The organism is Streptacidiphilus anmyonensis (assembly GCF_000787855.1).
GTDB classification, from domain to species: domain Bacteria; phylum Actinomycetota; class Actinomycetes; order Streptomycetales; family Streptomycetaceae; genus Streptacidiphilus; species Streptacidiphilus anmyonensis.
In genome coordinates, this window is record NZ_BBPQ01000003.1 from 8760 (window position 1) to 63786 (window position 55027).

At 72.9% G+C, this 55027-nt stretch carries 56 protein-coding genes and 1 pseudogene; 28 read left to right on the forward strand and 29 right to left on the reverse strand.

The genetic code is table 11. The features are described 5' to 3' along the window. Positions 1 to 1196: NsdA family TPR-like regulatory protein (locus tag TR50_RS04925; protein WP_160311076.1), on the reverse strand; the 1196-nt coding region annotated here is incomplete at its 3' end. A 487-nt stretch (positions 1197 to 1683) separates the two neighbouring features. Here TR50_RS04925 and TR50_RS04930 point away from each other — a divergent pair. From TR50_RS04930 to TR50_RS04945, 4 genes are all read left to right on the forward strand, one after another. Continuing rightward, entirely contained in the window at positions 1684 to 2487 is an 804-nt protein-coding gene (locus tag TR50_RS04930; RefSeq protein WP_042414789.1) for a DUF4389 domain-containing protein, read from the forward strand. 43 nt (positions 2488 to 2530) lie between these two features. Beyond that, the gene (gene tenA / locus TR50_RS04935; protein WP_042414792.1) at positions 2531 to 3208 is read left to right on the forward strand and encodes a thiaminase II; all 678 of its coding nucleotides are present in this window, start codon (positions 2531 to 2533) and stop codon (positions 3206 to 3208) included. After that, entirely contained in the window at positions 3196 to 3909 is a 714-nt protein-coding gene (locus TR50_RS04940; RefSeq protein WP_084699759.1) for a TVP38/TMEM64 family protein, read from the forward strand. Before tenA ends, TR50_RS04940 begins: the two co-directional genes overlap by 13 nt. Positions 3910 to 4016: 107 nt before the next feature. Further along, entirely contained in the window at positions 4017 to 4451 is a 435-nt protein-coding gene (locus TR50_RS04945) for a hypothetical protein (protein WP_042414795.1), read from the forward strand. A gap of 36 nt (positions 4452 to 4487) precedes the next feature. On the opposite strand, the gene TR50_RS04950 is transcribed toward TR50_RS04945, so the two are convergent. Together TR50_RS04950 and TR50_RS04955 are read right to left on the reverse strand one after the other, a co-directional pair. Beyond that, entirely contained in the window at positions 4488 to 6833 is a 2346-nt protein-coding gene (locus TR50_RS04950) for an ABC transporter permease (RefSeq protein ID WP_236654284.1), read from the reverse strand. Positions 6834 to 6865: 32 nt separating this feature from the next. Beyond that, positions 6866 to 7600 (reverse strand): ABC transporter ATP-binding protein, encoded by a 735-nt coding sequence (locus TR50_RS04955; RefSeq protein ID WP_042414800.1) that lies wholly within the window; start codon positions 7598 to 7600, stop codon positions 6866 to 6868. A gap of 138 nt (positions 7601 to 7738) precedes the next feature. Between TR50_RS04955 and TR50_RS04960 the strand changes: the two genes are divergently transcribed. Then, positions 7739 to 8626: a sensor histidine kinase gene (locus TR50_RS04960; protein ID WP_084699784.1), complete on the forward strand. Its 888-nt coding sequence runs from the start codon at positions 7739 to 7741 to the stop codon at positions 8624 to 8626. Further along, positions 8623 to 9381 carry a response regulator transcription factor gene (locus tag TR50_RS04965; protein ID WP_084699760.1) on the forward strand — a complete coding sequence of 253 codons (759 nt, stop codon included), beginning with the start codon at positions 8623 to 8625 and terminating at the stop codon, positions 9379 to 9381. Before TR50_RS04960 ends, TR50_RS04965 begins: the two co-directional genes overlap by 4 nt. 24 nt (positions 9382 to 9405) lie before the next feature. Here TR50_RS04965 and TR50_RS42300 read toward each other — a convergent pair whose 3' ends face one another. Continuing rightward, entirely contained in the window at positions 9406 to 10374 is a 969-nt protein-coding gene (locus TR50_RS42300) for an ArsR/SmtB family transcription factor (protein ID WP_152648259.1), read from the reverse strand. 97 nt (positions 10375 to 10471) lie between these two features. On the opposite strand from TR50_RS42300, the gene TR50_RS04975 reads away from it, so the two are divergent. The 4 genes from TR50_RS04975 (at position 10472) to TR50_RS04990 (ending at position 13691) form a co-directional block, all read left to right on the forward strand. Continuing rightward, positions 10472 to 11014, forward strand: a complete 543-nt coding sequence (locus TR50_RS04975) for a hypothetical protein (RefSeq protein ID WP_042414803.1) — start codon at positions 10472 to 10474, stop codon at positions 11012 to 11014. Positions 11015 to 11483: 469 nt separating this feature from the next. Continuing rightward, a complete protein-coding gene (locus TR50_RS43930) occupies positions 11484 to 12359 on the forward strand; it encodes a DUF998 domain-containing protein (RefSeq protein WP_369405693.1) in 876 nt (291 codons plus the stop codon). A gap of 113 nt (positions 12360 to 12472) precedes the next feature. Continuing rightward, positions 12473 to 13270 carry an ArsR/SmtB family transcription factor gene (locus TR50_RS04985; RefSeq protein ID WP_042415401.1) on the forward strand — a complete coding sequence of 266 codons (798 nt, stop codon included), beginning with the start codon at positions 12473 to 12475 and terminating at the stop codon, positions 13268 to 13270. A 94-nt stretch (positions 13271 to 13364) separates the two neighbouring features. Continuing rightward, positions 13365 to 13691 carry a DUF6401 family natural product biosynthesis protein gene (locus tag TR50_RS04990; protein ID WP_042414805.1) on the forward strand — a complete coding sequence of 109 codons (327 nt, stop codon included), beginning with the start codon at positions 13365 to 13367 and terminating at the stop codon, positions 13689 to 13691. Between the two features lie 75 nt (positions 13692 to 13766). On the opposite strand, the gene TR50_RS04995 is transcribed toward TR50_RS04990, so the two are convergent. Beyond that, positions 13767 to 14024: a hypothetical protein gene (locus tag TR50_RS04995; protein ID WP_042414808.1), complete on the reverse strand. Its 258-nt coding sequence runs from the start codon at positions 14022 to 14024 to the stop codon at positions 13767 to 13769. Between the two features lie 199 nt (positions 14025 to 14223). On the opposite strand from TR50_RS04995, the gene TR50_RS05000 reads away from it, so the two are divergent. Next, complete coding sequence (locus TR50_RS05000) at positions 14224 to 14787, forward strand: RNA ligase 1 family protein (RefSeq protein WP_042414813.1); 564 nt, start codon at positions 14224 to 14226, stop codon at positions 14785 to 14787. Positions 14788 to 14802: 15 nt separating this feature from the next. Here TR50_RS05000 and TR50_RS05005 read toward each other — a convergent pair whose 3' ends face one another. Both TR50_RS05005 and TR50_RS46485 read right to left on the reverse strand, forming a co-directional pair. Continuing rightward, positions 14803 to 15873: a phosphatidylinositol-specific phospholipase C gene (locus TR50_RS05005; RefSeq protein WP_052440740.1), complete on the reverse strand. Its 1071-nt coding sequence runs from the start codon at positions 15871 to 15873 to the stop codon at positions 14803 to 14805. 217 nt (positions 15874 to 16090) lie between these two features. Beyond that, the gene (locus TR50_RS46485) at positions 16091 to 16264 is read right to left on the reverse strand and encodes a hypothetical protein (RefSeq protein ID WP_160311078.1); all 174 of its coding nucleotides are present in this window, start codon (positions 16262 to 16264) and stop codon (positions 16091 to 16093) included. A gap of 215 nt (positions 16265 to 16479) precedes the next feature. Between TR50_RS46485 and TR50_RS42305 the strand changes: the two genes are divergently transcribed. The 5 genes and pseudogenes from TR50_RS42305 (at position 16480) to TR50_RS05030 (ending at position 20721) form a co-directional block, all read left to right on the forward strand. Continuing rightward, complete coding sequence (locus TR50_RS42305; RefSeq protein WP_152648260.1) at positions 16480 to 17913, forward strand: beta propeller repeat protein; 1434 nt, start codon at positions 16480 to 16482, stop codon at positions 17911 to 17913. A 92-nt stretch (positions 17914 to 18005) separates the two neighbouring features. Next, positions 18006 to 18638, forward strand: coding sequence for a maleylpyruvate isomerase family mycothiol-dependent enzyme (locus TR50_RS05015; protein ID WP_042414815.1), 633 nt, complete (start codon positions 18006 to 18008; stop codon positions 18636 to 18638). 104 nt (positions 18639 to 18742) lie between these two features. Then, on the forward strand, positions 18743 to 19090 hold the full coding sequence (locus TR50_RS05020) for an MmcQ/YjbR family DNA-binding protein (RefSeq protein WP_042414818.1): 348 nt from the start codon (positions 18743 to 18745) through the stop codon (positions 19088 to 19090). 166 nt (positions 19091 to 19256) lie between these two features. Then, entirely contained in the window at positions 19257 to 19835 is a 579-nt protein-coding gene (locus tag TR50_RS05025; protein ID WP_042414819.1) for a carboxymuconolactone decarboxylase family protein, read from the forward strand. Further along, positions 19832 to 20721, forward strand: a pseudogene (locus tag TR50_RS05030) (sigma-70 family RNA polymerase sigma factor). The gene TR50_RS05025 and the pseudogene TR50_RS05030 overlap by 4 nt, the downstream one beginning before the upstream one ends. 129 nt (positions 20722 to 20850) lie before the next feature. On the opposite strand, the gene TR50_RS05035 reads toward TR50_RS05030, so the two are convergent. Both TR50_RS05035 and TR50_RS05040 read right to left on the reverse strand, forming a co-directional pair. After that, entirely contained in the window at positions 20851 to 21309 is a 459-nt protein-coding gene (locus TR50_RS05035; protein ID WP_042414822.1) for an SRPBCC family protein, read from the reverse strand. 179 nt (positions 21310 to 21488) lie between these two features. Next, the gene (locus TR50_RS05040; protein ID WP_042414825.1) at positions 21489 to 22361 is read right to left on the reverse strand and encodes an aldo/keto reductase family oxidoreductase; all 873 of its coding nucleotides are present in this window, start codon (positions 22359 to 22361) and stop codon (positions 21489 to 21491) included. Positions 22362 to 22490: 129 nt separating this feature from the next. Between TR50_RS05040 and TR50_RS05045 the strand changes: the two genes are divergently transcribed. The 3 genes from TR50_RS05045 to TR50_RS05055 all read left to right on the forward strand — a co-directional run bounded on the left by TR50_RS05045 (position 22491) and on the right by TR50_RS05055 (position 24890). Continuing rightward, positions 22491 to 22934, forward strand: a complete 444-nt coding sequence (locus tag TR50_RS05045) for a winged helix-turn-helix transcriptional regulator (RefSeq protein WP_042414828.1) — start codon at positions 22491 to 22493, stop codon at positions 22932 to 22934. A 368-nt stretch (positions 22935 to 23302) separates the two neighbouring features. Next, positions 23303 to 24562: a PP2C family protein-serine/threonine phosphatase gene (locus tag TR50_RS05050; RefSeq protein ID WP_042414831.1), complete on the forward strand. Its 1260-nt coding sequence runs from the start codon at positions 23303 to 23305 to the stop codon at positions 24560 to 24562. A 154-nt stretch (positions 24563 to 24716) separates the two neighbouring features. Further along, positions 24717 to 24890 (forward strand): CsbD family protein, encoded by a 174-nt coding sequence (locus TR50_RS05055; protein WP_042414835.1) that lies wholly within the window; start codon positions 24717 to 24719, stop codon positions 24888 to 24890. A gap of 66 nt (positions 24891 to 24956) precedes the next feature. On the opposite strand, the gene TR50_RS05060 is transcribed toward TR50_RS05055, so the two are convergent. From TR50_RS05060 to TR50_RS05095, 8 genes are all read right to left on the reverse strand, one after another. After that, on the reverse strand, positions 24957 to 25361 hold the full coding sequence (locus TR50_RS05060; protein WP_042414838.1) for a gas vesicle protein K: 405 nt from the start codon (positions 25359 to 25361) through the stop codon (positions 24957 to 24959). Next, on the reverse strand, positions 25358 to 25600 hold the full coding sequence (locus TR50_RS05065; protein WP_042414841.1) for a gas vesicle protein: 243 nt from the start codon (positions 25598 to 25600) through the stop codon (positions 25358 to 25360). The genes TR50_RS05060 and TR50_RS05065 overlap by 4 nt, the downstream gene beginning before the upstream one ends. Then, on the reverse strand, positions 25597 to 26391 hold the full coding sequence (locus tag TR50_RS05070) for a GvpL/GvpF family gas vesicle protein (RefSeq protein ID WP_042414843.1): 795 nt from the start codon (positions 26389 to 26391) through the stop codon (positions 25597 to 25599). The genes TR50_RS05065 and TR50_RS05070 overlap by 4 nt, the downstream gene beginning before the upstream one ends. Further along, positions 26388 to 26825 (reverse strand): gas vesicle protein, encoded by a 438-nt coding sequence (locus TR50_RS05075; RefSeq protein WP_042414846.1) that lies wholly within the window; start codon positions 26823 to 26825, stop codon positions 26388 to 26390. The genes TR50_RS05070 and TR50_RS05075 overlap by 4 nt, the downstream gene beginning before the upstream one ends. Next, positions 26822 to 27082 carry a gas vesicle protein GvpG gene (locus tag TR50_RS05080; RefSeq protein WP_042414849.1) on the reverse strand — a complete coding sequence of 87 codons (261 nt, stop codon included), beginning with the start codon at positions 27080 to 27082 and terminating at the stop codon, positions 26822 to 26824. Before TR50_RS05080 ends, TR50_RS05075 begins: the two co-directional genes overlap by 4 nt. Positions 27083 to 27098: 16 nt before the next feature. Further along, on the reverse strand, positions 27099 to 27812 hold the full coding sequence (locus tag TR50_RS05085) for a GvpL/GvpF family gas vesicle protein (protein WP_042414852.1): 714 nt from the start codon (positions 27810 to 27812) through the stop codon (positions 27099 to 27101). Between the two features lies 1 nt (position 27813). Then, positions 27814 to 28260: a gas vesicle structural protein GvpA gene (locus tag TR50_RS05090; RefSeq protein WP_042414855.1), complete on the reverse strand. Its 447-nt coding sequence runs from the start codon at positions 28258 to 28260 to the stop codon at positions 27814 to 27816. A 68-nt stretch (positions 28261 to 28328) separates the two neighbouring features. Then, the gene (locus TR50_RS05095) at positions 28329 to 28694 is read right to left on the reverse strand and encodes a gas vesicle protein GvpO (RefSeq protein WP_042414858.1); all 366 of its coding nucleotides are present in this window, start codon (positions 28692 to 28694) and stop codon (positions 28329 to 28331) included. A 306-nt stretch (positions 28695 to 29000) separates the two neighbouring features. On the opposite strand from TR50_RS05095, the gene TR50_RS47740 reads away from it, so the two are divergent. Both TR50_RS47740 and TR50_RS05105 read left to right on the forward strand, forming a co-directional pair. Next, positions 29001 to 29936, forward strand: a complete 936-nt coding sequence (locus TR50_RS47740; protein WP_042414861.1) for a hypothetical protein — start codon at positions 29001 to 29003, stop codon at positions 29934 to 29936. Between the two features lie 3 nt (positions 29937 to 29939). Beyond that, positions 29940 to 31028, forward strand: a complete 1089-nt coding sequence (locus tag TR50_RS05105; RefSeq protein WP_042414864.1) for an SRPBCC family protein — start codon at positions 29940 to 29942, stop codon at positions 31026 to 31028. A 251-nt stretch (positions 31029 to 31279) separates the two neighbouring features. Here TR50_RS05105 and TR50_RS42310 read toward each other — a convergent pair whose 3' ends face one another. The 6 genes from TR50_RS42310 to TR50_RS05135 all read right to left on the reverse strand — a co-directional run bounded on the left by TR50_RS42310 (position 31280) and on the right by TR50_RS05135 (position 35905). Continuing rightward, a complete protein-coding gene (locus tag TR50_RS42310; RefSeq protein WP_052440742.1) occupies positions 31280 to 31681 on the reverse strand; it encodes an STAS domain-containing protein in 402 nt (133 codons plus the stop codon). A gap of 41 nt (positions 31682 to 31722) precedes the next feature. Continuing rightward, on the reverse strand, positions 31723 to 32688 hold the full coding sequence (locus TR50_RS05115) for a hypothetical protein (protein ID WP_160311079.1): 966 nt from the start codon (positions 32686 to 32688) through the stop codon (positions 31723 to 31725). A 157-nt stretch (positions 32689 to 32845) separates the two neighbouring features. After that, positions 32846 to 33511: a hypothetical protein gene (locus TR50_RS05120; protein ID WP_152648261.1), complete on the reverse strand. Its 666-nt coding sequence runs from the start codon at positions 33509 to 33511 to the stop codon at positions 32846 to 32848. Between the two features lie 24 nt (positions 33512 to 33535). Further along, positions 33536 to 34261, reverse strand: coding sequence for a class F sortase (locus TR50_RS05125; RefSeq protein WP_042414870.1), 726 nt, complete (start codon positions 34259 to 34261; stop codon positions 33536 to 33538). A gap of 6 nt (positions 34262 to 34267) precedes the next feature. Beyond that, on the reverse strand, positions 34268 to 35071 hold the full coding sequence (locus TR50_RS05130; protein ID WP_052440744.1) for a GVDTG sorting domain-containing protein: 804 nt from the start codon (positions 35069 to 35071) through the stop codon (positions 34268 to 34270). 444 nt (positions 35072 to 35515) lie between these two features. Further along, positions 35516 to 35905 (reverse strand): hypothetical protein, encoded by a 390-nt coding sequence (locus TR50_RS05135; protein ID WP_052440745.1) that lies wholly within the window; start codon positions 35903 to 35905, stop codon positions 35516 to 35518. Positions 35906 to 36192: 287 nt separating this feature from the next. Here TR50_RS05135 and TR50_RS46495 point away from each other — a divergent pair, with 287 nt between their 5' ends. Further along, a complete protein-coding gene (locus tag TR50_RS46495) occupies positions 36193 to 36360 on the forward strand; it encodes a hypothetical protein (RefSeq protein WP_160311080.1) in 168 nt (55 codons plus the stop codon). An 853-nt stretch (positions 36361 to 37213) separates the two neighbouring features. Beyond that, positions 37214 to 39937, forward strand: coding sequence for a helix-turn-helix transcriptional regulator (locus TR50_RS05140; protein ID WP_042414873.1), 2724 nt, complete (start codon positions 37214 to 37216; stop codon positions 39935 to 39937). On the opposite strand, the gene TR50_RS49665 is transcribed toward TR50_RS05140, so the two are convergent. From TR50_RS49665 to TR50_RS05155, 3 genes are all read right to left on the reverse strand, one after another. Then, positions 39899 to 42766 carry an AAA family ATPase gene (locus TR50_RS49665; protein ID WP_063775002.1) on the reverse strand — a complete coding sequence of 956 codons (2868 nt, stop codon included), beginning with the start codon at positions 42764 to 42766 and terminating at the stop codon, positions 39899 to 39901. The two genes, TR50_RS05140 and TR50_RS49665, sit on opposite strands and share 39 nt — an antisense overlap. 139 nt (positions 42767 to 42905) lie before the next feature. Continuing rightward, positions 42906 to 43358 carry an SsgA family sporulation/cell division regulator gene (locus TR50_RS05150; RefSeq protein WP_052440746.1) on the reverse strand — a complete coding sequence of 151 codons (453 nt, stop codon included), beginning with the start codon at positions 43356 to 43358 and terminating at the stop codon, positions 42906 to 42908. A gap of 134 nt (positions 43359 to 43492) precedes the next feature. Continuing rightward, complete coding sequence (locus tag TR50_RS05155) at positions 43493 to 44491, reverse strand: alpha/beta fold hydrolase (RefSeq protein WP_042414876.1); 999 nt, start codon at positions 44489 to 44491, stop codon at positions 43493 to 43495. 233 nt (positions 44492 to 44724) lie between these two features. Here TR50_RS05155 and TR50_RS05160 point away from each other — a divergent pair, with 233 nt between their 5' ends. After that, positions 44725 to 45036, forward strand: coding sequence for a WhiB family transcriptional regulator (locus tag TR50_RS05160; protein WP_042414880.1), 312 nt, complete (start codon positions 44725 to 44727; stop codon positions 45034 to 45036). Beyond that, positions 45033 to 45446, forward strand: coding sequence for a nuclear transport factor 2 family protein (locus TR50_RS05165; RefSeq protein WP_052440747.1), 414 nt, complete (start codon positions 45033 to 45035; stop codon positions 45444 to 45446). Before TR50_RS05160 ends, TR50_RS05165 begins: the two co-directional genes overlap by 4 nt. A gap of 87 nt (positions 45447 to 45533) precedes the next feature. Here TR50_RS05165 and TR50_RS05170 read toward each other — a convergent pair whose 3' ends face one another. Together TR50_RS05170 and TR50_RS05175 are read right to left on the reverse strand one after the other, a co-directional pair. Further along, entirely contained in the window at positions 45534 to 46115 is a 582-nt protein-coding gene (locus TR50_RS05170) for an NADPH-dependent FMN reductase (RefSeq protein ID WP_042414883.1), read from the reverse strand. 61 nt (positions 46116 to 46176) lie between these two features. After that, positions 46177 to 47253: an MBL fold metallo-hydrolase gene (locus tag TR50_RS05175; protein WP_236654285.1), complete on the reverse strand. Its 1077-nt coding sequence runs from the start codon at positions 47251 to 47253 to the stop codon at positions 46177 to 46179. Between the two features lie 234 nt (positions 47254 to 47487). On the opposite strand from TR50_RS05175, the gene TR50_RS05180 reads away from it, so the two are divergent. Then, entirely contained in the window at positions 47488 to 48336 is an 849-nt protein-coding gene (locus tag TR50_RS05180) for an alpha/beta fold hydrolase (protein ID WP_042414885.1), read from the forward strand. A gap of 28 nt (positions 48337 to 48364) precedes the next feature. Further along, positions 48365 to 51178 (forward strand): helix-turn-helix transcriptional regulator, encoded by a 2814-nt coding sequence (locus TR50_RS05185; RefSeq protein ID WP_052440748.1) that lies wholly within the window; start codon positions 48365 to 48367, stop codon positions 51176 to 51178. Between the two features lie 128 nt (positions 51179 to 51306). Here TR50_RS05185 and TR50_RS05190 read toward each other — a convergent pair whose 3' ends face one another. Beyond that, on the reverse strand, positions 51307 to 54063 hold the full coding sequence (locus TR50_RS05190; RefSeq protein WP_052440749.1) for an AAA family ATPase: 2757 nt from the start codon (positions 54061 to 54063) through the stop codon (positions 51307 to 51309). Positions 54064 to 54228: 165 nt separating this feature from the next. Here TR50_RS05190 and TR50_RS05195 point away from each other — a divergent pair, with 165 nt between their 5' ends. After that, on the forward strand, positions 54229 to 55008 hold the full coding sequence (locus TR50_RS05195; protein ID WP_042414888.1) for an SDR family NAD(P)-dependent oxidoreductase: 780 nt from the start codon (positions 54229 to 54231) through the stop codon (positions 55006 to 55008). Positions 55009 to 55027 lie beyond the last annotated feature (19 nt).

Sequence of the window (55027 nt, forward strand, 5' to 3'; positions counted from 1 at the left end):
TCGCCCAGGCGGGCGGCGCCCACCGCGCGCGCCCGGCGCTCCTCGGGCGGGCGCAGTTGCAGGGACCGACGCAACGCCGCGACCGCGCCCGCCCGGTCGCCGAGCGCGCTGAGCACCTCCGACTCGTGGTGCTCGTGCGCCGCCCGGTGGTACTCGCCGCCCCCCTCGGAGCGGCCGAGCAGCTCCGCCGATCGCTGGAGCACGGTCAGCGCGCGTCTGCGATCGCCGCGCGCGGCCGCCGCCACGGCCAGTTGGCCCGTCACCGAGGCGGCGAGCCACGTCGGCAGGCGGACCCGCTGTGCGGAGGCGGCCTCGGCCAGGTCGAGGGCGTGTTCGCGGTGGCCGAGCTCCTGGGCCTGGACGCTGAGGGCGCACAGTGCGGCGGCCTGCCCGGGAGCGTCGTCGGCCTCGACCGCGAGCAGAGTGGCGGTCTGGTAGTAGCCCTGGGCGACGCCGTGCCGCTGCTCGTCGAAGCACATGGACCCGGCGAGGCAGGCGAGCGCCGAGGAGACGAGCAGCAGCTCGCGTCGCGCCTTGGGCGCGGCCGGCGCGGCGAGCCACGCGGCGACGCTGCTGCGCAGGAAGCCGGTGAGAGCGGCGCGCGAGTGACCGCCGCCGAAGGCGGAGTCGACGGTGGTGAAGGTGCGCAGCATGTCCTGCGCCGACCGGACGTGCGCGACGGTGACCCGGTCGTTCGACGTGCCGGAAGCGTGGGCGGGTCGGGTGGCCGCGCTGTGCGGGGCGGCTAAGGGGAAGGAGGCCGGTGCGCCCAGCCGGTAGGGGCGGGTGCGCTGCGCCGCTGCGTCAAGCTCGGTGAGGTCCAGCAGGGCCGTTCGGGCAGGCGGAACGTTTTGCCGGGCGCCGGCCCCGATCCGGGCGTCCGCCGCGCCGTCCGTCCCGCCGTCCGTCCCGCCGTCCGCCACGGCGGTACCGGGGACGTCCGCGGCGGCGAAGCCCACGTCGGCGAGGCCGAGCTGGCGTCCCACCTGCCGGGCCAGGGCCTCGGCGACGATGGAGGCGACGGCCGTCGGCGGGCGCGTGCCGCCCATCCAGTGGGCGACGGAGGTGCGGTCGTACCGCAGCGTCAGGCCGATCTCGGCTCCCGCCCGGTTCACGGCGCGGGCCAGTGCGGCCCCGCTCCAGCCGACCTCGTGGGCGAGCGCCCGCAGGCGTGCGTTGGGGTGCCGTGGCGCCATGGTCGTGCGGACCTCCGGTCCTGGTGGGTGCTGACGGTGCCGGCATCGGTCGCGGGCCCTCGTCGGATTCATGGACCGTGCGCCCCCGCCTGACGCGCGGCCGGCGCAGCGCACGGGAGCACGACCGGGCGCGCTCCCCGAGCCGCGTGCAGCGCATGACAAGTCGTGTGCGATCACTGACCCGATCTTGTTCGACGTGCGCACCTCGCATCCTCGGCCGCAAGGCGATCACGTCGGCTTGCCAGTCGACCAAGATCGATCAAGCACGCTCGATCGCGGCGTCGAAGCCGGGGGAGAGAGCCAGCGCGCGAGGGGGGTGCGTCAGCGCATGTTCGAGCGCGTACTGAATCGGCGTGCGCCCCCCGCGTGACCCCTCGTCTCCACCATCCGGGCCAGCCCGGCGCGCGCCCCGCCCGGGCCCGCGCGATGCTGACGATCCGACGGCTCGTCACCCGAGCCGCGCCCTCCGGTCAGAGAGGAACCGGTGATGGCACAGCAGGAGCTGTGGGCGCCCCCGCCCCCGATGCCGAACACCGAGGTGGTCCCGGAGCTCGACCTGCCCGCACCGGACGCCCAGCGCCGCTGGACCATCCTGCTGCGCTGGCTGCTGGCGGTGCCGCAGTACGTCGTGCTGGTCGTGCTCGAGATCATCGGGTTCTTCGCGGTCGTGGTCGGCTGGTTCGCCGCCCTCGTGCTCGGCCGGCTGCCGGGGCCGATCGCCCGCTACCTGGTCGGGCTGCTGGTCTACCGGACGCGCGTCTACGCCTACAGCATGCTGCTGGTCGACCGGTACCCGCCGTTCGCCTTCGACGCGCCCGGCTACCCCGTGCAGGTCGACGTGCGCCCGGCCGAGCTGAACCGGCTCGCGGTGCTGTTCCGACTCATCCTGATGATCCCGGTGGCGATCCTCCAGAGCCTGGTCACCTCCGGCTGGTACGCGCTGTGCTTCTTCTTCTGGCTGATCGCGCTGGTCCTCGGCCGCCTGCCGGAGCCGGTCTTCGGGGCGACGGCCGCGACCGCGCGCTTCGCGATGCGCTTCGGCGCGTACGCGTCGATGCTGACCGCGGCCTACCCCAAGCGCCTCTTCGGCGACGAGTCGCTCGCGCTGGTCGAGCGGCGCTCGGCGAGCCGGCCCCTGCTGCTGTCGGGCGGGGCGAAGGTGCTGGTGGTCGTCTTCCTGGTGCTCGGACTGGTCAACGTCGGCTGGAGCTCCGCGGTGCAGTCGCAGGACAACGGCACCACGACCACGACCACGACGGTCACCACGGTCGGCGCCGGTCCCATCCGCTGACCCGGGGCGGCTGCGCCCGGCCGGATATGGCAGGGTCTGCGGCATGAGTCTCACCGACGAGCTGTGGTCCGACATCGAGTCGATCTACGCCGAGATCCTCGCGCACCCCTTCGTGCGCGGGCTCACCGACGGCACCCTGCCGCGCGCGGCGTTCCGGCACTTCGTCGAGCAGGACTCGCTCTACCTGCGCGACTACGCCCGCGCCCTCGCGCTGTGCGGGGCGCGAGCCCCGCAGACCTCGGCGCTCCAGGCCTTCGTCGAGGACGCGGTGGGCGCGCTCGCCGCCGAACAGGAGATGCTGGCCGGCTTCGGCGCGGAGCTGGGCGACGAGCCTCCCCCAGCCTCCGGCCGGGGGTACCCCCAGGAGCTCGTGCTGCCCACCACCCGCGCCTACACCAGCCACCTGCTGGCCGTCGCGCACGGGGGCAGCTACGCCGAGGCGGTCGGCGCCGTGCTGCCGTGCTACTGGATCTACGCCCGGGTCGGCGAGCACCTGCTCGCCAAGTCCTCCCCGGACCCGCTCTACGCCCGCTGGATCGCCGCCTACGGCGACGAGGCCTTCCAGTCCGTGGTGCGCCGCGTGCTGGAGCTGACCGACGCGCTGGGCGCCGAGGTCTCCCCGGTCGAACGGGACCGGATGCGCGAGCGGTTCACGACCTCCTCCCGTTACGAGTGGATGTTCTGGGACGCGGCGTGGCAGGGCGAGCGTTGGCCCGTCTGACCCCGCCGACCCCGTTGGCCCGGCCGGCCCGGCCTGGAAGGCGACGCGTCGCGCTGACCCTGCTCGCCGCGACGGTCGTGGCGGCCGGCGCGGTGACGGCGGTGCTCGGGGTCGCCCGCGTGCAACACCTCGCCTCGCACGTGCTCACGGGAGCCGATCCCTTCGCCGCGCTGTCGCCCGTGCTCGCGGCCGCGCTGTTCCTGCTGCTCTACGCTGCCGCCACGGTCGTGCTGGTGCCCAAGCCGGTGCTGAACCTGGCAGCGGGCGCGTGGTTCGGGTTGGCCGAGGGGCTGCCCCTGGCGGTCGCGGCGACGACCCTCGGCGCGTCGGCCTCCTTCGCGCTCGGCCGTGCGGCCCTGCGCGGGCGGCGCTTCGCGTTCCTGGAGCGGCGCGGCTGGTCCGCGCTCGACCGGGAGCTGCGCGACCACGGCTTCCGTTCCGTGCTGGCCCTGCGGCTGCTGCCGGTCCTGCCCTTCGCCGCCGTCAACTACGGCTGCTCGGTGGGCGGCACGCGCCCCGCACCGTTCGCGGCGGCGACCGCGCTGGGCGTCGTCCCCGGCACGGCCGCGCTGGTCCTCGCCGGCGCGACGGCCTCCGCCCCCAGCCAGACCGGCACCTGGGCCTCGCTGGGCGCCCTCGTCCTGCTGACCGCCGTCACCCTCGCCCCCCGCCTGCGCCGCCGCGCCCCGCTGCCGCGGTAGGCCCGGGGCCGGGCCTCGCGCCGTTCTTGGCCGACCGCCATGAACCGCCATGAACCGCCATGATGGGACGCTGGCATGATGTCCGTGACGGGGGAGGACGCGACGGCATGCGCGCGATGAGGGCGCCCGCCATGGGCGGGTGGACGCGCTGGATCTGGGCGGTCGGCTTCGCCGAAGGCACGGCCGTGCACGCCTGGTACCTGCTCCAGGGCGGCCTGCACGCCTACCGCGGCGAGCCGCCGGTCGTCCAGCTCTGGTTCCAGGCCCTGCTGTTGCTCGACCCGCTGGTCGTGCTGCTGGCGCTGCGGAGAGCCCCGGCGGCGGCCTGGCTGGGCGCGGTGGTGATGCTGGGCGACCTGGCGGCGAACTGGTGGGTCTGCTGGGCCGACCTGCTGCGCCACCCCGCCGCCTACGCCCGCCCCTACGGCCTGTCGGCCATCACGGCCTTCGGCCTTTTCGTGCTCGTCACGGCCGTTCCCCTGCGGCGCGCGTTCACGGGTTCCGGCGTTCTTCCGCGCGAGGCCGCTCGACCGGTCGGCTGAGGGGCGGGCGCGTCGACGGCGGCGCGCCCGCACCGGTCACTCGTTGTGCAGCACCCTGGCGATCGTCAGGCGCGCCGCCGCTCGGGACGGGACGAACGCGCCGAGGGCGGCCAGGGCGACGCCGGACAGCACGAGCAGGACCAGACCGGCCGGATGCCAGACATCCCGCATGGAGGGCGGGAAGTCGATGCCGCCGCCCCGGCCCGTCAGCGGCAGGACGAGGGCGTGGGCCAGGACGCCCAGCGGCACCCCGACCACTCCGCCGACCAGGCCCAGCGCGGCCATCGAGACGACCGTCATCGCCGTGACCTGACGTGGCGTCATGCCGATGGACTTGAGCACCCCCAGATCCCTGCGACGCTCCCGTGTGTTCAGGACGACGGTGTTGAACACCCCGAGCGCCGCCACCGCGCCGAGCAGCAGGGTCAGCACCGAGGCCGAGCCGACCGCCGTGACCGACGCGGCGTTGACCGTCTCCTTGGCCGACGGGTGGAGGCCGGGGTCGGCGGCGCGCACCGCGCGCTGGTAGGCGTCGACGCTCGTGCCCGGGGCCAGCTTCACCAGGTACTGGCGGCCCGTGACGCCGGGGGCGAGCGCGGTCGCGGTGGTCCAGTCGGTGGAGAGGTAGTCCGGATCGCCGGAGAGGCTCTCGCCGACGACGGTCACCCGCTCCTCCCGGCCCGCCGTCCGCAGGGTGAGCCGGTCTCCCACCGAGAGGCCGTGCAGGTTCAGGAAGCCCGGGGTGACGACGACCTCGCCGGGGCCGTCGAACCACCGGCCCCGGACCACCATCGTGCCGAGGTCGGACGAGGTCCCGCGGTAGGCCGTCAGCGTCAGTCCCTGGGCCGCCCCGGCCAGGCGTACCGGCACGTACGCGGACGGCGTCACCTGCGTGGCGCCGGGCAGCGCGGCGAGCAGTGCCTGGATCTGCGGGTCGGTGTGCGTCGGCGGGGTCGTGCCCACGTCGGCACGGCCGGCGTTGACGACGACCTGGTAGGCGCCGCCGCCTTCCGCCGCGTCACCGAACGCGGTGACCGTGGCGGCCAGCCCGGTCGAGAAGGTCACCGTCGTCACGCCGAGCACCACCGCGGCGAGCGTCAGCGCGCTGCGCCCCGGCCGGGCGAACGGCAGGCCCAGACCGAGGCTCACGGAGCGCGGCAGCCGGGACCCGGTCAACGCGCGCTGGATCCGCAGGGCGCGCCCCCCGCGCTGCACGCTGCCCGCGCTGACGGCCCGCGCGGCGGGCAGGCCGCGCGCCCGCAGGGAAGGCGCGAGCGCGGCGAGCAGCACCAGGGTCGGCACGCCCAGCAGGGCGACGATATCGACCCACGCGCTCAGTCCCACGCTGTCCGCGAGGTAGGCGCCGGTGATCCCGTTGCCGAGCAACTGCTCCATCAGCGGTTGTTCCGTCAGGTCGCCGAGCACGACGCCCAGGGCGCAGCCGACCAGTGCGGGTGCCGAGACCATCACCAGATAGACCGCGACGACCTGGTTCGGCGTGAAGCCCAGCGCCTTCAGCATCCCGATGTGGCGGAAGCCGGAGACCACCGCGCCGCTCACCACGTTTCCCACGATCAGCACGGCGACGAGCAGGCCGAGGATGCCGAAGACCATGAGGAACGGCACGAAGGCGTTCGGACTGCTCTCGGAGCGCCGCTCCAGGCTCAGGTAGGACTCCGAGGCGGTGAGTGCGCCGCGCGGCACGGCGTCGGCGACCGCCCGCACGTCGGCCGCGACCTCGGCGTCCGTCCCGGCGTGGGCGAAGCGGTAGAGCATCTGCACCGATTCCGGGTGCAGCGCGGCGATCCGGTCCGGGGCGACCCACGCGTCCGCGGACTCGCTGACGCTGGACGCGAGACCGACCACGGTGAACCGGACGCCGGACAGGACCACCTGCCGTCCCAGCGCGGCGTGCGTCCCCTCGCCCAGGATCCCCGGCGGGGAACTGAACACCACCTCTCCCGGGCCCGCGGCCCAGCGACCCGCCCACAGGTTCACCCGGTCCACCGACCCGCCGGGCCCCGCCCGGCCCACGACCGTGACCGGGCCGGGGACATGGGTGACCACGGTGCGGTCCAGCGTCGCCAGCGCTTCGGGGAACGGGCCCGCGACGGCCGTGACGCCCGACGCGTGACCGGTCGCCGCGAGCTGCGCGGCCGAGACCCTCCCGGCGTCGAAGGAGGCCGTCACCTGTGAGCCCCGCTGCTGCGCGAAGGCCCGGTCGAACGGCGCGGACGCGGCGTCCAGCAGCCCGAGGGCGACCACGATCGTCATCGTCGACACCAGCACCACCACGCCGATGACGCCGGTCTGGAGCTTCCTGCGCCGTACCGCCGCACGGGCGACGGCCCATACGGCCGACGTGGCCCCCACGGTCCCCACGGCCCTCACAGTCCCCACAGCCTTCACAGTCCTCATCCGGCCCGCTCCAGGCTGCGCTCGCCGACCACGCGGCCGTCGGCGAGGTCGACGACGCGGTTGGCGCACCGCGAGGCCAGACGCCTGTCATGGGTGACCAGGAGCAGCGTCTGGCCGATCTGGTTCAGGTCCAGCAGCAGGTCCATCACCTGTTCGCCCGCGTGGCTGTCCAGCGCCCCGGTCGGCTCGTCGGCGAGCAGCAGTGCCGGACGGTTCATCAGTGCCCGTGCCACCGCGACCCGTTGGCGCTCGCCTCCGCTCAGTACCGCCGGGTACGCGTTGCGGCGGTCGGCGATGCCGAGCTCGTCCAGCAGCTCCTGGGCGCGTCGGCGCGCCTGCCGGGCCGGAGTCCCGGTCAACTGGGCGGCGAGGGCGACGTTGTCGAGGGCCGAGAGGTCGTCGAGCAGGTTGAAGAACTGGAACACCATGCCGATCCGGCGACGCCGGAAGAGCGCGAGACCGGTCTCGTCCAGCCCCGTCAGGTCGTCGCCGTGGACGACGACCCGCCCGGAGCTCGGCCGGTCCAGGCCGGCCACCATGTTGAGCAGCGTGGACTTGCCGCAGCCGGAGGGGCCCATCACCGCGACCGCCTCCCCGCTGCGGATCTCCAGGGAGACCCCGTCCAGCGCCGTGGCGTCGCCGTACTCCTTGCGCACGTCCTCCAGTCGCACCACCGTCCTCGGCGGCGAAGGGGCGTCGGGGGCGGGCTTGTTCGCTGGTCGACTCGTCATGCCAGGAAACGTAGAGCCGGCGTCGCGGGCCGGGCATCCCACCCAGGTTGCAACCGGGCCGCCTTGTCATCCCGTGGATGTAGGCGCGTGCATCCGCCGTAGGACGCGCGTCGCGGCAGGATCTGCCAGGGTGGCGTGGTGCGGGGAACATGGTGGGACTGGCTGGTCGGCGCCCTGGTGGCGGCCTGCGTCGGGGCGGGGTGGCTGGCAGCTGCCTGGGCGCGGGAGCGCCGTGCGCGGCTTCGGGCCCTCGGCGATCGGGGCTGGCTGCTGGAGCGGGAGCGGGAGAACGCGGCACGGGCCGCCGTCGCGGCGGAGCGGGCGCGGATCGCACGCGAGCTCCACGACATCGTCAGCCACAACGTCAGCCTGATGGTCGTTCAGGCGAGCGCCGCGCGGGAGGTGCTGACCGTCCTGCCCGACGAGGCGGCGTCGGCGCTGCGCGCGGTGGAGGACGCGGGACGCGACACGATGACGGAACTGCGGCACCTGCTGGGCCTGCTGGCCCCCGCCCAGGACGGATCCGAGCCGGAGGAGGACCAGACGTCCGTGTCTGACGGCCCGTCCTTCGGCCCTTCGCAGGAGGGCCCGCTGGGGTTCGACGGACTCGGGCCGCAGCCCGGTCTGGACCGGCTCGGCTCGCTGGTCGACCGGGTCTCCTTCGCCGGGGTACCCGTCGAGGTGCGGATTCTCGGCACGCCCCGGGGGCTGCCGGCCGGCGTGGACGTGACCGCGTTCCGCATCGTGCAGGAGGCCCTCACCAACGCGCTGCGCCACGGTGACGGCGGCGCAGCGGAGGTGACGGTGCGTTATGCCGATGCCTCGCTGCGGGTCGAGGTGCTCACCACCGGCTCCAGCGTCCTCTCCGGTGGGGCCGCGCCCGCCGCGTCCGCCAACCCCGGCGCGGGACGCGGCCTGACGGGACTGCGTGAACGGGTCGCCGTCTACGGCGGCGACCTCGACGCCCGCCGCCGTCTCGGCGGCGGCTACCGCGTCCGAGCCCGGATCCCGCTGGAGCGCGCATGAGCGCGGACGGGCCGCGGTCCGCGGGAGCGGTCGAGCCGGAGGCGACGCCGGCGACGGAGGTGGCCGCCGAGGGCGTCCGGGCGCCGCGCGTCGTCATCGCCGACGACCAGGAGTTGATCCGCACCGGCTTCCGCCTGATCCTCACCAGCCGCGGCATCGAGGTGGTCGGCGAGGCGTCCGACGGCGCCGAGGCGGTGGCGGCAGCCCGCAGGCTGCGACCGGACGTCGTGCTGATGGACATCCGCATGCCCAACCTCGACGGCCTGGAGGCCACCCGCCAGGTCCTGGCCCTCGACCCGACGTGCCGGGTGCTCATCCTCACCACCTTCGACCTCGACCGCTACGTCTACGCCGCCCTGGCGGCCGGGGCGAGCGGTTTCCTGCTGAAGGACGTCACGGCGACGCACCTGGCCGCAGCGGTCCGCCTCGTCGACACGGGCGACGCCCTGCTGGCCCCCTCCATCACCCGCCGCCTGGTGGAGCGCTTCGCCTCTCCCGACCGGGCGGCCGGCCCGGCGGCCGCGTCGGCCGGCACCGCCCACTCCACGCTCTCGGTTCTGACGCCACGCGAACGGGAGGTGCTGACCCTCGTCGGCAGGGGTCTGTCCAACGGTGAGATCGCGTCGGTCCTGACGCTGAGCGAGGCGACGGTCAAGACGCATGTGGCCCGGATCTTCGCCAAGCTGGGCCTGCGGGACCGCGCACAGGCGGTCGTGCTGGCGTACGAGACCGGACTGATCAGGCCCGGTGGTTGAGAGCGCCGCTCCTGCGGCCGACGGTCAACTCCCGGCCAGGAGGCGGGCTCCGAGGGTCGTGCAGGTGTGGCGGGCGAACTTGCCGTCGCGGGTGGTGGCCACCAGGCCGGCCGCGCGGAGGGTCTTGGCGTGGTCGGAGGCGGTGGCGGCGCTGATGCCGATCTGGCGGGCCAGACCGCCGGTGGTCTGCGGGTGGGCGAGCAGTTGCAGGACCTGGGCGCGGGTCGGGCCGAGCAGGGCGGCGAGGGGGCCGGAGCCCGACCCCTGCGGCGGGATCAGGGGGAGCGGCGTCAGCGCGGGGTAGACCAGCAGCAGTGAGCCGTCCGGGTGCGCGGCGCGCAGCGGCGTGCCCCGCCACAGCAGGGACGGCACCAGGGTGAGGCCCCGCCCGGTCAGCCTCAGGTCGACCGTCTCCCCGGCGCGGGGCAGCCGCAGGACCGCCCCGCTCTCCCATCCGGCGCCGGGCACAAGGCCGGCGAGCATCGCCTGCAGCCCCTGCGCGATGAGGACCTGGCCCCGCCAGGCGACGTCGGCGGCGAAGCCCGCCTGGATCCGCGGCCACCACGGCGGCAGGACCCGGTGCACGAGCACGTCCAACGACATGCCCAACTCCCGCCAGGCGCGGGCATCCCCGGCCGCGAGCGCCGAGGCCTGCACCGGCATCCGGCGGAAATCCCGCCATACGTACCGCAGTTCCTCGGCGGCCTCGCCGCGTCGAGTGCTGAGCACCTGGGCCAGCGCGTCGTCGGCGTCGGCGATCGGAGGATCGAGGAAGAGCGGTCCCAAGCCGTCGTCCGGCCGCAGCAGTTCGAGCAGCGCGCTGACGGGGGAGGGGAGTTCGAGGGCGATCCGGTGCCGCCACCGCGTCAGCGCGGGATCGGGGCTTCCGGCGCGGACCAGCGTCAGCGCCAACACGCCTTCCAGCAACGGCGACGGCGCGGGCGCGAAGCGGACCCGGAGGAGGTCGTCCGGCGTGAGGTGCAACCGCAGCATCGCCATCTCCTCCGGCAGGACGTCGAATTCAGCCTGGCACGATTCGGCTGCGGTCGAAAGGATCGCGCGGCGCCGGCCGTGGTCGCAGGCTCGGTGCATGACCACATCCAGAACGTGCCGCGCCGTCGGTGTCCTGCTCACCGGCGGCCTGGCCCTCGGCCTCGCCCTTCCGGCGACCGGGACGGCGAGCGCCTCGCCGGCCGACCAGCCAGGACCTTGGCAGCCCTACCGCAGCAGCACCTTCACGGACCCGGCGGGCAACGCCTGCGCCTTCACGCTGACCGGCGTCCCCGTCGCCGACCGCGAGAAGATCCGCACGCTGGCCGTGGACGGTTCGGGGGCGCCCACGGAGCAGGAGATCACGGGCCAGCTCGTGGTCCGCTACACGAACGAGTCCACCGGTCGTTCGGTGGACGAGAACCTGACCGGGACGGCGTGGCTGTACTACCACGCCGACGGCAGCCAGACCTGGGTCGTCTCCGGGCACCTCGGCCTGGGCATCCACCCGGGCAACCCCTACTCGGCGCCTGGTTACTGGATCCTGACCGGTCACCTCACCCTCCAGATCGACGCCGCTCACCACCCCTACGTCGCTTCCCACGACGGCCCGACGGAGGATCTCTGCGCCGACCTGACCTGACCCGGGCCGCCCACCGGTCGCCCGAGCCCGAACCGAGCCGCCCTGGTCCCACCCCAGCCGGTCCAGGCCGGGCCTGGCTCGCCCCGAGCAGAGCCGGGCAGGCCTGGCCCGAGTCGCTTTGACCCCAGAGGATCCGTGTCCAGCGGCCCCGAGTCGGTTCGCCCCGGTCGGTCCGTCCTGGCCAGGAGCCGTGGGACTCAGCCTGAGGCCGCCCTTCCGGCTCGCCATGGCCGCGTCGGCCCGCGTCGGCCCGCGTGGGCCCGCCTCGGCCCTGCCTTCCCGCCTTGCCCTGGCGCGCAGGGCCTGGCACGGAGCCCGGCAGCCCTGGCCCAGCCGATCGGCGCCGCCCGGCCTGCCCGGCCTGGCGCGGAGCCCGGAGGCGTCACTCGGCCGCCCGAGTGGTGCAAAACGGACAATCTTTCCGCGTGGGACCCGCCGTCGCGGGTGGCGACGTGCTTACCGTGGGCCGATGCGAGGTGTTGCATGGTGGGCGGTGCTGTCGTCGGTGCTCGCGCCCGTGGTGCTGGTCAGCGGCTGGCTCGTGTCGGCGGCCCTCCAGGGGCCGGGATACGACCCCCAGACGGACACCATCAGCGAACTGGCCGGCAGTGGAGCCGTTGATCCCTGGATGATGGCCGGGGCCATCGGCACGCTCGGCGTGTGCCATCTGGTGACCGCGCTGGGTCTGCGTGCGGCGGGCGCCCTGGGGCGGATCGCCCTGGCCCTCGGGGGAGTCGCGGCGGTTCTGGTCGCCTTCTCCCCGGTGCCCATGAGCGGCGGCTCGATGCGGCACAGCAGCTCCGTCGTGGTCGGCTACGCCTTCCTCGCCGTCTGGCCGGCGCTCGCGGCCTTCCGCCGCCGAGACCGGCAGGCGTGGGCACTGCGGCCCGCGCTGGCCGTGGCGGTGTCGGTGCTGTTCCTGCTCGGGGCGCTCTGGTTCGCGGACGAGGAGTGGGGCCACGGCGACGCCGGGCTCGTGGAGCGGGTGCTGACCTCCGGGCAGGCGCTGTGGCCGCTGGTCGTCGTGGCCTCCTGCCTGATGCCCGAGTGGTCCCGCCATCTGGCCCCTGAGCTGGTCGCGGAGCCGGTCGCGATCCGGGATGCCTGGCAGGGCAGCCGGGTGCAGTCTGGAGGCATGAGCGCGAAGACACTGGTCACCGTGCATGCGGTGGTGCCGGGAGCACGCCCCTTCCGCCGCGTCGAGATCCAGGGCTACGACGCCGGCCCGGCCTTCCGCCCCGAGGACGTGCTGCGCCTGTGCCGCGACCGTGGGCACCACGACGTGAACCTGGACGACCCCGCGCAGGTGACCTGGGTCGGCGGCGGCGCGGGCACATGGTCGTGACGGCCGCGGCGAGCCCGGAGCGTTGACATTATGCAGGCAGATGCCTGCATAATCGAAGAGTGAGCCTGCCCCCGACAGAAGACCACGAGCCCCCGCCCGGTCCCGAGCCCGGCCTGGACGCGGTCTTCAAGGCGCTCGCCGACCCGACGCGCCGCCTGCTGCTGGACCGCCTGCGCGAGCTGAACGGCCAGACCCTGCACGAGCTCTGCGAGCGCCTCGCGATGACGCGCCAGTCCGCGACCCAGCATCTCGACCTGCTCGTCCAGGCGAACCTCGTCGTCGTGGTCCGACGCGGCCGGGAGCGGCTCCACTACCTCAATCCCGCGCCGATCCACGAGATCGAGCGGCGGTGGATCTCGGAGTTTGACCGTCCCCGCCTTCAGGTGATCAGCGCCGTCAAGCAACTGGCAGAGGAGCGCGCCATGAGCGTCCCCACCTACGTCTACGTCACTTACATCCGCGCCGGCGCCGAGCAGGTCTGGGAGGCGCTCACCTCCGCGGATCTGACCGCCCGCTTCTGGGGTCACGCCAACGTCTCCGACTGGCGGCAGGGCTCCCGCTGGGAGCACCGCCGCACCGACGGCTCGGGCGTCGCCGACGTCGTCGGCCGCGTCCTGGCGGCGGAGCCGCCCACCCGCCTGGTGATCACCTTCGAGGACGAGGGCGAGGGTGCGGACGCCGGCGGGGACGCCGGCGGGGACGAGCTCGCCGCCGCGTCGGTCGTCACCTTCCTGATCGAGCCGCACCAGGACATCGTCCGGCTCACGGTCACCCACGAGAACCTTCCCGACGCGAAGGCGCAGGACGCGGTCTCCCACGGCTGGCCGGCTGTGATGGCCAACCTCAAGTCCCTTCTGGAGACGGGCGAGGTGCTGCCGCAGCAGCCCTGGGAGATGGCCCCCACCAGCTGACGTCCCCGCGCGGGACGCCGCTGTGCCGAAGGTCTCACGGGCGGACTTCCCGTAGCGGGTCACCTCGCCCGGCGAGGACCGTATGTTGGAACGCATGTCCGAGATACGGTTCGCGCCCCTGGCGCGACTCGCCGACGCGTACACCGCGCGCATCGCGGAGTTCGCCTCCGAGCCCGGGTTCGCCGCGGCCGTGGACCAGCACGTGGCCGAGCTGCGGGAACGGCTGCGGGGTCCCTCGCCGGACCTGGCGGCCGAGGCGCCGGACCCCGAGGACCTCTCCGACTACGCGCTGGGTTTCCTGGACGCGCTGGACGAGATCGGCTGGCGCGAGCCCGTCGGTCACGACTACGCCGTGTGCCGCCTCACCGCTGTCTGCTGGCTGGTGCGCGAGCACCGGCTGCTGGAGCCGGACGCGCGCTGAGCCCGACGTCCGCTGAGCTGGGCCGTCGACGGGTCGTCGGCGGGTCGTCGGCGGAGCCCGGTCGGGGACGGACGGTCACTCGGAAGGCCACTCGCCCGGATGGTCCGCCCAGTGCACGACGGTGGCGTCGTCCGGAGCGGGGGAGAGGTCGGGGCGCTCCCGGCGCACCACCTCCTCGAACTGGCGCCGACTGGAGCAGGCCACGACGACCGGCGTGGTGCCGGGCCGCACGATGCGGACCTGACGGCTGTGCGCGTTCGGTTCCAGGGCGCCGACCTCGACGGGGTGGGCCGGGCGGCCCGGGTGCGGCGATCCCGCGTCTGCCTGAGTCATGCGTCCAGCTTCCGCCGCCTCGACCCCGCGCGCACGCCGTCGAGGAGGCGGCGAAGGCGCACGACGGAGGAGACGGCGGCTTGAGGAGACGGCGGTCTGAGGAGACAGCGGTAAAGGAGATGCCGCCGCGTCCTCGCCTGATCCACCATGGGGACGGCCCGCGCCACCCGCGAGCGACCACGCCGACCGAGGAACCCTCATGCGCAAGATCCCCACCCTGTTCCGACGTGACCCCGACGACCGCGCGCACGTCCTCCCCGAAGGCAACCCCGTGTGCCAGTGGGTCTTTGACGGAGAGGGCGTCGCGACGCGGAAGTTCGACGGCACCTGCGTGATGCTCGACGCCCAGGGCGAGTGGTGGGCGCGCCGCGAGGTCAAGCCCGGCAGGACGCCGCCGCCGAACTACGTCCCGGTCGAGACGGACGAGGTGACGGGGAAGACGATGGGCTGGGAGCCCGTCGCGCAGTCCGCCTTCGCGAAGTTCCACGCCGAGGCCCTGGCGAACACGACGTTGCGGGAGGGCCTGACCGGCACCTTCGAGCTCGTCGGCCCCAAGATCAACGGCAATCCGGAGCGAGTCGGGACGCACCGCCTCGTCGAGCACGCCACGGCCCTGACCGTGGACGTCCCCGAGCTCACCTTCGACGGCGTCCGGGCCGCCGTGCTCGCGCTCGCGGACGCGGACGGCTGCGAGGGTGTCGTCTGGCACCACCCGGACGGCGTCCGCTTCGCCAAGATCAAGGCGCGTGACTTCAGCGCGTGAACGGGCTCCCCAACGTCAGCTACCGGAGCCGGCGTTGGAGTTGATGATGTCCTGGATCAACCCGGCTCCGGGGAAGTCGGAGTAGACGATTCCGTAGCGGTGGTGCGTGCCGGACGTCGCGTTCATCTTCTGCATGGCGAGGACGTTCGTCCCCTGGAAGGCCACGGAGCAGGTGCCCAGGAAGCAGTTCACGCTGGGGTATTCCGGGATGCAACTGGACGAACCGCCGCACGAGTTGATGATGCCACGGGTCCATCCGGTGAGCAGGTCGGGCGCGCCGGTCCCGGGGCTGGAGTGGCCGCTGGCGACGAAGTAGGGGAACGACCCGCCCGAGCCGCTCAGGAAGTTGACGTAGGTCTCGGTGGCCGGCCCGGAACTGGCCGCGTCGAGCTGCGCCGCGACGCTGTGCCACTTGTTGGCCAGGTCCCAGTTGTTGGACAGGGTGTAGTTGTCCTGGACCGACCAGTCGCTGTTGTTCCAGGGGATTCCCTCGCGGGTGGACGAGGAGAAGTCCTGCAGCACCACGATCTTGCCCCGGATGTCGCCCAACTGCGGGTCGTCGCTGCTGCCGCGGTAGACGTGCGGGTCGGCGGCGAGGTAGCTGTGCACCTGGTCGGCGAAGTCGGTGACGGTCTGCTCCTCCTTGACGCGCATGAGGATGGACTCGGTGGGGTGCGCCTGGAGGAAGGCGTCCGCGGTGGCGAGCACGTCGTTCTGGAAGTCCTGCCCTTGCCGGGCGATGCCGTGGTAGAGCTCCAGACGGCCGGAGTACTCGCCCAGCCGGATGTCCCAGGCGCGGATGCCCGAGTTCAACTGCGTCGCCAGGTTCATCGACTGCGTGAAGGCGATGTCGCCACCGAAGACGGACGAACCGCTGTCGTGGGTGCCGGGGAGGGACATCTCGCTCAGCAGGGTCGAGTCGGACAGTCGGGCCATCCAGTCGGTGGCCGTCAGGCCGATGGTGCCGTCGTGGGAATAGCCTGGAGTCTGGTCGGCAAGCGCGGGCGTGGCCACGGCACCGGCCAGGCAGGTCAGCGCGGCCGCCAGAAGTGCCGCACGTGAGGCAACGCGGCGAGCTCCGATCATGTGGTGCCCCCTCGGGTCGTTGAGCCGGACCCGACTCGGTCGAGTCGGGTTCCAGGCGGGTGGATCGGGCTCGCACAGTCAGGCCGGGTACGGCCTGTGGCAGCCCAACACCGGTCGTCCGGCGGGAAGTTACCGGTTCGTAACAGCCGCGGACGACGCGTATCCTCCCAGGGGACCTCACCGCTCGCAATGGGCACATCCAGATCCCGGGCCCGGCTCATGCCGGTGTGTACAGCACCGCACCGACCACCCAGAGCACGGCCGGTACCGCGAACAGGGCCGCCACCACAACGGCCAGCAGCGGCCGACGCCGACCGAACACCCGGATCCGGGCCAGAAGCGCCCAGACCCCTGCGGCGAACACCAAGTCCACCAGCGCCTGAACCTGCATCACACACCCCCAAGCGAAGTCTCCGCAGCGTAGACCACACGCCCCTGCGCCGACTTCTGTGGGGAGATCAGAGACGTTCCCGCGTTCGGAATGTGACTCGGCGTTGGGACCCTCTTCCCATGTCGTTGGGACGAAGGGCATCGCAGGCGTGTCCAGGCAGGACGCCGGCATGGGTCGGGCACCCGGTCACCCTGGTGGCGGGCCTGGTGCTGGCCGTGAACGACCACGTCCTCAAGGAGGCGCTGCCCGGTCTGCTCACCGGCAAGCTCAGTGATGTCGCGGGGTTGGTGGCGGTTCCGCCGCTGCTGGCGTTGCTGTTCGAGAGCGTGGGTCGTCGGTCCGGGGACCGGATCGCGGCCGCGGCGCTGTTGGCGACCGGGGTCGGATTCGTGGTCGTGAAGTCGTCCGCGTCGGCCGCCGCCGCGGCGTCCGGGATGTGGTCCTGGATGCTGCCTTCCCGGGTGGTCGCGGACCCGTGGGATCTGCTGGCCCTGCCTGCGCTCGGGGTCTCGTGGTGGGTGTGGACCCGCACGCGGCCTGCACGGACGCGCGGGCGGCTCGTCGCGCGGATCCGCGTCCTGGTGGCGGTTCCGCTGGTGGTGTCCGCCACCGTGGCGACGGCGTATCCCTGGCATCCGTACAGCGACGCGGTCGTCGGTACGAAGGACGGCGCGGTCGTGGTGCTGGAGTTCGGCGGCGCCACCACGACGTCCGAGGGAACCGTCCTCAGCTCGCGGGACGAGGGTGCGACGTGGCAGGAGGGCCCCGGCGGCGTTCCGAGCGCCTCGGCCGTACCGGGGCTCGTGGTGCGCACCCAGGCGTGCGTGCCGACCGATCCCGGCCGATGCTACCGAGTCGTGACCGGCCGACCCCTGGTCGAGCAGAGCGACGACGGTGGTCGCAGCTGGTCGACGGCCTGGGCGCTCTCCCCGGGGCGTGAGCGGTACCTGCGGCGCACCGGTGACTTCGGCGGCCCGGTCGCTGCGGGAACCCTGTCGTTCGCCTCGACCTCGCTGGTGGTCCTGCCCGCGTCGGGCGGCCACGTGGTCCTCGTCGCCGACCAGAACGACGGGCTGGTCGTGCGGGACGCGAGCGGGCACTGGGCGCGTCGCGGGCTGGCGCAGGCCGACCCGGATCCCTCTCGCGCGGCCCCGCTCACGGGATTCGGCAAGGGCATCGCCACCAGGTACCTGTTCGCCCTCGGCGCGGGCTGGCTCGCCGTCCTGGTCGGCCTCGCCGCTTCGCGCGTACGCCGGCAGGCGTCCCGAGCGGTCCTTGCCGCGCAAGGGCTGCGGGTCACGCTCGGTCTCGCCTGGCTGGTCGTGCTGGACGTGTTCGACCGGGTGGGCGGTGAGCCCTCGGCGATGCGCGTCGTCGTGCTGGCGGCGGTCGGCGCCGTCGTCCTCCTCGGCCTGTCGATCACCAGGCGGCGCCCGGCGGGCAGCCCAGCCGACGGCCCGGCCCTGCGCCGAACGCTCGCCGGTGCGGCCCTCGGCACCGGGCTCTTGACCCTCCTGCCCTTCCTGGGATGGACGGTCGCCCGCCCGGACAGCTACACCGTCGCGTCCGTCCTGTCCTTCCTGCTGCTGCTGGCGGGACTCGCCTGCTCCGGGGCCCTGGCCTGGCGACTGGCCGCCCCGGACGAGTGAGCTCCCGGAAGCCCGCCCCGGCGCGGACACCTGATGACGCGTCCGACCCGTCGTCACGGGTGCGTGGGACAGCACCGTGGTACAACACGAAGATGACCAGCGAGAGTTACCTTGCCGCCGCGGAGGCGGCCGTGTCGCTGTTGGCGCATCCGTCCGTGGCCGACGCATGGGACGAGCCCAGCGCCCTGAAGGGCTACGCCGTCAGCGGGCTCGCGGGCCATCTGGCCGGGCAGATCGGCGTGGTGGCCAAGGTGCTCGACGGCCCGGAACCGGACACCGAGCCCGTGACGCTGCTGGACTCCCTGCTTCAGGCCAGGTGGCTCGACGCCGACCAGGACGGCGAGGTCCACCGCGGGAGCAGGGGCCGCGGCGCGGAGTACGCAGCGGCCGGCCCGCAGGCGCTGGCGGCCCGGACCGCGGAGACGCTCGACCGGCTGCGCCGGGACCTGCCGCGCCAGTCCCCGCAGCGGGTGGTGCAGTTCCCGTGGGGCCCGCCCTCACTGAGCCTGGCCGACCTGCTGACCAACCGCCTGATGGAACTCGTCGTGCACCTCGACGACCTGGCGGTCAGCGTGGGCGTACCGACGCCCGAACTGCCCGCCGCGGCGACCGACGCCGTCGTCCGCCTACTGGCCACACTGGCGGCCAGACGGCACGGCTCCGTGCCCGTCCTGCGCGCGCTCACCCGCGCGGAACGTGCTCCGGACTCGATCGCCGCCTTCTGACCCCGTAGGTCGCGGGCCGTCCGCACGCCCGGCACGACGCGCCCGCCGGGGGACGGACTGGGATAGTGCCGTGAGGTCGGCAGTCGAGACGGAGGTGGCTGATCATGATCTGGGAGCGCTTGCTCGAGTACTGCCTGGCCAAACCCGGAGCCTGGCAGGACGAGCCGTGGGAGGGTGACGTCGTCGCCAAGGTGGGCGACAAGGTGTTCGCGTTCCTCGGTTCCCCGGCGGGCGATGCCATCGGCCTGAAGTGCGGCCCGGACCGTGACACGGCCGATGAGTGGCTGGCGCGCTATCCCGGCGCTGTCACGGCCAGTTCCTACATCGGCCGATACGGCTGGAACAGCCTCGCGCTCAGCGGGGGGATCCCCGAGGACGAACTGCTCGCCGCCGTCGACGAGTCCTACGATGCGATCCTCGCGAAACTGCCCAAGCGCCTTCGGCCGGCCTGACACCGCCGCCGTCCGCCACGCCGGGGCGGGTGCCGCCGCGTCGGGACTGCCGGCCGGGGTGCGGCCGCGGCAGTAGCCGAGCAGCGGTGGTTGTCACATGCGTGGGCCGGGCGGTGTCTTCATGCCGAACCGCCCCGCAAGGGGGCGCACAGCAAGGAGAGTCAGCATGGCGCTGCGCCTGCCGAAGGCCGAGCTCCCGGTCGATCTCGAGGAGAACATGATCAAGCAGCTGGGCATGGTGCCCGAGAACGTGGAGGTGCTCTGGCACAGCCCCCAGGCGGCGCAGGACAACCTGGAGTTCGGAGCCAAGGTGGGGGCGTGGGGCGCGGTCGCCCCGGGCCTGAGGTCGTTCGCGCACATGGCCGTCGCGTCGCAGGTCGGCTGCGGCTGGTGCCTGGACGTCGGCTACTTCCAGGCGCAGAACGAGAACCTGGACCTGAACAAGGCCAGCCAGGTGCCGCGGTGGCGGGAGGCGGACGTGTTCACCGAGCTGGAGCGCGACGTCATGGGGTACGCCGAGGCGATGACGGACACGCCGCCGACCGTCACCGACGAGCAGTACGCCGGCCTGCTGCGGCGGCTCGGGGCTCCGGCGATGGTGGAACTCACCGCGTTCGTCGCCTACGTCAACCTGGCGACCAGGGCCAACGTGGCGAACGGGGTCACCTCGCAGGGCTTCTCCGACAACTGCGCGATCCCGCTGGCCGAGCGGCCGGCGGCGTCCTCCGCCGGGGCCGGGGCGTGATCGAGGAACCGTTCGTCGCCCACCGGGGTCTGTTGTTCACCGTCGCCTACGAGATGCTCGGTTCCGCGGCCGACGCGGAGGACGTGCTTCAGGAGACCTGGACGCGGAGGACGTGCTTCAGGAGACCTGGCTGAGGTGGGCCGATGTCGATCGGTCGCAGGTCCACGACGCGCGGGCCTACCTCGTCCGTGCCGTCACCCGGCAGGCGCTCAACCGCATGCGCGCACTGGCCCGCCGCCGCGAGGACTATGTGGGCCAGTGGCTGCCGGAGCCGCTGCTGACCCGCCCCGACGTCGCCGACGACGTCGAACTCGCCGAGAGCGTCTCGATCGCGATGCTGACCGTCCTGGAGACGCTCGGCCCGACCGAGCGGGCGGTGTTCGTGCTCCGCGAGGTGTTCGACCTGCCCTACGACGAGGTCGCCGGGGCCGTGGGCAAGACACCCGCTGCGGTTCGGCAGATCGCCCGGCGGGCCCGGGACCACGTCGCCGCCCGGCGGCCACGCGTCAGCGTGAGCCCGTCGGAGCACAGGGCCGTGATGGACCGGTTCCTCGCCGCACTGAACACCGGCCGCGTCCAGGAACTGATGGAGACCATGGCGCCGGACGTGGTCCTCCTCGCCGACGGCGGCGGGCGGACGGCCGCCGCCCCGGCCCCCGTCCACGGGGCCCGACTCGTGGCGACGATGCTCGCCGGCACCGACCGGGCCGCCTTCGCATACACGGTGGTGTGGCTCAACGGCGTCCCCGCGATCCGGATCGAATCCGACAGTGGCCGGGCCGCGGTCAGCCTCGTGATCGAGAACGGGCACATCACCCGGATCTACGCGACATCCAACCCGGAGAAACTGACGCGACTCGACAGTCCGGCCGACCTCACCAGGTAGCCCCGGCGCGGGTGTTCCGGGCATCCAGCCCCGGACACCCGGACACCCGCGCCGCCGCGGCAGCCGCCCGAGCGGGCGACGCCGACGGCGGCGAGGCGGAGGACGGGGTGGGCGTCTTCCGTCGGGGGGTCAGGCCGGAGTGATCCGGCCACGCCACGCCCCGCTCTCCATACCGCGGTCCTCGATGAACGACTTGAAGCGTCGCAGGTCCCCCTTGACGCGCCGGTCGACCATGCCCATCATGTCCGCGGCCTTCTCCGCCACGCCGTCCGGCACGAAGTCGATGGCCAGGCGGACGGCGGTGCGCTGGGCGTCCAGGGGTTCGAACGTCACCACGCCCATCTGCTGTACCTCGCCGCCGATGGTGCGCCAGGCGATCTTCTGGTCGGGCAGCTGGTCCACGATCTCGGTGTCGAACTCGCGAGTCGCCCCACCGACGCTGGTCCTCCAGTGGTTGTGCCGCGCATCGATCTGGGTGACCTCCTCCACTCCCTCCATGAACCGCGGGAACTCCTCGAACTGAGTCCACTGGTTGTAGGCGGTGTGCAGCGGCACCTCCACCTCGACCGATTCCTGCACCATGCTCATGCCGCTCCTCATTCCGCTCGGCTACGCGTTGACGCTGGTGCGTGTGCCCCATAAACCAGGACCTAACATCCGAAAGCTGTCCTGTCAGAGGGCTGCGAGGCCTGCGCGGAGGATCGGACGTCTGTTCCCAGCCACGTGCAGAGCAGGAAGGATTCGCGGAGCTGCTGCCTGCCGTGGGGTTAGCGGCCGATCTTGTCCAGCTCGGCGAGGTCGTCGTCGGAGAGCTGGAGTTCCGCGCCGGCTGCGTTCTCGCGCAGGTGTGCCGCCGACGAGGTGCCGGGGATCAGCAGGATGTTCGGCGACCGCTGCAACAGCCAGGTCAGGGCGACCGACATCGGCGTCGCGTCCAACCGGGCGGCCACGGCCGTGAGGGCCGAGGACTGCAGCGGGCTGAAGCCGCCGAGGGGGAAGAAGGGCACGTAGGCGATGGCCTGTTCGGCGAGCTCGTCGATCAGGTCGTCGTCGTGGCGGTGGGCGAGGTTGTACATGTTCTGGACGCACACGATCGGCGCGATCGAGCGTGCCTCGGCCACCTGTGCCGTCGTCGCGTTGCTCACGCCGAGATGCCGGATCAGTCCCTGCTGCTGGAGTTCGACGAGAGTTTCGAACGCCTCGGCGAGCGAACCGGGCACGGGGCCCTGGGCGTCGCCGAGCCGGAGGTTGACCACGTCCAGCGTGTCGAGGCCGAGGTTCTCCAGGTTCTCGGTGACGGCCCGGCGCAGCTCCTCAGGCTTGCGCGCAGGCGGCCAGCCTCCTTCCGCGTCGCGGGTCGCGCCGACCTTGGTCACGATGTGCAGCGAGTCGGAGTACGGGTGCAGCGCTTCGCGGATCAGCTGGTTGGTGATGTGCGGCCCGTAGGCGTCGGCGGTGTCGATGTGGGTGATGCCGAGGCCGACGGCCTCGCGCAGGACGGCGAGCGCGCCCTCGCGGTCGGCGGGCGGACCCATGACCCAGGGGCCGGCCAACTGCATGGCGCCGTAGCCGAACCGGGTGACGGTCAGGTCGCCCAGGGTCCAGGTGCCGCCGGGCAGCGAGGTGGAGGGGGTGCTCATGGTGTGCCTTTCGTGTCGAGCCAGGGGTGGTGCCTGACGGCTCCTTGCACCACTATTGGTGCGTAGCTTTCTGCCGGGAAGTAGGCACTTCGAAGTGTGTAGGGCACCCGCGGGTGAGAGGAACCGTCCATGGCGACGATGACGGCGGCCCAGCGAAGGGCGCAGGCCAAGGTGGAGTACGACGCCTTCGTCGCGGCCTGTCCGAGCCGCAAGCTGCTCGACCGGATCTCGGACAAGTGGGTCACGCTGATCCTGGCCGCGCTGGGCAGCGACAGCCCGCACGAGCCGGGCGCCGACTGCGCCGGCGGGCCCCGGGTGATGCGCTACTCGGAGCTCCAGCGCCTACTGGCCGGCGTCAGCCAGAAGATGCTCACCCAGACGCTGCGCTCCCTGGAGCGCGACGGCCTGGTCTCCCGCACTGCGGTGCCGACCGTGCCGGTCACGGTCTCCTACGAGCTGACCGGTCTCGGCCTGTCGCTGTACGAGATGATGCGCGGACTCAAGGCCTGGGCCGAGGTGCACATGGACGATGTGCTCGCCAACCGACAGACCTACGACACCCGCGTCGCCTGAACCCACAACAGGATGCCAAGGGCCCGTGGTGGTGCACGGTCATGGGCGATGTGTGCGGCAAGGGCACCCGAAGCTGCCAAACGCACCGCGCTGGCCCGTTACGCGCTAGCTTCTCCACCCCGTCCCGGTCCACGATCTCCAGGGCGCCGGCCAGCATCCGCTCACGGGGCAGCTTGCCGTCCGGATGCGGCTGGGGCTCCTGTAGCGACGGTCCGGATGGGGAAGTGTCCATGCCAGCACCTTCTCTCCCCGCGTCGGCCTCCCCGTCCCTGCGGTCTTCCCGCCCCCCTTGAGGGTGCGCCGAGCCCCCGACACCGGAAGACTGGAGCCACGGCTGCTTCTGTGCCCTCACGCTTGGAGGTGCCCGGATGACCGAGTGGGAAGGCCCGGCACGGCGCATGCTGGCCGACCTGCTCTCGGCCAGCCACCTCATGCCGCTGGAGATGCTTCCCGAGGCCCTGGATCTCTGCGGCGCCCCGGCCGGATTCCCCGCTTCCCGGGTGTATCTCGCGGACCTGGAGCTGCGGAACCTCCGGCTGCTGACCGGCCGTGGTCCTGACGCCGGCCAGGACCCGGGGGCAGACCCGCCGGAGCTGCGGATCGACGGCACCGTGGCAGGGCGCGCCTACCAGACGGGGGAGATCCTTCCGGCCGGTCCGGAGCGGAGCGACGGCCGTCGCCCCTGGTGGGTCCCGATGCTGAACGGGACCGAACGCCTGGGAGTGCTGCAGGTCTCCACCACCCGGGACGACGACGCGGTGCGCGAGGACGCCGAAGCCCTCGCCGCGCTCACCGCCCTGGTCATCGCCGGCAAGCGCGACCGCAGCGACTCGTACGCCCGTCTCACCCGGACCGCGCCCATGGCGGTAGGGGCCGAGATGCAGTGGCACCTGATGCCGCCGCGCACCTACGCCGACGGGCGCGTGGTCATCGCGGCCGCGCTGGAGCCCGCCTACCAGGTCAGCGGCGACGCCTACGACTACGCCACCGCCGGAACCCACGTCCATCTGTCGATCTTCGATGCCATGGGCCACGACACGGCAGCAGGGCTGACCGCGAATCTGGCCATGGCCACCTGCCGCAGCTCCCGGCGCCAGGGGTGTGGCCTGGTGGAGACGAGTGAGCGGATCGAGGCGGACCTGATCGAGCAGTTCCACCACCAGCGCTACGCCACCGCCATCCTCGCCGATCTGGACACCGACACCGGGGCGTTCACGTTCGTCAACCGCGGTCACCACCTGCCCCTGATCATCCGCGCCGGGCGCTGGACGAGTCGGCTGCGGTGCGCGCCGGCGCACCCCATGGGCACCGACCTCGGCCTCCGGGTGTCCCTGTGCCGCGAGCAACTGGAGCCCGGCGACCGGATCGTCATGTACACCGACGGCATCACCGAGGCCAGACGAGCCGGTGGCCCCGAGTTCGGCCTCGCCCGCTTCGTCGAGCTTCTCATCCGCTACCACGCCGACGGACTGCCCGTCCCCGAGACGCTGCGCCGCGTCGTCCACGCGGTCCTCGACCACCACCAGGGGCGACTCCAGGACGACGCCACCATCCTGTTCTGCGAGTGGCTGGGAACGGACACCCGGCCCTCCGCGGAGGCCGCGGACCTGACGGGGCTGCCCACGTGACCGGAGGTCCCGGTGGCGCTCAGCCGCCTGGGCGGTCCGACGCGGGCCGGGCCAGGCTCGCCCAGGAAGGCCGACGACTCGGTGGGTGAAACGCCGCCGTGGGGGCAGACGCGGCGTGGGGGAGTCTTCAGCTTCCGACAGGAGATGAGCAACCATGAGCGCTGGCAAGAAGATCAAGCACACGGCGCAGACCGCGAAGGGCAAGGCCGAGGAGGCAGCAGGCAAGTCGGTCGGCAACGAGCGCCTGGTGGCCAAGGGCAAGGCCGAGCAGATCAAGGGCGACCTGGGCCAGGCCGGGCAGAAGGCGAAGGACGCCGTGAAGCACTGATGCTTCGTCGTGCCGAGACCGCCTTCCGCGTGCCCACGTGGGAGGCGGTCCCATGTTCCGGTCGTTTCACTCAGGGGGCGGGAGCAGGGTGCCGAGCGGGCCGAGGTCGAGGTTGAGGTCACCGAGGGTCAGGCCGTAGCGGGTGCAGAGCTCCGTCATGCGGTCATGGAGGGCCATGAGCGTGCTTCCGAGGACTTCTTCCTGCGCGGCCGTGAGGTCGCCGGTCTCGACGCGGCGCAGGGCCTGACGCTCGATCAGTTGACGGAGAAGCTCGACGATGGTCAGGACGAGTTTCATGAGGTCGCGTTCGACGGTGTCAGGGCCGGTGGCGATCCTTTGTGGCCGGGATCCGGAAGCGGAGAGCAGGGGTTGAGGGACAGCGCGGGGCGTGGCCGGGAGCAGTCTGACGGCACGGTTCGCCGCCTCGGCGATCTCGTCGAAGCGATCAGAGTGGGACGTTCCGCCGGTCATGGGAGCGTGGGTGGGTGCGGCGCGCCCGAGACCCAGGGCGCGGGGTGCTGCCCGCTGACGGACACGATCAGTGCGCGCAGCGAGATCCGGACGAGGTCGATGTCGGCGATCGACAGGACGATGTCGCCGGTGAGCACGACGCCGCTGCCGAGCAGGCGGTCGAGCAGGTCGATCAGTGCCACCTGCCGCTGAGGCAGGGAGGCGCCGGGGTTCGCCGGCAGGCTGTCGGCTGCCTTCACGGTGCGGACTCCTCCTCTTGCTCGGGGGCGGCGAAGGAGTAGGGGGCCCAGGGGCCGGTGACAGCCACTCTCACGCCGGGCAGGCCGTCGGTCGACCGGATCACGGCGGCACGGAAGGCCTCCGCTTGTTCCACGGGGACGAGATAGGCGTCGTTGGTGACGTTGGCGCCGGGCTCGGACGCAAGATCGCCCTGCTGGACGCGGTGGCGGACGTGGTCGACGGCGTGGAGCCGGGCGGCCGCGTCGATCCGCTCGGCGGCAGTCCGAGCCGCCCGGTATCCGTCCTGCCGAAGGTCTTGTTCGACACGGCGATGGCGGAGGTAGGCACGCCCGGGGCCGAGGTCTGCCGGCGGGGGAGGGGGTGGCGCGGCAGCGGCGTCGACATAGAGCTTGACTCCCCATTCAAGTCGGCCGGCCAGTCGGGCCAGGCGGTCGAGGAAGGCGTCCTGGCGTTCGTCGAGAACGGCGCGGACCCGGTCGTCGTCCAGGTAGACCGTGGCCAGCCGTAGCGGCAGCACGGTGGTGCGCGCGGCGATCTCCTCGATCACGTGGTGGTGGGCACGCGCGACTTCCTCCAGCCAAGGGAGCTCCTCCAGGTGGCGCCGGAGCGCAGCCTCGTCGAACTCCGCGGCCGGCACCGGGCTCACGGCGGCGACGACAGCACCGCCGGACGTGGACTGCACGAGGTGGACCTGCGAGGCCGCTACCCCGGGGAGGGTGGCGACGACGTGCCGCAGCCCTTCGCTGTCCAAGGCGACGGCGTAGGTGTAGGCGAGGTACGGGCCGGTCATGGTTCGCCTCGCGAGGCCGGGCGGGACCTCGGCTGTGCGCGCTTCGCAGGCGCGCGGCGGCGCAGAGGCGGCTCATCCGCGTCCGCTGCGGGCGGCAGGGCCGGGCCCGCGCGCAGCGTCTCGATCTCTTCGCGCAGACGTCGGTTCTCCTGCTCCAGCGGCTCGGGGCTTGCCGCGCGCGACGACAGTGACGGGTCGTGCTCCCACCAGTCGATCCCCATCTCCTTGGCCTTGTCCACGGAGGCGATCAGCAGACGGAGCTTGATGGTGAGCAGCTCGATGTCGAGGAGGTTGATCTGGATGTCACCGGCGATGACGATGCCCTTGTCCAGCACGCGCTCCAGGATGTCGGCGAGACTGGCCGACGACTGCCCGCCTGGAGGAGCCGACCTGGAGGGAAAGGAACCCAGCCGGTCGGCGAGCGGATCAGTCATGGTGACGCCGCCCCCTTCCGGAGCCCCCGGGCTCTGATCTCCTCGAGGCGGTCGAGGAGCTCGTCCTCGCGCTGGTCGAAGGTCTCGTCGTCGACCTCACCGGCCAGCAGAGCCTTCTCCAGGTCGGCGAGCTCTCGTTCGACACGACCCGGGTCGTAGTACTCGTTCTCCGCCTGCTCCACGACGCGTTCCAGCACCCAGACGGTGCCGCGCACCGGGGCCAGGGGGAGAGTCAGTATCTGGGCGAGCAGGCCCACGGCGCTTCCTTTCGACTCACACGAAGCTGTAGGCGGGCAGTGGACCGTACAGCCGGATCTCGACCTCGTCGCCGAGTGCGCCTGCGAGGCCCTTCTCGGCGGTGAGGAAGAGTTGCTCGTGCTCCCGGTCCACCAGGAAGGAGACGCTCAGGAAGTCCTTGCCGGTCGGTCCGGAGCCCAACTCCTGGCGCGCGTAGGGCCGCAAGGCCTCGGTGATTCCCGTGGCCAGGGCGTCCTGGCGAGCCTGCACCTCCTGAGCCACCATTTCGCCGAGGGCCAGCGGGAGATCGGGGCTTGCGTCGCCGCCGGTGATCTCGTCGTTGAGCTGCCGTGCCTCCGGTGTGTCCAGGAGGATCTGCCGAAGCAGGGCGTCCTCGTCGACCGCAGCCTTCAGGTGGTACTCGGCGCAGCCTTCCAGCGCGGTGAGCGCGCCCGTGTACTCCTCACGGCGTTCGCTCAGCGCGGTCTGGACGGCCGAGTCGTCCGGAGCGGTGAGGCCGAAGCGCAGCGGGAGCACCGTGCCTTCGGCCATGAGCCGTTCCTGCACGCTCTGGTGTGCTGTCAGGTCCCGACGTTTGGGCCGCAGATCGGCCGGCGCGTCGCTGACGACCGCGCAGAGCGGTCCGGCACAGACGCTTCGGAGGGCCGAGGGCGGCTCGCCCACGCCGACCAGGCCGTCGAGGCTACGCGGATGGGTGGCGGCGGTGATGGAGTACACGTAGACGGCCACGTCATTCCTCCCGTCGTCGGGCGGGCCTGCGGGCCGGCCGCTCCCGCTTGGGTGCGGGGGCCTTCTCCCGGTCCTCGTCCTCGTCGTCGTGCCCGCCGCGCAGGGTGTCGGTGACGGCCTCCATCGCGCCGGACAAGGCCCCCTTGCTCTTCCCGTGGGCGCCACCCTCGGTGACCTCCCCGACGATGTCGGTGAGTTGGGTCGGCGCCTTGCGGCCCGCCTCCAGGTCCAGGCGGTTGCAGGCCTCGGCGAAGCGCAGGTAGGTGTCGACGCTGGCGACGACGATCCGGATGTCGATCTTCAGGATCTCGATCCCGACCAGTGAGACCCGGATGAAGACATCGATCACCAGACCGCGGTCGAGAATGAGTTCGAGAATGTCGTAGAGACTGCCGGTGCTTCCGCCACCGCGGGAAACACTGGTCTGGCTTTGCGGCACCACCGTCACGGGTGCCTCCTTTCACCGCCCCTGGGCGTGAGCCGGGCGGATGTCGCCCCGCTGACGCAGCATGCGCGTCACGCGGGTCGGTCGACCTGCCCCCTGGTGTAGCGGCGTATCCGCTGGTAGGCGAGCAGTTCGCCGTCCTTGTCGAGCGTGACGCGGTAGCTCGCCATCACGCTGGTCGTGTCCGGGATGCGTTCCAGCTCCATCACCTCCACTTCGGCCTGCCAGCCGTCGTCGGTGGGCTTCAACGCCGACACGGAGTCCGGTGTCCGGCCGAGGAGTTCGGCGAGTTGCTCGGCGGCGTAGCGCATCGCGCGTGCTGCCGGGACCCGCCGAGGGCGCGCCACGCTTCGGCGGCGAGGCGCGGCACGTCGTTCGGGCGCGTCCTCACCCGCGGATTCGCGACGCCGTGCGCCGTCGTCCTTGTCTGCGGCCATGTTCCTGGTTCCTGCTCCGAGTCGGAGACGTGCCTTCTGCTCTCATGCGTGAATGAATTCCTGCCTGCGCTGCGCGTCTTCCCCCGGCCCAGAAAATTCACGCACCTGATTTCCGCTGGGCGCGACATCGGTCCCTGGCGAGGGTGGCGAGGGTGGCGGTGCCAGGTTTGTCCCGAACAGCGTGGGTAGACGCCGGCGCGACAAGAGACCAGGACGCCCCCGCCTCCGAGGTGGAGCGGGTCCGTGCTGCCTGCGACGTGCGGTGCCCGACCGAAAAGGGGCACGGGCCGAAGGAAAGAAGACCTCATGAACGACACCACCAAAGTCGCTCTGGCGGCTGCGATCGCCGGTGGATACATACTCGGGCGCGTAAAGAAGGGTCGGCTCGCCTTTGCCGCGGCGACGTACATCGCCGGTCGAAGGTTCGGACTCGAACCGCGTCAGCTCGCGACGGAAGGGCTTCGGAAACTGGGTGAGGTGCCCCAGGTGGCCGAGCTCAACGAGCAGGTGAGGGGGGAACTGTTGGAGACGGGCAAGCGGGCCTTGGTCGCCGCCGCCAACCGACACGTCGGGGAGATCGCGGACTCGCTGAGGGAGCGCACCCTCAACGTCGGCAAGCCGAAGGACGAGGACGACGAGGAAGAGGAGTGGGAGGACGAGGAGCCCGGAGACGAAGAGTCACGGGACGAGGAGGACGAGTGGGAGGACGAGGAGGCGGAGGACGAGGACGAATCGGAGGCGGAGGCGGAGGACGAGGAGCCGGAGGAAGAGCCGGAGCCTCGCAAGGAGCCTGCGCCGCGAGCACGACGCCGCACCGCCACGAGCGGCGACCGCGCGCGGCGGCGTACCTCGCGGTCGTCGGAAGACCAGAACGAGGAGAAGCCCCGCGAGCCGGAGGAGCCGCCCAAGCAACGGGCGTCGCGAAGCCGGACCGCGACCAGTGGCGACCGCCCGGCGCGGCGCGCCTCGCGGGCGGCTCCGCGGGCCGAGGCCAAGCCCCCGCCTGACAGCAAGCCCGTGAAGAGGGCGCCTGCCAAGAAGACGGCCGCGAGCGCCAAGAAGGCCCCGGCGAAGAAGACGGGGACCCCCGCCAAGCGCTCGACGGGCCGCGCGGCGCCGGCCAAGGCGCCGGCGAAGAAGACCGCCGGCGCGAAGTCCGCTGCTCCGGCGAAGAAGACCGCGGCCAGGAAGACCGCGGCCAAGAAGACCACCGCCGGCAAGTCCTCCACCCGCGGGAGGTAGGCCATGGCCACCACGGATCGCAAGGCGCCCGACACTTCGGGCTTCGACAAGCTGCGCGAAGAAGTCCTCCACTATCTCGGGGCCCAACTGGAGAACCTGGTCGAAAAGGCCGGCGACAAGGTCGCCGACGTCACGAGCGAGCTCGGCGACGTCGTCGAGAACGGCGGGGTGCTGCCCAAAGTCGGCGCACGCGTCCTGCAGGGAGATTCCCCCGCCAAGGCCTTCATCGGGGAGAAGGCCAAGAGCATCAAGGACAACGTCGTCGACAAGGTCAAGGGGGCGTTCGGCGGCGGCAAGCCAGGACGGAAGTCCGGCAAGAAGCCGATGAACATCGTCGAGACGATCGATGTCGGCGTGCCGCTGCGTACCGCCTACGACCACTGGACCACCTACGAGGACTTCAGCGGCTTCGCCAAGGGCGTGCAGAGCGTCTCCCAGGGCGACGAGGTCACCACCGACTGGAACGTCAAGGTCGGGCCCTCCAAGCGCAGCTTCAAGGCGACCGTCCAGGAGCAGGTACCCGACGACCGCATCGTGTGGACCTCGCAGGGCGCCAAGGGCAGCACTCGTGGTGCTGTGAGCTTCCACGAGCTCACACCCAACCTGACCCGCATCGTCCTCGTCGTCGAGTACTACCCTGCGGGCTTCTTCGAGAAGACCGGAAACATCTGGCGGGCCCAGGGCCGCCGTATGCGCCTGGACTTCAAGAACTTCCAGCGCCACGTCTCCCTCACCAACGACGAGGTCGAAGGCTGGCGCGGCGAGATCCGCGACGGTGAGGTCGTCCGGACCCACGACGAGGCGATGGAGGACGAGGAGGCCGATCAGGAGCAGACGGAGAGCGAGGACGGCGACGACGCCTACGAAGGCGACGACGAGGACGCCTACGACGACGAGTACGAGGACGAGTACGAGGACGAGGAAGACAACGAAGACGAGGGCGAAGAGCCCGAGGACGAAGTCGCCTACGACGATGGGGATGACGCCTACGACGACGAGGAGCTGGAAGCCGAGGACGAGGAACCCGAGGCCCCCGGATCACGCCCGACTGCCGGCCGCAGGAGGTCGTCGAGGGCCCGCGCCGACGCTTGACGAGGGCTTCGGGACCAGTACACCGAGCTTGGCCGCCTGTTGCCGCATGGTCGAGTGAAACGACGTCACCGCCGTGGCGTTCGTCCGCGCTCGACCATGCGGCTGCGTGGCGGCTGGGACCGGGGTCGATCGTCAGATCCTCGTTGCCGTCCAGGGCTTCCGTGCTACGGAACGGATGCGACAGCAGTGCCCACCGGCCCCGGCCCGCGCGCGATCGTGTCTGTCCGCGCTTGCGTCGGCCTCCGGAGGGCTCAGTCCGCGCGGCGCAACTCGGCCGCCGCGGTTCGCCAATCAGGGAAGATCGGGAACACGGACCCGACGTCGGTGAGTTCGAGCAGGCGGCCGACCCGGGCGCTGGGCGCCAGCAGGGCGAGCGCTGCGCCGAGGTCCGCGCAACGGGCGTGCAGTGACACCAAGAGGTTCAGCCCGGTCGAGTCGCAGAAGTGAACGTCGCCCATGCCGACGCAGACGATCGATGGACGACTCGCCAGGGCACGGTGGATCGCAGCCTCGGCGATCGGCCAGGTGTGCAGATCAAGGTCGCCGACCAGGGAGCACACCGCGGCTCCGGCTGCGGGCTCGGTCTCCTCCGCCTTCAGCCGTGGGCTCGCGTCGAGCCCACCGGGACGTATCGGAGCGTCGATGTGGCGCATGGAAGCCTCCTCTGTTTCGGTGTTTCGGGCAGGCGGACGGATTAGGTGGACGGTTCCCGGACGGGGGGAGCGCCGACGTCGTCCGGCCCGGGCTCCGGCGCGCGTGCCGTTTCCCGCGGCGCTGTTCGCGCTCCCGGGTGGCTGCGGGCGCTCAGGACGGCGACGGCGAGGAGGACGAGCAGGGGCCCGGTGTTGGGGTCGGTGGACTGGCCGCTGGTGAGCAGCCCCGCGCCTTGCCCGAGCGTCCAGAACGCCAGCGCGAGGAGGGTGCCGGTCCACGCGGCGGTGGTGCGCCAGGGCCGCGGCGCGAGAGCTCCCAGGCCCACCGCTGCCATGACCACGGCCAAGGCGACGGTCGTGGCGGTGGCGTGCCCGGTCAGGACGGAGGCGAGTGCGCGGTCCAGCGACGCCAGCGGTCCCGGTGCGTCGTCAGCCGCGGAGGCGATGGCCGGCACCGCGCCGTTGCCCGGCAGGAGCTGGAGGAGGGCACCGCCGGTCCACAGCACGGCCCAGGCCGGGGCGGCCCAGGTGGAGGGTGGGAGGTCGCTGCGCCGCCGGTGGCCGGGACGGCCCTGGCGAGGCACCCGTTCGGGCCAGGCCAGGACGGCGGCCAGGGCGTACAGCAGCACGGCTCCCGGCGCCCCGGTCAGCATCAGGGTGTGACCGCCCGCCAGGCCGCCCAGCCCCTCGCCCAGCAGCCACACGGCAAGGGCCCAGCCGATGGAGGCGGCGAGAGCCCAGCGTGCGGTGCGCGCCCACAGCAGTCCGGCTCCGAGCAGGAGTTGACCCAGGGCGAAGCCGATGTTCATCAGGACGGGTGCGGCGTTGATCTGGTGGGCGGCCCAGTGGACCGGTGCGGCGACGACGGCGGGTTGTCCGGCGGCGGCGGGTTCGATGATCTGGTGGGCGAAGCCGCTGGTGAACATGTACGGCTGCAGTTGCAGGGCTCCGTCCAGGAGCCAGAGCAGTCCCAGGGCGATCTGGATGTGTCGGCGGGTCACGGTCACGGCGGCCTCCAAGGCCGGGCGGTGCGCGGCGCGTCGGGTCGGGAGGCCCTCGACGTGCCGTCGAGGTCGGGTGGCGGACACCGCGGTGCCGCCGGGGTAGGTGCGGCGGCGAGGGCTGGCGTCGCCGCAGGTGGTCAAGTGGCCGTGGCTGCTGAAGCTATCCGTTCCAGCAGCCGAGGATGTCGCTGGCGATCTCGTAGGCCAGGTCGGCCCGGGAGAGGTGGTGCGGTCCCGACGCGGCGGTCATGCCGGTGGCGTCGACGCGAAGGGTCATGCCGTCCTTGAGGACGACGACCGTGCCTCCCGCGGACTCGTAGCCGGGGTTGCCCAGGGCCTGGGCCACGGTCAGCGGCGTCGTGGGGCCCAGGTGGCTTCGCAGCGATGCGAAGTAGGCGTTCGCGCTCGCAGCGTCCGGTGATTCCTTGACGGTCAGCACCAGGTGGCCGGTCGGCAGGTGATACGTGCAGGTGTAGAGGTGGTCGGTCCAGGTGCTGGTCGTGGTCGGCGCCTTCGGCGGGGCGAGGATCCTCGTGACGTCGTTGCGGATCTCGGGCGAGCACACCATCCGCGCGGTCGTCGAAGGCGTGCCGGCCTGCCCTGGGTTGGGCATCCGCGTCCCCGGCGGCACCGACGTGCCGGGGGACGGGGGTGGAGCGCTGGTGGACGCGGCCGCGCCGGTCGTGGCAGCGGTGACGGCGGTGGCGGAGGCGCACCCGCCTGCCAGCGCTGCGAGCGCCGCGGCGGAGGCGAGCATGCGCAGGCGGCTTCCGCGTCGTCGACTGCGGGATGCGGCTGGGGTGATGGTGTGCCGGCGGATGGTCATCGTCTCCTCCTCGTGTACGCGCGGTCAGGCCCGGTGGATGCCGGTGAGCGTGGCGAAGGCGACGGTGTTGTCCAGGTAGTGCTGGGTGGCGTGGTCGAACGGGCCGCCGCAGGTGATCAACCGGAGCTGGGGATCGGTGGTGTTGCCGTAGACCGTCAGGGTGGGAAAGGCGTCCTTGGGGTACCGGTTGACGCCGTCGATCCGGAACACGGCCACGGTGCCGTCGCTGCGGGTGATGCTGACGGTGTCGCCCGGGCGCAGCGCGCCCAGGGCGTAGAACACGCCCTCCGCCCCGGTGGTGCCGTCGATGTGGCCGAGGACGACCGCGGGGCCCACCTGGCCGGGGACCGGCGAGTCGTGGTCCCAGCCCGGGGCCGAGATGTCGGACATCGGCGGTACCTGCAGGGTTCCGTCGGGGTTCTGACCCAGGCTCAGCAGTGCGTGGTGCACGCCGATCGCCGGGATGCTGATCGCGGTGGGAGTCACCGCTGTGGCGGCTGGCACCGCCGGAACGCCGGCCGGGCGGCCGGTCGTGCTCGGCGTGCCGTCAGGGGCGGCAGGCGAGGTGGCCGGACCGGGGACCGGGAGGCCGGCGGCGGGCAGCCCGGCCGAGGCAGGTGGCTGGGGTGCGTGGTGCTGGCTGGAGACCCCGAGAGCCAGGGTGCCTCCCGACGCCAGCAGCAGGGCGGTGGCCGCCGACGCCAGCAGGCGCCGGCGGCCGTGGCCGAACAGTCGTGTCAACCAGGACATGAGCGTCTACTTCTCGACGTTGATCCGTCGACGCAGGACCAGCGCGCCACCGGCGGCGGCCGCCAGGCCTGCCCCGGCCGCGTACAGCCACGGGTCGTGGATCCCGGAGGTCCCGCCGCCGCCGGTGTTCACGCTGGCGGTGGGAACCATGGCCATCTGCGAGACGCCGAGCGGCCCGCACAGCGCGGGGGAGGTGGCGGCCAGCGGCAGCGAGGGCACGAGGTCGCTCGGCTCGGCCTGGGCCTTGGCGCTCAGCGTCGTCGGGTCCAGGCCGTGGACCACGATGACGGCCTTGCCGGCCTTGATCGAGGCCACCGTCGCCTGGTCGAGGGTGATGGTGCGGGAGTAGTGGAAGTCCGCGCCGGACGGCGCGATCTTGACGTCGGTGCCGGCCGCGGGGCTGGTGTCGCCGGTCAGACTCAGCGTGGTGCCGATCGCCCCGTAGGCCGGGCCACCCTCGGTGGTGCTGACGACGCCGTCGCCGTTCTTGTCCGCGGAGGCGGTCGGGCACGTGCCCATCCCGTTGATGTGGATGTGCTGTACGTGCGGGTACGGCGCGTTCATGAACGTCGCGGCCAGACCCTTGACGTCCTCGGTGATCACGGCCTTGGAACCGGTCAGCTGCAGCATCAGCATGCCCGAGCCGCTGGCGTGGTTGAGCGGGTTCAGCGTCGCCATGTAGGTGGTGGTGCTGCCGGTCGACTGCGCGCCGGCCGCGGAGGCGCTGAAAGCCGTCAGCGGCAGCGCGAGAAGCGCCACCGGGGCTGCCATGGCCAGGACCCTGGCCGTTCGCTTCTTCATGTTCGTCATCGCGCTCTCCTTCGACTGCGTGGTGGTACTCGGATGTCCGGTGACTCCGCGGGAAGCGCCGCTCAGCGATCACCGCATATCGGTTCCGGTGGAACCGAAGCGCGGGTCGTGGGCAGCGAACGCCACCTGCCGGAGTCAGTGACGGGGGAAGAAGCCGAGCGCCGAGGTCCGGGGCGCATCCAATCGAGCCTCTGTGAGTGATTCGGAGCCGGGTACTGGGCGGATGGGTCCGGGATACGCCGAAGCCGGACTGACGGCGCCCGCGGCCACGCCGTTGCGGCGGCACGGCGGAATCCGCCGTCGGGGCCCTGCGACTGGCTGCCGGCGAAGTGCGCAGGCTCCACCGGCAAGGACGGCCGCCCGGACCGGCATCGGACTCTCCACGGTCGGCCGGGGGCCTAATCCGGGGTCTGCGTGGTCACGCACGCAGTCGGGCCCGGCACCTTACGGTGTCGGGCCCGACTGACGGACTGTCACTTGGCCGACCCGGGCCAGGTCCGGCACCAGCACCATCGCGCCGCTGAGCACGGCCTCGGGACCCGGTCCCTCGCCGAGGGTGAACTGCAGGTCCTCGAACCGGCCGCCCGCCTCGTCGGTGCACCACATCAGCTCCGCCCGCTCGCCCCCGGTCGCCAGGGACACGGTCTGTCCGTCGACGCCCAGGGCCTCGGCGGCCAGCGCCGCGACCTGCGCTGCGGCGTCGAACCCGTCATCGAGCTGGAGCAGGCGCAGAACCTCGGCCATGCCGACCGTGAACGTCGGCGCCCCGGCCCGGGGCTGGGGAAGGCCGTGATGGACGGCCATGCGTCGAGTCACGAAGCTTTCGGCGGACACCAGGTCTCCTCGGCTGTCTCGTCTGTGAGACCGCCGGGGGCCGGGGCAGCCGGAGCAGGGCGGCCGCCGAAGCGGCCTGGGGCCGGGCGTCGAGGGAGCCACGTGGAGCGGCTTCGAACGTCCAGACCGACCAGGTGAAACAGGCCGCTCTGTTGCGAACAGTACGACTTCCCGAGGCAGGCTGCTACCACGAGGAACATCCGCAGACCGCAGTAGGTTCCGACGGGAACGTTCGGCTGCCCAAGGGTCTGCTCGGAATCCGGCGGCTCCGGGGCGAGGACAGGGCCATGAGCACCCCTGACGAGCACGACGACGCCCACGTTGACGACGAGACCCGAGAGCGCTCCGCAGAGCAGAGGAACATGTCGGTGCCGACTCCAAAGGACGTCCGGGCCAGGGGCGATGACGATGAGGAGGACGATGACGAGAGCGAGTCGCCATCAGCCGACGGCTAGTGCCGCGCCCGCACGGTGCAGTTGGAGCAGTTCCGAGTGTTCCCGCCGAAGCCGGGTCGGCGACGCGACTGCGCCGGTCCAGGAGCCAACCCGAGAATGCGTCCCGGAAGTGGCTGGATCGGTGTCGGTCCTCTGAATGTGTGGGAGTGACCAGAAGACGGGCGCGATGAAGGCCCTGTCAGACGGGGGGACCGACAGGGCCATCAGCTGTGATCCTGTCGAAGCGGGTGCCTCCGGTCAAGGCTTACATGCACGGCCGGATGGTTGACGGCGGCCGCGGACTGATCCACTACGGGCGAGCAGGAAGACGCCGTCCTCCCCAACGAGCCGACCGTGCGCGTCGGCTCAGGACTGGGTGCCGAACCGTCAGCGGGGAGCCTCGCCCATGGTGCGGCGCCAACGTGCTTCGGCGATGGAGTAGAGGCCGAAAGCGATCAGGCCGAGTGCGACGAAGACCAGGCCGTCTCGGTCGACGGCGTGGCCTCGGTAGGGGCCGCCCGCGCGGGTGGGTGCCGAAGGTGCGGACGGCGAGCGCGGGGCCGCTCGCCGGGGACGACCTCCAGCACCCAGCGATGACGTCCGTGTGCGGGTACGGCACGCCGGATCAGTCGTTCGACTCAAGAGATCACGGCGCCGCCTGACGGAGCATGGCGGTGACGACGACTGCCGTCGCACCACAGCGACACCCGGCGGCCCGCGCCCCGGCGCGGGCCTACGGGGCGCGAACGTGCTCGCCCTCGCCCGTTGTCGGGGAACCGCGTCGTCGTGGCGAGAGGCGGATCTCCTGGCGTCGGCCGAATCAAGGGGAAGGCACCGGAATGACGAGGCGCACACTCGGTCCAGCGAGCGCGCTGTGATCGGCCGCGAGCTCGAACGGCAACGGATCGTCACATTCCTGTCAGGGCTGCCGACTCGTGGCAGTACGCTGCTGGTGACCGGAGCCTCTGGTATCGGTAAGTCCGCTCTGCTCGCCTTCGCCCGCCGCGAGGCGGAGACCAGGGGCGTTACCGTCCTGTGGACGGCGTCGGCCGTTCCGGAGTCGGGGCTGCGCTATGCGGCGCTGCACCGACTGCTGCTGCCGTTGCGCTCAAGGGTCTGCGCACTGAGCGTGTCGGAGCAGGCCGAGCTGGGTTCTCTGTTCGGGGGAGGGGACCCTTCGATCGGCCCCGAGCGGCTCGCCGCGGCGGTGCTGAGCCTTCTCGACACCGTAGATGGCACGGTCCTGGCCTGCGTGGACGACCTCGACCGAGTCGACCGGGACAGCCGCGACGTGATCGTCGAGATGGTCGCGGGGTGCGGCTGGCGTCGGGTCGGACTGATTCTCGCGGAGTCGTCCGACGCCGGACGGGGCCCGAGTGTCGACGGCGCGGACGTCTTGCCGGTCACAGCGCTGTCCGACGCCGAGTCGCGGCGACTTGTGCGCCTTCGACGAGGGGTGGTCGGCCATGCCGAGCAGGAACTGGTCCTCGCGGCGGCACGGGGAAATCCCCTGGCACTGGCCGAGCTGACGCTGCCGGGCGCAGAGGACGGCGACACGGCGGGGTTCGGCATGCCGTCAGCCGGTGCCGCGCTGGCGCACGCCCATGCCCACCGGTTCGCCGCGTTCTCCGACGGGGCCCGGGTCGTGGCCCTGGCCGCGGCCCTGAGCGTCGACACGGCGGCAGACACCGTGCTGCGGGCCGGCGGGGCATTGCTGGGAACCGTCGAGGCCGCTCGCCTGAGCCTCGATGAGGCGGTGTCCCACGGCATCCCGACCGTCAGGTCCGGCGTGATCTTGTTCCCGGACCCGCTCGCGCGCGTTGCGATCACCGGACTCGAGCCCACGACACGCCGCGTGGACGCCCACGCGGCCCTCGGCGCGGTGACGCGCGATCCACGCCGCGCGGCCTGGCACCTGGCCCAGGCGACCCTGGGGAGGGACGAGAGGCTGGCCCTGCACCTGGAGGAGTTCGCTGCCTCCTCGGACACGGCGGTGAACGTTCTGGCCGCCTTGGCGGCACTCCGCCGTGCCGCCGTCCTGTCGCCCGATCGCAGGAAGCGTGCGGTCCGGCTGCTCCGGGCGGCGGAACTGGCATGGGAGCACGGGTTGACGAAGCAGGCGGCGCGGTGCGTGCGGGAGTCGGACGCGAGCGATCTGGGGGCCGTGGACGCCGCTCGGCTGCTGTGGGTGCACGAGCTCCTGGCGGACCACGCCGGGGTCCAGCGCGACCGCATCGCCGAGCTCTGCTCCGCGGCGCGCGAGGCCGCCGTCCAGGACCGCGCTCTCGCCGCGGAGCTGCTGCACGCGGCGGCACGCCGCTGCTGGTGGCAGACGGTCGGCGGCGCAGAGCGGCGGCTCGTGCGGGACACGATGACGGAACTCGGACTGACCGGGGACGAGCCGCACGCGCTGGCCGTGTCCGCCTTGACGACCTGCCCCTCGCGGCGGACGGCGCACGTGCGCGCGGAACGGGTAGGTCCCAACCGGGCGTCGGAGGTCACGCCGGACGACCTCGATCCGGTGGCGTGCCGCCTCCTGGGGCAGGCCACCGCGTTGACCGGTGACCTGGAGCGTTCGAGGGGGTTGCTGCAGGAGGCGGCGGCGCGGAACCGCGCGACCGGGCGGTACGGACTCCTGCCGCAGATCCTGGTGCCGCTCGCCATGGGCGGCGTGTGGCGGAGCCGGGAGTGGGATTCGGTGCTGGCCGAGGCCGAGGAAGGCCGCACCATCGCCGAGGCCACCAGCCAGCCGCGGTGGGTCGCCCTGGCGGACGGTGCGGCCGGTCTGGTCAAGGCGCTGCGCGGCGACGACGAGGGAGCGCTCGCCCATGCGGCCTCGGCGGAGGCGGCGGCGCTGCGGCTGCGTCAGCCGCGACAGTTCGGACTGGCCGTGCTGACCCGGGCCCTGACCTCCACCGGCGCGGGTCGATTCGCCGACGCCTACCGGCAGTTGCTCCCGCTTTTCGACGATCCGGCCATGTCTCACCCCTACGAGCAGGGACACGCGCTCGCCTTCCTGGCCGAGGCGGCCTTGCCGGTGGGCGAGGCCGACGCGGCCCGTGTCGTGGTGGAGCGGCTCGCTGAATCCGCCTCTACCGGCCCGACCTGTCTGCTGACCCGGCAGGTCGCCTTCGCGAGAGCCGTCCTCGCCCCGGACGACCGCGCCGAGGGATACTACGAGCGCGCGCTCGGTGCGGGGAGCGGGGATTGGCCCCTACTGCACGCCATGACCAACCTGGGCTACGGCACCTGGCTCAGAAGGCGTCGTCGGGTCGCGGAGTCGCGTACGCCGCTGCGGGCGGCCGCGGCCACGTTCGCCGCGCTGGGGGCGCAGGCTCACGGGGACCGCGCGCTCGCGGAGCTGCGCGCCTCGGGGGCCGCCGCCGGGACGTCGTGCGAGGCCGCGGAGCTCGTCCTCCTGCTCTCCCCTCAGGAACGCACCATCGCGGGGCTGGTGGCGGAGGGGCTCTCCAACCGGGCGATCGGCGAGAGGCTCCACCTGTCGCCGCGTACGGTCGCTTCGCATCTGTACCGGATCTTCCCCAAGCTCGACGTCACCTCACGCATCCAGCTCTCGGCGAAGCTCGGCAAGCGCTGACCTGCTCCGTCCCTCCGCCCCGGGGCGGAGGGACGGGGCTGTGGACCCCACGACCTCGGCGAGCTGCGCCCTGGAGGTGACACCCAGCCGCGGGAAGACCCGGTACAGATGCGAGCCGATGGTGCGCGGCGACAGGTGGAGCTGCTCGCCGATCTCACGGTTGGAGAGCCCCTGCCCGGCCAGCCGGGCGATGCGCAGCTCCTGAGCGCTCAGCAGGCGGGCGGCGCCTGCGCGGTCGACGACGGGCAGGGCTCCACGGTCCGGGCGCTCCCCGGAGGCGCGCAGCTCGGCGGCGATGCGTGCGGCTCTGGCATCGGCGCCCATCACGGCGAAGCCCGTGGCGGCGCGACGCAGTGTCACGCGGGAGTGCGCGAGCTGATGCCGGCGACGCAGCCAGCGGCCGTGGGCCAGGCGCAGCATCGCCTCGAGGGACGGCCAGCGGTGCAGGTCGAGCGCGCAGGACGCGGTGAACAGGGCCTCGGCCTCGGTGTCGTCCGCTGCCAAGGCCCTTGCCACCGCGAGCTGGACCGCTGCCAGCGGACTCGGGTCCGGAAGTACGGCCCTTTCCCAACGATCAAGCAGTTCCTGGGCCTCGGGGCCGGCGCCGAGGTGGGCGGCGGCTTCGGCGAAGGGGACGAGGCCGAACAGCGTGCCGGCCCCCGACCCCGGTTCGCGCAGCAGGGCCGACAGCGTGGCGAAGCCCCCGGGAAAGTCCCCACCCTCGACCTGAGCCAGGGCGACGCCCAGAGCGAGCAGGTCATCGATGCCGCCGAAGGACCGCCGGGCCGCTTCGAGGCGCGCGGAATCCCGGAACGTGACGACCTGTCCGGTCCGCAGGCCGCAGGTCAGTTCCGCCAGGCAGTGCGCGGCTGCGGCGTGGTCGCCTTGCGCGTGCCGGTCGGCCAGCGCCCGGCAGCGGTGGAGCGTCTGCTCGGCCTGGCTCCAGTCACCCAGGGCCAGGTGGGCGACGGCCTGCCGAACGAGGAGCCGAGGCAGCTGATCAGCGGTGCCACGGAAGAGGTGGCGCTGCTCGGCCTGACGCTGGAGGTCCAGTGCCCGAACCGGGTCGCCGGCGTAGAGGGCCGCTTCGGCGAACTGCTCAACGTGCTGGAGCGGCATCGTGCTCAGGCCGCCTACCGCGGCGAGCCGTCGGACGATCACGGCCCCACGGCGCATGGGCGCCACGGTGGCCTCGACGTGCAGCGACCGGGGGTCGGTCCCGACGCCCGGCAGCCGGTCGAGGTAGCGCAGCAGGGCTTGCGCTCCGGCGGTGTCGCGGACGAGCGAGGGCGCTGTGAGGCGGGCCAGGGCCAGTGCGCTGTCCGTCTCTCCGTCTTCCTGCGGAGCGGGCCAGGTTCCGGGGTCGGTCTGCGACGGCTTGTGGTCCGGCGCATCGGTCAGGGCCCGACTGTGCAGGCGGGCCAGCGGCGGCAGGGGGAGCCGGGAGGCTCGGTGGGCCAGTCGGCGTGCCAGGTGCGGCATCCCCAGGTCGGAGGCCAACTGGGCGGCCTGCAACGTCAGCGGACCGCGGCGGGTCGGGTCCGGGTGCAGCTGGGCTGCTCGCTGGAGCAGCCGGACCGCCCCCAGCGTCTGTCCCCGCTCTAGAGCCAGGTGCGACACGGACGCGAGCCGGTCCGCCAGTGCCGGGTCCGGGCCGTCGACGGACTGGGACAGATGCCACAGGTGCTCGGCGGAGCCTTCCGGCAGCTCCGCCGCGAGGGCCGCATGTGCGCGCCGGCACTGTTCCAGGGCGACCCCGTGGATCGCCGCGCCGGCTGTCGCGGGATGGCGGAACACGAGGCGCGCGCCCTTGATGTGCACGATGCGAGCGAGCTCCGCGGGTTCCAGATCCGCGAAGTCGAGTGCTGTCTCGGCGAGCCGGCCGGCCGCCGCCAGCAGCAGGGGGAGCTCGGCTTCGGGGTGGAGCGCGGCGACCAGCAGGAGATCCCGCGTCCTGGCCGGAAGCCGGGGTGCCTCGGGCGTGAGGGCGGCGGCCAGTCGGTCCGAGGACAACGGCCGGTGCGGAGCGGATTCGTCCGTCGCAGCCGGCAGTTCCAGCAGGGCGAGGGGATTGCCCGCGGCTGTGGCCAGGAGCTCGCTGACGGTGTGCGGGTCGTTGCCGGGGCGCCGCTGTGCGAGAAGTGAGGTCGCGTCGGTCGTGGACAGCGGGCCGAGCGCGATCTCCGGCAGACCGGCCAGGGTGACGTCCTGCGGGTGGTCCGACCGGGAGCCGATCAGGAAGCCCAGCGCGGTGCCCTCCGTGCGCCGGGCGCTGAAGGAGAGGATCTCGCGGCTCGCCGCGTCCAGGGCGTCCCAGTCGTCGACGGTCACGAGGAGCGGCCGGGCCTCCGCGGCCGAGACGAGGGCACGGAACACGGCGAAGGGGAGTCGCGGGTCGGTTTCCGCGGCCCCTTCCCCGCCCACCAGCAGGCTCTCCAGCAGCCGGGCCTCTCGGCGGGCGGTCGTCGATCCGGCTGCCAGGACCGGCCAGATGAGCTGGGGCAGCGCCGAGAGGGGGGACGGACTGCCGCCGCGGATGCCCGCGCAGCGCAGGACCCGCCCGCCCGCACCGTCGGCGAGCTCGACCACCGCGTTCAGCAGCTCGGTCTTGCCGGAACCCGCCGTGCCGAGGACGACCTGGGCCGCGCCGTGTGCGCGCGCCTGACGCAGGAACGTCCGGAGCCGACGGAGTTCGGCGTCGCGGCCGACGAATCCCGGCCGTGGCGAGAGCGGGGCGGCGAGCACGTCGTAGACGTGGGTGGAGCCCTCGGCCGGGTCCTGGGTCGGCTCCGGGCTCACCGGCCAGGAGACGTCGGGCTGAATGGTCATGAAGGCCCCCTTCCGCGTGCGGTGCGCGCTCCGCGGGGGAGATGGGTGCGGGAGCGCACGTCGTGTGCTTCTCCATCCCAACGCCGCGCCGGCCCGTGAACCAGGAAGTTGGCATGCAGCTTGGCTGCATGTCCTGGCCTCAGCGCAGCAGGTGGTCGAATTCGGCCTCCCAGTCGATGAGTTCCGGTTCGCGACCGCGAGGGACCAAGGTGAGCGTCTCGCCGAGCCAGGTCCGCAGGAGATCCGCGGGGAACTCCAAGACGGCGGAGCTGTGGCGCCCCCGCAGGAGCATCCGCAGCGCGGTCCCGCCCCGGGACGGGTGCGGCGGCCAGATCCGGACGTCACCCTCTCCGCACCGGGTGCGCAGGCCGGTGATGAGGAGTTCGCGGGACACCACCCAGGAGGCGACGATCCCGCCGGGCCGGGGGAAGTCGAGGGTGACCGCGAACGGCTCGCGGACGTCGTAGCTGAGCTGTGCGTCCAGCGTCAGGAACTCCCACTCGTGCACCAGCATCCGGGGTTGAAGGTGAAGCGAGACAGTGGTGGCGCGGGGGACGGACGGACCGTGGGGCGCGGCGTCGGAATGCTGCATGCGGGTCTCCAAGCGTCGGAGGGAACGGAGGGGATACGCGCCGCGCGGGCGGCTGGTTCGGCGGCTCGGCCGTCGGTGCGGAGCCGTCGGACCAGCCGCCCGCGCGCGGACCGCGGGACTGTCGGCCGCGGGGCTCAGCCGAAGAAGCGCATCAGCAGCTGCGCCATCTCCTGGGGGTGCTCCTCGAAGATCCAGTGGCCGGAGTTCGGGATGACGACGCCCTGGACGTGGGCGGCGTACGTGCGGACCTGGTCCGCCACGTTCGCACCCAGGCTGTTCGAGGCGCCGACCGCGAGCACCGGCATGGGCAGGGGCTTCTTGGACAGCACCGCGTTGTCACGGATGTCCTGGCCGAGGGACCGGAACCAGCCGAGGCTCGCCCGCAGGTGGGCCGGGTCACTGATCCCGCGGGCGTACACGGAGACGGCGTCGGGAGCGGCCGCCGCGTCCTTGCGGACCGCGAACATCCGGATGAACAGGTCGACCCAGGTCTGCTCGCGGCCGTGGATCATCTGCTCGGGAAGACCGTCGGTGACATTGAAGAACCCGAAGTTCCAGACGCCGGGACCCTGCGCCGTCAGGGCGGGGAACCGGTAGATGCTCTGGTCGGGGATCGGGGCCTCCGAGAGGACCAGCCTGGACACTTCGTCCGGATGCTGGGCCGCGTACGAGTAGGCCACCATGGAGCCGATGTCGTGGCCCACCAGGTCGATGTGGTGCTGCAGGCCGAGCTCGGTCAGCAGCGCGTACACGTCCTGCGCCATCGTCTTCTTGTCGTAGCCCGTGGCGGGGGCGCTGGATCCGCCCGCCCCGCGCAGATCGGGGGCGATGACGGTGTAGTGCCGGGCCAGTGTCGGCAGCACGTCCCGGTACTCGTACCAGGTCTCCGGATAGCCGTGCAGCAGCACCAGCGTGGGGCCGTGGCCGCCGCGGACGTAGTCGACGGTGATGCCGTTGGCGCGGGTGCGGTGCTCGGCGAAACCGGCCGGCAAGCTGGAGTGCGCCTGCGCGGCCTGAGTGGTGGCCGACGCGACGGCGGCCTGGGCGATGCCCACGGTCGACGCGGCGAGGAGGGTGAGGGCGACGGAGGCCCGGAGCGGTGTGCGGACGAGCCGCCTGAGGTTCTTGGACATACCCCGGACGCTAGAAGCGGGCCGGTGCGCGGGGCTTCCGTCGGTCGACTGATCCCGGCCGCCCGTGGCAGGCCGCGCACGCAGCCCACTCGACCAGTCAGGAGACTCAAGCGGCCGGGTCGACGCCGCTCGTAGGTTCGCGGTGTGCAGGACAGCAGCCCCACGCGGTCCACGCGCCACGGCGTGGGCCTGGCCAGGCCACCCCGGCCCGACCCGACGGAACGGAGAGCGTCATGACGATCCATCAGTACCGGCCGGTGGCCGCCTGCTGGGAGTGGCAGCAGCGCGCGAGCTGCCGCGGGATGGACAGCTCGGTCTTCTTCTCCCCGACCGGCGAGCGGGGTGACGCGCGCCGTGCCCGCGAAAGGCTGGCCCGGGCCGTCTGCGCCGGATGCGAGGTCCGCGAGACCTGCGCGGCGACCGCGCTGCGGGCCGGGGAGAGGTTCGGTCTGTGGGGCGGTCTGTCCGAACGGGAGCGGGAGGAACTCCAGCTCCGGAGGAGTCGCTCCCGCGCGGCGGAGAGCGGGATGAGGAGGCGGGCATGACGGGTGTTTCGCATCAGCACGACGAGGCGGCGCTGGAGGTCGTTCGTCAGGCGTACGCGTTCCTCGAGGGCACCCGGTCCGGCTGGGAGGACCTGGTGACCGAGGACGTCGTCATCCGGCAGTCGCCGGAGGCTCCGTGGGGTGGGCGCCACGAGGGGCCGGACGGGTTCCGGCGCTTCCTCGCGCTCTTCGGCTCCGCCGCGCGCAGCCGGCTCGAGTCGCGGGAGCTGTTCGTGGCCGCCGACCTGATCGTCCAGGTGGGCGTCTCGCGCGGGGAGATCCTCTGCACCGGCGCGACCTTCGAGACCCGGGAGATCCACCTGTGGCGGGTCCGCGACGGGCGGATCGCCGCGCTGGACATCCACGTCGAGTCCGCTCCGCTGCTCGCGGCGCTCGGCAGTCGGGACTGACGGAGAAGACCCGACGGCGACGGCCGGAGGATCCCACCGCGGGTGGTGGGGTCCTCCGGCCGTCGCCTGCGTTCGTCCGTGCGAGGCTCAGGCGCCGGCCGCCGGTTCACGCAGCGCGCTGAGCGCGCCGTCCAGCTGCCGCAGCTCGTCGAAGACCGCACGCAGGGAGTCCGCTGCCGCCTGCGCGGGTTCGAGCTGCCCGGCCGCGTCGACGAGTCCGCCGACGAAGGGGAGCGCCACCGCGTCCGGCACGACCGTCATGCCGACCGCGGCCACCACCTGCTTGATCATCTGCGCTGCGCGCGTGCCGCCGGCCAGGCCGCCGTAGCTCACCAGTCCCACCGGCTTGTAGCGCCACTCGTGGAAGAGGTAGTCGATCGCGTTCTTCAGGTCGGCGTTGAACCCGTGGTTGTACTCGGGCATCACGAAGACGAACGCGTCCAGCGCGTCCACCGTGTCGCTCCAGCGCCTCGTGTGCGGGTGAAGGTAGTTGCGCAGGCGCGGGTGGTGCGGTTCGTCGAGGAACGGCAGCGCCGTGTCGCGCAGGTCGATGGCGGCGACCTCGGCGAAGCCTCCGTGGCGCAGCGCCTCCGACTCCACCCATCGCCCGACGGCGGGTCCGACGCGCCCGGGGCGCGTGCTCGCGGTGATGATGCCGAGACTGGTCAAGGGATCGATCCTCTCTGCGGGCCGGGGCGGCCGACGCCGCCTCCGGTAGGGGACGACGGACTCAGGCGTGCACGCCGAAGGGGCCGAGCACGTCGCTGTCGATGCGCAGGGACTCCAGCATCGCGGCGGCGTTGTCGACGGTGAAGACGTCTGCGGCGGCCAGTCGACCGAGGTACTTCGCCGTCACGGGGCCGGCCGCGCGTTCGGCGACGGCCTCCAGGTAGGTCCTGAAGACGGCCCAGGAGTTGCCGGTGGGGCCGTACTTGGCGAAGAAGGGGGTCGGGTCCACGCCCTCCAGGGCCGACTTGGCGCTGTCGCGCAGATCGCCCACGTACTGCCGCTGGAGCTCCGCGTCCGCGCGGGTGCCGAGGCGGCCGAGGTGGCCGCCCACCAGGGTGTTCCAGCGGTAGCCGAGGGCCACGTCGTGCGCCCGGATCCAGCCGGGGACGTCCTGCGAGACCGCCAGCCGGGTGAACGGCACCCAGCCCGGATACACCACGTCGACGACCATCAGCGTCCGCTGGCGGGGCGCGCGGACGAAGATGTTGTCGGGCGCGTGGTTCGGCCCGTGGTAGTGCAACTCCAGCCGCTCGCCGCCGACCTCGACGACCAGGTGGTCCTCGAAGACGGTGTCCGGAGCAGGCCGCAGCGGGTCGGCCGCGCGGCGCAGCAGCCATCGGTTCTCGGCGTGCCCGATCCGTTCGGCTCCGCCGAACAGCCCGGAGGCGCCGATGTGGTCCGCGTGGGAGTGCGAGTGGATCAGGTGGGTGACCCGGTTGGGCAGCCCGGCGGGACGGGTGACGTCGTCGATCGCGCGCTGGAGGTTGTGGCCGAGCGTGGGCGGGGCGTCGACCAGCATGACGCCCTCACGCGTCGTCAGGAACATCGCCTGGTAGCTGCCGTCGGTGACCCAGTGCAGCGCGTCCGCGATCGGCGCGACGTAGTACCCGGCGGCGTTGAGGGCCGGGCCGAGCGACGACGGCGGGACCGGGGCGAAGTCGGGGAGGGTGTCGGCGCGCGCGGGGCTGGCCAGGTCGAGGCCGGTCAGGGCGGCTGCGGCGGGCACGGCGGCGGCGACGGCCGCGTGACGCAGGAAGGTGCGGCGGGGCGCGGGTGTGCGCACGAAGTCGGCGGGCAAGGTGGTCCTCTTTCCCTGTGGGGGACGGGCATGGATGTGACCGAGCATCAGGGGCCGTCGGTCCCCGGCGCTTCGGTCAGTCGACTGAGGCCGCCTGCCTGACGTGGAGGTGGGAGGCGGCGGCCAGGGCCAGTCGGTCGACTGAAGCGGTCCCCGGGCTGCCCGGAGCAGCCTGGCGGGGTCGCGCAGCAGCTGCGACGACAGCCCCCACTCCGTGAAGTGAAGGAGAAACCCATGCCGAAGCGGCGCACGCTCACCCTGACGGCCTCGGCGGCGGTCCTCGCCGCCGCCCTCGGGCTCACCGCGGCCATGCCGTCGGCCGGCGCGACCGTGCCCCCCGGCGGCGCGGCCGTCCTGCCCAACGGGCCCAGGCCCACGATCGTGCTGGTCCACGGGGCCTGGGCGGACAGCTCCAGCTGGGGTCCGGTGATCAAGGACCTTCAGCGCGACGGCTACACCGTGAAGGCTCCCGCCGTCCCGCTGCGGGGTCTCGCCGAGGACGCCGCGTACGTCGCTTCCGTCCTGAAGCAGACGCCCGGTCCGGTCGTTCTCGTCGGACACTCCTACGGCGGGGCCGTGGTGACCCAGGCCGCGCCGAGCGACCCGGAGGTGAAGGCCCTGGTCTACGTGGCCGCCTTCGTGCCGGACGTCGGTGACAGTCTGGGCAGCCTCTCCGCGCGGCCGGTCGCCCACCCGATCCCGCAACTGCCCCTGGTGCCGCTCAGCTACCCGAAGGCCGACGGCAGCACCGGCACCGACCTCTACATCGACCCGGCCAAGTACCACCAGGTCTTCCTCAGCGGGCGCCTGTCGGACGCGACCGCGCGTGCGCTCGCGGCCGAGCAGCGCCCGCTCTCGCTGGACGCCGTCACCGGCACCGCGACGGCCGCGGGCTGGAAGACGGTGCCGTCCTGGTACCTGGTCGCCAAGCAGGATCAGGCCATCGCGCCCGACCTGGAGCGGTGGATGGCGGCGCGGGCGGGCGCGCACACCGTCGAGGTCAACGCACCCCACCTGGCCATGGCGGTCGTCCCTGAGAAGGTCGCCGACCTCATCGAGGAGGCGGCCCGATCCGCCGGGTGACAGGTGTCATTCCCCGTATGATCATTTCATGCGCGAATCGGTCGGACGGGTCCAAGGTGCGGCGGACCCGGCAGGGCTGGGATCCAGCCCGCTCATCGGCAGGGAGACCGAACTCCAGGCCGTGAGTTCGCTGCTGGCGGCCGAGGGCGGAGGCGCCCTGGTCCTGGCAGGGGAGCCCGGCATCGGCAAGACGAGTATTCTCGTCGCCGCCCAGGAGGAGGCGCTCCGGCGTGGCTTCCGGGTGCTGCGGGTCTCGGGCAGCGAGACGGCGGCGGACGCGCCCTTCGAGGGCCTCCGCCGCCTGCTCGCCGGGGTGCTCGACCACGCGGACCGGCTGCCGGCGACACAGGAACGCGCCCTGCTCATCGCGCTCGGTCTGCGGGAGGGGCCCGCGCCGCAGCCCTTCCTGGTCGCCCTCGCGACGCTGGACCTGCTCGCGGAGGCGGCCGAGCAGGCCCCGCTGCTGGTGGCCGTCGACGACCTGCACTGGCTGGACCAGTCCAGCGCCGACGCACTGGCCTTCGTCGCCCGACGCCTGGGCTACGACCCCGTCGTCCTGCTGGCGACCTCCCGCACCCGGGCCGGAGAGCGCCCGGTCCCCGCAGACCTGCCCCGCCTCGACCTCGACACGCTCTCCGATGCCGAGGCGGGGCTCGTGGTCGCCCGGCTGCACGGCGGTCTGGACCCGGCCGCGAGGGACGGCATCCTCCGCGCGGCCCGCGGGAATCCGCTGGCCCTCGTGGAACTGGCGGACAGGTGGACGGACGGTCGGACGGACGGGCGCACGATCGAGTGGACGGCCGCGGGGGCGCCGGGACCGGCCGGCGACGAGCCGCCGCTGAGCGCCCGCCTGGAGCGGGCCTTCGTCGGGCGTCTGGCGGAGCTCCCGTCGGCCACCCGCGACGTTGTGCTCGTGGCCGCGGTCGACTCCGGCGACGAGGTGGCCGAGGTCGTCACCGCCGCCTCCGCGCTCGCGGGCCGTGAGCTGACGGTGGACGACCTCGAACCCGCCGCCGAGACCGGACTGCTGCGCTTCGACGACCTGCGCGTGCGGTTCCGCCACCCGCTCGTGCGCTCCGGCGTACTCCAGGCGGCCACGCCCGCCCGGCTCCGCGCCGCGCACGCCGCACTCGCCCGGGTTCTCGCCGACGACCCCTACCGAGCCGTCTGGCACCGCGCGCTCGCCCTGGACGGGCACGACGAGCAGGTCGCCGGGCAACTGGAGACCTACCACGTGCAGGCCCTGCAACGGGGCTCGGCCCTGGAGGCGATCCGGATGCTGGAGCGGGCCGCACAGCTCTCGCCCGACCCGGCCGAGGCGTCCCGGCGGCTCCTGCTCGCGGCCGAGCACGGATTCGGGCTGGGGCGCGCGGACCTGGTCCGGCGCCTGCTGGCGGAGGCCGACCGGGAGGACCTGCCCGAGCTGGAACGGGCCCGGACGGCCTGGCTCCAGGGGATCTTCGAGGACGGCGTACCGGGCGACCCGGCCCCCGTGCTCGAACTGTGCCGGACGGCCCGCCGCTCGGCGGTCGCGGGCGACGTGTCGCTGTCGCTCAACCTGCTGCTGGGTGCGGCCCTGCGCTGCTGGTGGGCGGAGACCGGTCAGGAGGCCCGCACCGCGGTGGTGACCGCTGCCCGGGAGTTGGACGGCGTGGCCGACGACGCGCGGTACCTCGCCACTCTCGCGGTGGCGGAACCGGTCCGGCTCGCTCCCGAGGTGCGGCTCGCGCTGCTCCGGGCCGCGGACAGGCTGGCGCCCTCCGTCGACGCCGCCGAGCTGCGGCTCCTCGGCATGGCGGCGCACGCTGTCGGGGAGACCCCGCTGGCCGCCTCGTTCCTGGACCGGGCGGAGAGCCGGCTGCGCGCCCAGGGGCGGCTCGGTCTGCTGCCGCACGTTCTCGGCATGCAGGTCCAGACCCGGACGGAACTCGGGGACTGGCGGCTCGCCGCCCAGGCCGCCGAGGAGGGGCACCGCCTGGCGGTCGACACCGGGCAGCCCATCTGGTCCGCCGGCACCCTGGTCGGGGACGCGCGTGTCGCAGCCATGCAGGGGGACGCCGAGACCGCGCTGCGACTCGCCGACGAGGTCGAGCGGCAGCTGTCCGGCTCGGGCATCAACGACCTGCTCGCCTGCGCCCAACTGGCGCGCGGCATCGCGCTGCTGATCGCCGGGCGGCCCGAGGAGGCGTACCAGGCGCTGCTCACCGTGCTGGACCCGGCGTCACGCTACTGGCACCAGCGCGAGAGCTATGGCGCGCTCGGATTCCTCGCGGACGCCGCCGCCGGGCTCGGGCGGAACGCCGAAGCCCGGGCGGTCGTCGACGCGGCGCAACGCGGCTACGGCCCGCAGCCGGCCACGCTCGCCCAGGTCAACCTCCGGTACGCGCACGCCGTGCTCGCCGACGACGAGGAGGTGGAGGCCAGGTTCGCGGAGGCGTTCGCGGCCGACCTCACCCGCTGGCCCTGGCCCCGCGCCCGCCTCGAACTCGCCTACGGCGGCTGGCTGCGGCGCCGGCGGCGCAGCGCGGAGTCGCGCAGCCCGCTGCGGACGGCGCTGGCCACGTTCGAGGTGATCGGCGCGCGGCCCTGGGCCGAGTACACCCGGGCCGAACTGCGGGCGGCGGGCGAGCGGACGGCGGCACGCGGCGAGGCGGGGAGAGCGCCGCTGACCGCGCAGGAGCTCCAGATCGCGCGCCTGGCGGCGGCGGGTCTGTCCAACCGGGAGATCGGCGAGCAGCTCTATCTGTCCCCACGCACCGTGGGCTCCCACCTGTACCGCGTCTTCCCCAAGCTCGGAATCACCTCACGCAGTCAGATCGCACAGGCGCTGCGGCAGTTGTAGGAGCAGGACGTCCCGGCACGGCGCCGACCGGCGGCCAGGTCCGCCCCGAGCCCGACCCACCCGGGCAGCCTCCGGCCTGCGGGCGGCCACACCGCCGCTTGCGCGGGCCGCCGGTCGCCCGGCCCGGCTCAGGCGGCGTCCGGCGACTCCGGCTCGGCCAGGGCGGCCGCCAGCTGACTGCGGTTCTGCACGCCGAGCTTCGGGAAGAGCCGGTACAGGTGCGAGCCGACGGTCCGGTGCGAGAGGTAGAGGCGCTCGCCGATCTCCCGGTTCGACAGGCCCTGCCCGGCGAGACGGGCGATCTCCAGCTCCTGGGGCGTCAGGGCCGCCCAACGGCCAGGGCCTTGGCGCTCCACCGAGAGGCCGGTCGCGGCCAGCTCGCGTCGGGCCCTGGACGCCCACGCGGGGGCGTCCAGGCGGTCGAAGGAGCGCTGCGCGGCCTGTAGCAGCTGCCGGCTCTCGGTGATACGCCGCCGTCGGCGCAGCCACGTTCCCTCGGCGAGATCGAGCCGGGCCCGGTACCAGGGCGAGCTGTGCTCGCAGCGCAGCCGGGCCGCCTCGAAGCAGTCCGGGGCCTCGTCCTCGTCGGCCAGCCACACCCGGGCCAGGGCGAGCGAGCGCAGCACCCCGCCCGCGGTGGTTCCCTGCGTCAGCTGCTCGATGTGGCGCAGGGCCCGGCGGCCCTCCTGTTCCCGGCCGACGCCGTGTGCCGCCTCCGCGTAGTAGTCCAGCGCCCAGGCGCACTGGGGTTCCTGGTAGACGGCCGAGGCCGGGTCGAGCATCCTGCCGAACTCCTCGAAGGCGAGCCCTTGGTCCCCCTGGCCGAGGGCGGTGAGGCCGCGGGTGAGCGCCATGCCGTTGCCGACGGCGACGTTCCCGCTGACCACCACGGCCTCCTGGACCTCACTGAGCAGCCGCATCGCCAGGCGCTGTCGCCCGCGGATCCCTGCCAGATTGGCCAGACCAAGCCGCGCGCAGGCCGCCCAGGTGGTCTGTCCGGTCTCCTCGGCGAAGCGCAGCGCCTCGTCGGAGGCGGCGCCGGTGTGCTCCCACTGACCCAGGTACAGGGCGGCGAAGGCACGCAGCACCAGGACCTGGGTGAGGGCCGCCAGCCGCCCCTGCCGGCGCAGCCCGCCCTCGGCCGCCAGCGTGAGCGGCACCGTGTGCTCGAAGGAACCGCTGACGAAGCCGGCCATCGCCAACGGGCCGATCAGGGCCGGCTCCAGCGCGTCGGCCGCCCCCGCGCCGTCGAGGTGCGCCACGATCGCGGCCCCCTTGGCGAACGGGGAGAGGAAGGCGTCGACGAGGACCGGCCGCGGGTCACGGGGATCGAGTGCGACCCGGTCGGCGACGGCTCGGAGCCCGCCCAGCAGCGCGGCATCGCCCACCGCGCCCCAGTAGCAGGCGCGGGCCGCTCTGACCAGCAGGTTCGCCGCGAGGTCCGGGTCTTCGGAGTCGACCGCGTCGCGGGCGGCGATCTCCAGACGGCGGATCAGGGCCGTGCCGCCGGGGGCCCCGTCGTCGAAGGCCGTCTCCAGGGCCACCAGTCGGCCGGTGTCCTCGGGCGCGAGCGTGGCGGAGCGGACCCGGTCGATGAGGGCGCGGACGGTGTCCGGCCGACCGAGCTCGAACGCGACCTCCGCGGCGCGCAGCAGCCGGTGGCCGGCCGTCGGCTCATGGGGCGTCAGCTGCGCCGAACGCTCCAGATACCGCTGGGCGACGGCCGGTGCGCCGCGCGTCAGGGCGCGGTCCGCGGACGCCTGGAGCGCCGCGGCCACCTGCTCGTCCGGCCGCTGCGCCGAGGCGGCCCGGTGCCAGCTGGACCGGTCCGCGTCGTCGGCGAGAGCCTCGGCCAGGGCCGCGTGGGCGGCGGAGACCGCGCTCGGGGCGGCCGCGGCCACGACGGCCGAACGCATCAGAGGGTGCCGGAAGTACATGTGGTCGTCCGCGAACTCGACCAGACCCGAACGCAGCGCGTCGGCGCGTTCGTCGGCCGTCACCTGTCTCCCGGTCAGCTGTCGGACCGCCCGCTCCGACTCGTCGAGTGAAGCGCCGTCCTGAAGCGCGGCCACCAGCAGCAGAGCGCGAGCCGCGGGGCCGCACTCGTCGAGGCGCCCCGCGAACGCGTGTTTCAGCCGCTCCGGCAGAGCGAGCGGGCCGCTGGTGCCCGGATCCGTCACCGTGCCCGGCAGCTCGCGCAAGGCCAGCGGGTTGCCCTGGGCGAGGACCAGCAGACGCTCGCGCTCGCCCTCGCTCAGCGACGGCGCGCCGGCGGCGAGCAGCTCCTCCGCCGCGGCACGGTCGAGCGGACCGAGCGGTAGGCGCGTCCAGGCGTCCTGCCCGCCACCCCCGGCCGGAGCGGCCTCCCGCGTCGACAGCAGCAGCAGGATCGGCTCGGCGGCGACCCGGCGCGCGACGAACTCGACGACCTCCCGGCTGGCCGGGTCGGCCCACTGGAAGTCGTCGACGATTGCGACCACCGGGCGGCCGTCCGCGCTGTCGGAGAGCAGCTCCAGGGCCGCGAGGCCCACCCACGCCGGTTCCACCGGCTGCAGCGGTTCTGCCATGCCGAAGGCCGCGAGGAGTGCGTTCCGCTGGGCCGTCGGGAGGCCGTCGGCGCCCGTCAACAGCGGGCGCAGCAGCTGGTGCAGGGTGGCGAACGGCAGGCTCTCCTCCGCGTGGGTGCCCACAGCGCGCAGCACCTGGAATCCCCGCCGGCGTCCCTCGTCGGCGCAGGCCCGCAGCAGTGCCGTCTTGCCGATGCCTGGCGCGCCGCTCAGCCGGATGCAGGCACCCCGACCGGGAAGCCTGTCCCAGATCCGTCGGATCCGGGCGAACTCCTCCTCACGGCCCAGCAGGGGGCCGGGAACTGCGGCAGCGTGCACGGTCGGGCCCCTCGATCACCAGCGGTCCGCACAGCATACGGTCAGCCGCCTCCTGGCTGCCCCGGCGGCTGACCAGGCGAAAGAGCAGTCGTCCGACTCAAGCCGGAGCGCGGCGGCGCGCCTACGGTGCAAGAAGGAAGTCGACGACACCTTGAGGAGGCACACATGACAGGGGAGCTTTCCGGCCGGACCGCCGTGGTCACCGGCGCGAGCAAAGGCATCGGCCTGGCCGTCGCCGAGGCGCTGGCCCGCGCGGGCGCCGAGGTGGTCGCGGCCGCACGCACCGCCTCCGCCGGGCTGGACGTGCTGGTGAAGTCCGGCGCGGCGCGCTGGGTCCCGGTGGATCTCACCGCCGCCGGCAGCGCCGAGCACTTGGTCGAGGCGGCCGGCGAGCGGATCGACATCCTGGTCAACAACGTGGGCTCGGCCCCCGCCAGGCCGGGCGGGTTCCTCAGTGTGACGGACGCGCAGTGGCGGAGCACGGTCGATCTGAACCTGTTCGCCGCCGTCTCGGTGACCCGTGCGGTGCTGCCGCGCATGCTGGAGGCGGGCCGCGGCGCGATCGTCACCGTCGGGTCGGTCAACGCCGAACTGCCGGACCCGACGGTCGTCGACTACAGCGCCGCCAAGGCCGCCCTGGTGAACTTCACCAAAGCCCTGTCGAAGGAGTTCGGGCCGCGCGGCATCCGGGTGAACAGCGTCAGCCCCGGGCCCGTCGAGACCGATCTGTGGCTCGGGGGCGGCGGTGTTGCCGAGACCGTCTCGGCCGCCGCCGGGCTGCGCCCGGACGAGGTGCTGGCGCAGGCCGCCTCCGCCACAGTGACGGGCCGCTTCTCCCGTCCCGCGGAGATCGCCGACCTGGTGGTGTTCCTGGCGAGCGACCGGGCCGCGAACATCGCCGGCAGCGACCTGCGCATCGACGGCGGGTTCGTGCCGACCTGGTGATCCGGACGGCTGCCGGTGC

Excerpts from the sequence above, each read along its gene's own strand:
- TR50_RS04930 (WP_042414789.1), top strand. The coding sequence starts at position 1,684 with ATGGCACAGCAGGAGCTGTGGGCGCCCCCGCCCCCGATGCCGAACACC.
- tenA (WP_042414792.1), top strand. The coding sequence starts at position 2,531 with ATGAGTCTCACCGACGAGCTGTGGTCCGACATCGAGTCGATCTACGCC.
- TR50_RS04945 (WP_042414795.1), top strand. The coding sequence starts at position 4,017 with ATGCGCGCGATGAGGGCGCCCGCCATGGGCGGGTGGACGCGCTGGATC.
- TR50_RS04955 (WP_042414800.1), bottom strand. The coding sequence starts at position 7,600 with ATGACGAGTCGACCAGCGAACAAGCCCGCCCCCGACGCCCCTTCGCCG.
- TR50_RS04965 (WP_084699760.1), top strand. The coding sequence starts at position 8,623 with ATGAGCGCGGACGGGCCGCGGTCCGCGGGAGCGGTCGAGCCGGAGGCG.
- TR50_RS42300 (WP_152648259.1), bottom strand. The coding sequence starts at position 10,374 with ATGCTGCGGTTGCACCTCACGCCGGACGACCTCCTCCGGGTCCGCTTC.
- TR50_RS04975 (WP_042414803.1), top strand. The coding sequence starts at position 10,472 with ATGACCACATCCAGAACGTGCCGCGCCGTCGGTGTCCTGCTCACCGGC.
- TR50_RS43930 (WP_369405693.1), top strand. The coding sequence starts at position 11,484 with ATGCGAGGTGTTGCATGGTGGGCGGTGCTGTCGTCGGTGCTCGCGCCC.
- TR50_RS04990 (WP_042414805.1), top strand. The coding sequence starts at position 13,365 with ATGTCCGAGATACGGTTCGCGCCCCTGGCGCGACTCGCCGACGCGTAC.
- TR50_RS04995 (WP_042414808.1), bottom strand. The coding sequence starts at position 14,024 with ATGACTCAGGCAGACGCGGGATCGCCGCACCCGGGCCGCCCGGCCCAC.
- TR50_RS05000 (WP_042414813.1), top strand. The coding sequence starts at position 14,224 with ATGCGCAAGATCCCCACCCTGTTCCGACGTGACCCCGACGACCGCGCG.
- TR50_RS05005 (WP_052440740.1), bottom strand. The coding sequence starts at position 15,873 with ATGATCGGAGCTCGCCGCGTTGCCTCACGTGCGGCACTTCTGGCGGCC.
- TR50_RS46485 (WP_160311078.1), bottom strand. The coding sequence starts at position 16,264 with ATGCAGGTTCAGGCGCTGGTGGACTTGGTGTTCGCCGCAGGGGTCTGG.
- TR50_RS05015 (WP_042414815.1), top strand. The coding sequence starts at position 18,006 with ATGACCAGCGAGAGTTACCTTGCCGCCGCGGAGGCGGCCGTGTCGCTG.
- TR50_RS05020 (WP_042414818.1), top strand. The coding sequence starts at position 18,743 with ATGATCTGGGAGCGCTTGCTCGAGTACTGCCTGGCCAAACCCGGAGCC.
- TR50_RS05025 (WP_042414819.1), top strand. The coding sequence starts at position 19,257 with ATGGCGCTGCGCCTGCCGAAGGCCGAGCTCCCGGTCGATCTCGAGGAG.
- TR50_RS05035 (WP_042414822.1), bottom strand. The coding sequence starts at position 21,309 with ATGAGCATGGTGCAGGAATCGGTCGAGGTGGAGGTGCCGCTGCACACC.
- TR50_RS05040 (WP_042414825.1), bottom strand. The coding sequence starts at position 22,361 with ATGAGCACCCCCTCCACCTCGCTGCCCGGCGGCACCTGGACCCTGGGC.
- TR50_RS05045 (WP_042414828.1), top strand. The coding sequence starts at position 22,491 with ATGGCGACGATGACGGCGGCCCAGCGAAGGGCGCAGGCCAAGGTGGAG.
- TR50_RS05050 (WP_042414831.1), top strand. The coding sequence starts at position 23,303 with ATGACCGAGTGGGAAGGCCCGGCACGGCGCATGCTGGCCGACCTGCTC.
- TR50_RS05055 (WP_042414835.1), top strand. The coding sequence starts at position 24,717 with ATGAGCGCTGGCAAGAAGATCAAGCACACGGCGCAGACCGCGAAGGGC.
- TR50_RS05060 (WP_042414838.1), bottom strand. The coding sequence starts at position 25,361 with ATGACCGGCGGAACGTCCCACTCTGATCGCTTCGACGAGATCGCCGAG.
- TR50_RS05070 (WP_042414843.1), bottom strand. The coding sequence starts at position 26,391 with ATGACCGGCCCGTACCTCGCCTACACCTACGCCGTCGCCTTGGACAGC.
- TR50_RS05075 (WP_042414846.1), bottom strand. The coding sequence starts at position 26,825 with ATGACTGATCCGCTCGCCGACCGGCTGGGTTCCTTTCCCTCCAGGTCG.
- TR50_RS05095 (WP_042414858.1), bottom strand. The coding sequence starts at position 28,694 with ATGGCCGCAGACAAGGACGACGGCGCACGGCGTCGCGAATCCGCGGGT.
- TR50_RS47740 (WP_042414861.1), top strand. The coding sequence starts at position 29,001 with ATGAACGACACCACCAAAGTCGCTCTGGCGGCTGCGATCGCCGGTGGA.
- TR50_RS05105 (WP_042414864.1), top strand. The coding sequence starts at position 29,940 with ATGGCCACCACGGATCGCAAGGCGCCCGACACTTCGGGCTTCGACAAG.
- TR50_RS42310 (WP_052440742.1), bottom strand. The coding sequence starts at position 31,681 with ATGCGCCACATCGACGCTCCGATACGTCCCGGTGGGCTCGACGCGAGC.
- TR50_RS05120 (WP_152648261.1), bottom strand. The coding sequence starts at position 33,511 with ATGACCATCCGCCGGCACACCATCACCCCAGCCGCATCCCGCAGTCGA.
- TR50_RS05125 (WP_042414870.1), bottom strand. The coding sequence starts at position 34,261 with ATGTCCTGGTTGACACGACTGTTCGGCCACGGCCGCCGGCGCCTGCTG.
- TR50_RS05130 (WP_052440744.1), bottom strand. The coding sequence starts at position 35,071 with ATGACGAACATGAAGAAGCGAACGGCCAGGGTCCTGGCCATGGCAGCC.
- TR50_RS46495 (WP_160311080.1), top strand. The coding sequence starts at position 36,193 with ATGAGCACCCCTGACGAGCACGACGACGCCCACGTTGACGACGAGACC.
- TR50_RS49665 (WP_063775002.1), bottom strand. The coding sequence starts at position 42,766 with ATGACCATTCAGCCCGACGTCTCCTGGCCGGTGAGCCCGGAGCCGACC.
- TR50_RS05150 (WP_052440746.1), bottom strand. The coding sequence starts at position 43,358 with ATGCAGCATTCCGACGCCGCGCCCCACGGTCCGTCCGTCCCCCGCGCC.
- TR50_RS05155 (WP_042414876.1), bottom strand. The coding sequence starts at position 44,491 with ATGTCCAAGAACCTCAGGCGGCTCGTCCGCACACCGCTCCGGGCCTCC.
- TR50_RS05160 (WP_042414880.1), top strand. The coding sequence starts at position 44,725 with ATGACGATCCATCAGTACCGGCCGGTGGCCGCCTGCTGGGAGTGGCAG.
- TR50_RS05165 (WP_052440747.1), top strand. The coding sequence starts at position 45,033 with ATGACGGGTGTTTCGCATCAGCACGACGAGGCGGCGCTGGAGGTCGTT.
- TR50_RS05180 (WP_042414885.1), top strand. The coding sequence starts at position 47,488 with ATGCCGAAGCGGCGCACGCTCACCCTGACGGCCTCGGCGGCGGTCCTC.
- TR50_RS05185 (WP_052440748.1), top strand. The coding sequence starts at position 48,365 with ATGCGCGAATCGGTCGGACGGGTCCAAGGTGCGGCGGACCCGGCAGGG.
- TR50_RS05195 (WP_042414888.1), top strand. The coding sequence starts at position 54,229 with ATGACAGGGGAGCTTTCCGGCCGGACCGCCGTGGTCACCGGCGCGAGC.